At 71.1% G+C, this 46,820-nt stretch carries 60 protein-coding genes; 18 read left to right on the top strand and 42 right to left on the bottom strand.

Annotated features, from left to right (window positions below):
- Positions 1–51: 51 nt before the first annotated feature.
- A complete protein-coding gene (locus ABKW28_RS12555; RefSeq protein ID WP_348610000.1) occupies positions 52–1,026 on the top strand; it encodes a phosphatase PAP2 family protein in 975 nt (324 codons plus the stop codon).
- The gene (locus ABKW28_RS12550) at positions 1,023–1,691 is read left to right on the top strand and encodes a hypothetical protein (protein ID WP_348609997.1); all 669 of its coding nucleotides are present in this window, start codon (positions 1,023–1,025) and stop codon (positions 1,689–1,691) included. Before ABKW28_RS12555 ends, ABKW28_RS12550 begins: the two co-directional genes overlap by 4 nt.
- Positions 1,692–1,782: 91 nt before the next feature.
- On the opposite strand, the gene ABKW28_RS12545 is transcribed toward ABKW28_RS12550, so the two are convergent.
- A complete protein-coding gene (locus ABKW28_RS12545) occupies positions 1,783–2,373 on the bottom strand; it encodes a TetR family transcriptional regulator (RefSeq protein WP_348609994.1) in 591 nt (196 codons plus the stop codon).
- 59 nt (positions 2,374–2,432) lie between these two features.
- Between ABKW28_RS12545 and ABKW28_RS12540 the strand changes: the two genes are divergently transcribed.
- Genes ABKW28_RS12540 through ABKW28_RS12505 form a run of 8 tightly spaced genes read left to right on the top strand, consistent with a single transcriptional unit; the run spans position 2,433 to position 10,820 of the window.
- Positions 2,433–3,185: an SDR family oxidoreductase gene (locus tag ABKW28_RS12540; RefSeq protein ID WP_348609991.1), complete on the top strand. Its 753-nt coding sequence runs from the start codon at positions 2,433–2,435 to the stop codon at positions 3,183–3,185.
- Positions 3,185–4,006 carry an SDR family oxidoreductase gene (locus ABKW28_RS12535; protein ID WP_348609988.1) on the top strand — a complete coding sequence of 274 codons (822 nt, stop codon included), beginning with the start codon at positions 3,185–3,187 and terminating at the stop codon, positions 4,004–4,006. Before ABKW28_RS12540 ends, ABKW28_RS12535 begins: the two co-directional genes overlap by 1 nt.
- Entirely contained in the window at positions 4,003–5,067 is a 1,065-nt protein-coding gene (locus ABKW28_RS12530) for a phosphotransferase family protein (protein WP_348609985.1), read from the top strand. The genes ABKW28_RS12535 and ABKW28_RS12530 overlap by 4 nt, the downstream gene beginning before the upstream one ends.
- A gap of 29 nt (positions 5,068–5,096) precedes the next feature.
- On the top strand, positions 5,097–6,335 hold the full coding sequence (locus tag ABKW28_RS12525; protein ID WP_193668464.1) for an acyl-CoA dehydrogenase family protein: 1,239 nt from the start codon (positions 5,097–5,099) through the stop codon (positions 6,333–6,335).
- Positions 6,332–7,525, top strand: coding sequence for an acyl-CoA dehydrogenase family protein (locus ABKW28_RS12520; RefSeq protein WP_348609982.1), 1,194 nt, complete (start codon positions 6,332–6,334; stop codon positions 7,523–7,525). Before ABKW28_RS12525 ends, ABKW28_RS12520 begins: the two co-directional genes overlap by 4 nt.
- On the top strand, positions 7,522–8,667 hold the full coding sequence (locus tag ABKW28_RS12515; protein ID WP_348609979.1) for an acyl-CoA dehydrogenase family protein: 1,146 nt from the start codon (positions 7,522–7,524) through the stop codon (positions 8,665–8,667). The genes ABKW28_RS12520 and ABKW28_RS12515 overlap by 4 nt, the downstream gene beginning before the upstream one ends.
- 4 nt (positions 8,668–8,671) lie before the next feature.
- A complete protein-coding gene (locus tag ABKW28_RS12510) occupies positions 8,672–9,823 on the top strand; it encodes an acyl-CoA dehydrogenase family protein (protein WP_348609976.1) in 1,152 nt (383 codons plus the stop codon).
- A gap of 55 nt (positions 9,824–9,878) precedes the next feature.
- Positions 9,879–10,820 (top strand): alpha/beta hydrolase, encoded by a 942-nt coding sequence (locus tag ABKW28_RS12505; RefSeq protein WP_348609973.1) that lies wholly within the window; start codon positions 9,879–9,881, stop codon positions 10,818–10,820.
- Between the two features lie 588 nt (positions 10,821–11,408).
- Here ABKW28_RS12505 and ABKW28_RS12500 read toward each other — a convergent pair.
- Positions 11,409–12,650 (bottom strand): helix-turn-helix domain-containing protein, encoded by a 1,242-nt coding sequence (locus tag ABKW28_RS12500; RefSeq protein ID WP_348609970.1) that lies wholly within the window; start codon positions 12,648–12,650, stop codon positions 11,409–11,411.
- A gap of 175 nt (positions 12,651–12,825) precedes the next feature.
- On the opposite strand from ABKW28_RS12500, the gene ABKW28_RS12495 reads away from it, so the two are divergent.
- The 6 genes from ABKW28_RS12495 to ABKW28_RS12470 all read left to right on the top strand — a co-directional run bounded on the left by ABKW28_RS12495 (position 12,826) and on the right by ABKW28_RS12470 (position 18,512).
- On the top strand, positions 12,826–13,623 hold the full coding sequence (locus ABKW28_RS12495) for an ABC transporter ATP-binding protein (RefSeq protein ID WP_193668470.1): 798 nt from the start codon (positions 12,826–12,828) through the stop codon (positions 13,621–13,623).
- On the top strand, positions 13,623–14,327 hold the full coding sequence (locus tag ABKW28_RS12490) for an ABC transporter ATP-binding protein (protein WP_193668471.1): 705 nt from the start codon (positions 13,623–13,625) through the stop codon (positions 14,325–14,327). The genes ABKW28_RS12495 and ABKW28_RS12490 overlap by 1 nt, the downstream gene beginning before the upstream one ends.
- 45 nt (positions 14,328–14,372) lie before the next feature.
- A complete protein-coding gene (locus ABKW28_RS12485) occupies positions 14,373–15,239 on the top strand; it encodes a branched-chain amino acid ABC transporter permease (protein WP_307823028.1) in 867 nt (288 codons plus the stop codon).
- Entirely contained in the window at positions 15,239–16,417 is a 1,179-nt protein-coding gene (locus ABKW28_RS12480) for a branched-chain amino acid ABC transporter permease (RefSeq protein ID WP_193668473.1), read from the top strand. The genes ABKW28_RS12485 and ABKW28_RS12480 overlap by 1 nt, the downstream gene beginning before the upstream one ends.
- Entirely contained in the window at positions 16,414–17,745 is a 1,332-nt protein-coding gene (locus ABKW28_RS12475; protein ID WP_193668474.1) for an ABC transporter substrate-binding protein, read from the top strand. The genes ABKW28_RS12480 and ABKW28_RS12475 overlap by 4 nt, the downstream gene beginning before the upstream one ends.
- Before the next feature lie 86 nt (positions 17,746–17,831).
- On the top strand, positions 17,832–18,512 hold the full coding sequence (locus tag ABKW28_RS12470; protein WP_193668475.1) for a maleylpyruvate isomerase family mycothiol-dependent enzyme: 681 nt from the start codon (positions 17,832–17,834) through the stop codon (positions 18,510–18,512).
- A gap of 27 nt (positions 18,513–18,539) precedes the next feature.
- Here ABKW28_RS12470 and ABKW28_RS12465 read toward each other — a convergent pair whose 3' ends face one another.
- From ABKW28_RS12465 to ABKW28_RS12450, 4 genes are read right to left on the bottom strand one after another with little or no spacing between them, the layout of a single operon-like run.
- A complete protein-coding gene (locus ABKW28_RS12465; RefSeq protein ID WP_348609967.1) occupies positions 18,540–19,103 on the bottom strand; it encodes a TIGR03086 family metal-binding protein in 564 nt (187 codons plus the stop codon).
- 44 nt (positions 19,104–19,147) lie between these two features.
- Positions 19,148–19,753: a methyltransferase gene (locus ABKW28_RS12460; RefSeq protein WP_348609964.1), complete on the bottom strand. Its 606-nt coding sequence runs from the start codon at positions 19,751–19,753 to the stop codon at positions 19,148–19,150.
- Positions 19,750–20,640 (bottom strand): tRNA pseudouridine(38-40) synthase TruA, encoded by an 891-nt coding sequence (gene truA / locus ABKW28_RS12455; protein WP_348609961.1) that lies wholly within the window; start codon positions 20,638–20,640, stop codon positions 19,750–19,752. The genes ABKW28_RS12460 and truA overlap by 4 nt, the downstream gene beginning before the upstream one ends.
- A gap of 15 nt (positions 20,641–20,655) precedes the next feature.
- Positions 20,656–21,555 (bottom strand): PfkB family carbohydrate kinase, encoded by a 900-nt coding sequence (locus ABKW28_RS12450; protein ID WP_193668478.1) that lies wholly within the window; start codon positions 21,553–21,555, stop codon positions 20,656–20,658.
- 73 nt (positions 21,556–21,628) lie between these two features.
- On the opposite strand from ABKW28_RS12450, the gene ABKW28_RS12445 reads away from it, so the two are divergent.
- Together ABKW28_RS12445 and ABKW28_RS12440 are read left to right on the top strand one after the other, a co-directional pair.
- Entirely contained in the window at positions 21,629–21,988 is a 360-nt protein-coding gene (locus ABKW28_RS12445; protein WP_193668479.1) for a GntR family transcriptional regulator, read from the top strand.
- Positions 21,985–22,962 carry a 2-dehydropantoate 2-reductase gene (locus ABKW28_RS12440; RefSeq protein WP_348609958.1) on the top strand — a complete coding sequence of 326 codons (978 nt, stop codon included), beginning with the start codon at positions 21,985–21,987 and terminating at the stop codon, positions 22,960–22,962. The genes ABKW28_RS12445 and ABKW28_RS12440 overlap by 4 nt, the downstream gene beginning before the upstream one ends.
- 88 nt (positions 22,963–23,050) lie before the next feature.
- Here ABKW28_RS12440 and rplQ read toward each other — a convergent pair whose 3' ends face one another.
- From rplQ to fusA, 36 genes are all read right to left on the bottom strand, one after another.
- The gene (gene rplQ / locus ABKW28_RS12435; protein WP_348609955.1) at positions 23,051–23,605 is read right to left on the bottom strand and encodes a 50S ribosomal protein L17; all 555 of its coding nucleotides are present in this window, start codon (positions 23,603–23,605) and stop codon (positions 23,051–23,053) included.
- Positions 23,606–23,729: 124 nt separating this feature from the next.
- Positions 23,730–24,746, bottom strand: coding sequence for a DNA-directed RNA polymerase subunit alpha (locus ABKW28_RS12430; RefSeq protein ID WP_193668482.1), 1,017 nt, complete (start codon positions 24,744–24,746; stop codon positions 23,730–23,732).
- 214 nt (positions 24,747–24,960) lie between these two features.
- Positions 24,961–25,569: a 30S ribosomal protein S4 gene (gene rpsD, locus ABKW28_RS12425; RefSeq protein ID WP_193668483.1), complete on the bottom strand. Its 609-nt coding sequence runs from the start codon at positions 25,567–25,569 to the stop codon at positions 24,961–24,963.
- A gap of 29 nt (positions 25,570–25,598) precedes the next feature.
- Positions 25,599–26,006: a 30S ribosomal protein S11 gene (gene rpsK, locus ABKW28_RS12420; RefSeq protein ID WP_090849777.1), complete on the bottom strand. Its 408-nt coding sequence runs from the start codon at positions 26,004–26,006 to the stop codon at positions 25,599–25,601.
- A gap of 71 nt (positions 26,007–26,077) precedes the next feature.
- On the bottom strand, positions 26,078–26,452 hold the full coding sequence (gene rpsM / locus ABKW28_RS12415; protein ID WP_193668484.1) for a 30S ribosomal protein S13: 375 nt from the start codon (positions 26,450–26,452) through the stop codon (positions 26,078–26,080).
- A gap of 168 nt (positions 26,453–26,620) precedes the next feature.
- Positions 26,621–26,734 (bottom strand): 50S ribosomal protein L36, encoded by a 114-nt coding sequence (rpmJ, locus tag ABKW28_RS12410; protein ID WP_179614223.1) that lies wholly within the window; start codon positions 26,732–26,734, stop codon positions 26,621–26,623.
- A 44-nt stretch (positions 26,735–26,778) separates the two neighbouring features.
- The gene (infA, locus tag ABKW28_RS12405) at positions 26,779–27,000 is read right to left on the bottom strand and encodes a translation initiation factor IF-1 (RefSeq protein WP_068114187.1); all 222 of its coding nucleotides are present in this window, start codon (positions 26,998–27,000) and stop codon (positions 26,779–26,781) included.
- A gap of 259 nt (positions 27,001–27,259) precedes the next feature.
- A complete protein-coding gene (locus tag ABKW28_RS12400; RefSeq protein ID WP_348609952.1) occupies positions 27,260–28,300 on the bottom strand; it encodes an LLM class flavin-dependent oxidoreductase in 1,041 nt (346 codons plus the stop codon).
- Between the two features lie 42 nt (positions 28,301–28,342).
- The gene (locus ABKW28_RS12395) at positions 28,343–29,338 is read right to left on the bottom strand and encodes a TerC family protein (protein WP_193668486.1); all 996 of its coding nucleotides are present in this window, start codon (positions 29,336–29,338) and stop codon (positions 28,343–28,345) included.
- Positions 29,339–29,550: 212 nt separating this feature from the next.
- Positions 29,551–30,369: a type I methionyl aminopeptidase gene (gene map / locus ABKW28_RS12390; RefSeq protein ID WP_348609945.1), complete on the bottom strand. Its 819-nt coding sequence runs from the start codon at positions 30,367–30,369 to the stop codon at positions 29,551–29,553.
- A gap of 12 nt (positions 30,370–30,381) precedes the next feature.
- Positions 30,382–30,957, bottom strand: coding sequence for an adenylate kinase (locus tag ABKW28_RS12385; protein ID WP_193668488.1), 576 nt, complete (start codon positions 30,955–30,957; stop codon positions 30,382–30,384).
- On the bottom strand, positions 30,954–32,255 hold the full coding sequence (secY, locus tag ABKW28_RS12380; RefSeq protein ID WP_193668489.1) for a preprotein translocase subunit SecY: 1,302 nt from the start codon (positions 32,253–32,255) through the stop codon (positions 30,954–30,956). The genes ABKW28_RS12385 and secY overlap by 4 nt, the downstream gene beginning before the upstream one ends.
- A 200-nt stretch (positions 32,256–32,455) precedes the next feature.
- On the bottom strand, positions 32,456–32,899 hold the full coding sequence (gene rplO, locus ABKW28_RS12375) for a 50S ribosomal protein L15 (protein ID WP_193668490.1): 444 nt from the start codon (positions 32,897–32,899) through the stop codon (positions 32,456–32,458).
- 1 nt (position 32,900) lies between these two features.
- Positions 32,901–33,083, bottom strand: a complete 183-nt coding sequence (gene rpmD, locus ABKW28_RS12370; protein ID WP_193668491.1) for a 50S ribosomal protein L30 — start codon at positions 33,081–33,083, stop codon at positions 32,901–32,903.
- Positions 33,083–33,700: a 30S ribosomal protein S5 gene (gene rpsE, locus ABKW28_RS12365; protein WP_179614231.1), complete on the bottom strand. Its 618-nt coding sequence runs from the start codon at positions 33,698–33,700 to the stop codon at positions 33,083–33,085. Before rpsE ends, rpmD begins: the two co-directional genes overlap by 1 nt.
- 37 nt (positions 33,701–33,737) lie before the next feature.
- Positions 33,738–34,121 carry a 50S ribosomal protein L18 gene (gene rplR / locus ABKW28_RS12360; RefSeq protein ID WP_193668673.1) on the bottom strand — a complete coding sequence of 128 codons (384 nt, stop codon included), beginning with the start codon at positions 34,119–34,121 and terminating at the stop codon, positions 33,738–33,740.
- Positions 34,122–34,123: 2 nt separating this feature from the next.
- Complete coding sequence (gene rplF / locus ABKW28_RS12355) at positions 34,124–34,663, bottom strand: 50S ribosomal protein L6 (RefSeq protein WP_193668492.1); 540 nt, start codon at positions 34,661–34,663, stop codon at positions 34,124–34,126.
- Between the two features lie 29 nt (positions 34,664–34,692).
- Positions 34,693–35,100: a 30S ribosomal protein S8 gene (rpsH, locus tag ABKW28_RS12350; protein WP_179614234.1), complete on the bottom strand. Its 408-nt coding sequence runs from the start codon at positions 35,098–35,100 to the stop codon at positions 34,693–34,695.
- A gap of 91 nt (positions 35,101–35,191) precedes the next feature.
- Entirely contained in the window at positions 35,192–35,377 is a 186-nt protein-coding gene (locus tag ABKW28_RS12345; RefSeq protein ID WP_011757321.1) for a type Z 30S ribosomal protein S14, read from the bottom strand.
- Between the two features lies 1 nt (position 35,378).
- A complete protein-coding gene (gene rplE / locus ABKW28_RS12340) occupies positions 35,379–35,969 on the bottom strand; it encodes a 50S ribosomal protein L5 (RefSeq protein WP_204797247.1) in 591 nt (196 codons plus the stop codon).
- A gap of 1 nt (position 35,970) precedes the next feature.
- Positions 35,971–36,333, bottom strand: coding sequence for a 50S ribosomal protein L24 (rplX, locus tag ABKW28_RS12335; RefSeq protein WP_227491581.1), 363 nt, complete (start codon positions 36,331–36,333; stop codon positions 35,971–35,973).
- Positions 36,334–36,336: 3 nt separating this feature from the next.
- Positions 36,337–36,705: a 50S ribosomal protein L14 gene (rplN, locus tag ABKW28_RS12330; protein ID WP_068105909.1), complete on the bottom strand. Its 369-nt coding sequence runs from the start codon at positions 36,703–36,705 to the stop codon at positions 36,337–36,339.
- Positions 36,706–36,799: 94 nt separating this feature from the next.
- Positions 36,800–37,081, bottom strand: a complete 282-nt coding sequence (gene rpsQ, locus ABKW28_RS12325) for a 30S ribosomal protein S17 (protein WP_179614235.1) — start codon at positions 37,079–37,081, stop codon at positions 36,800–36,802.
- The gene (gene rpmC / locus ABKW28_RS12320; RefSeq protein ID WP_193668493.1) at positions 37,078–37,326 is read right to left on the bottom strand and encodes a 50S ribosomal protein L29; all 249 of its coding nucleotides are present in this window, start codon (positions 37,324–37,326) and stop codon (positions 37,078–37,080) included. Before rpmC ends, rpsQ begins: the two co-directional genes overlap by 4 nt.
- Positions 37,326–37,745: a 50S ribosomal protein L16 gene (rplP, locus tag ABKW28_RS12315; RefSeq protein WP_193668494.1), complete on the bottom strand. Its 420-nt coding sequence runs from the start codon at positions 37,743–37,745 to the stop codon at positions 37,326–37,328. Before rplP ends, rpmC begins: the two co-directional genes overlap by 1 nt.
- Positions 37,746–37,748: 3 nt before the next feature.
- Positions 37,749–38,585, bottom strand: a complete 837-nt coding sequence (gene rpsC, locus ABKW28_RS12310; protein WP_193668495.1) for a 30S ribosomal protein S3 — start codon at positions 38,583–38,585, stop codon at positions 37,749–37,751.
- Positions 38,585–39,031 carry a 50S ribosomal protein L22 gene (rplV, locus tag ABKW28_RS12305; RefSeq protein ID WP_193668496.1) on the bottom strand — a complete coding sequence of 149 codons (447 nt, stop codon included), beginning with the start codon at positions 39,029–39,031 and terminating at the stop codon, positions 38,585–38,587. The genes rpsC and rplV overlap by 1 nt, the downstream gene beginning before the upstream one ends.
- Positions 39,028–39,309 (bottom strand): 30S ribosomal protein S19, encoded by a 282-nt coding sequence (gene rpsS, locus ABKW28_RS12300; RefSeq protein WP_179614239.1) that lies wholly within the window; start codon positions 39,307–39,309, stop codon positions 39,028–39,030. Before rpsS ends, rplV begins: the two co-directional genes overlap by 4 nt.
- Before the next feature lie 5 nt (positions 39,310–39,314).
- A complete protein-coding gene (rplB, locus tag ABKW28_RS12295; RefSeq protein ID WP_193668497.1) occupies positions 39,315–40,151 on the bottom strand; it encodes a 50S ribosomal protein L2 in 837 nt (278 codons plus the stop codon).
- A gap of 31 nt (positions 40,152–40,182) precedes the next feature.
- On the bottom strand, positions 40,183–40,488 hold the full coding sequence (rplW, locus tag ABKW28_RS12290) for a 50S ribosomal protein L23 (protein ID WP_179614241.1): 306 nt from the start codon (positions 40,486–40,488) through the stop codon (positions 40,183–40,185).
- A complete protein-coding gene (gene rplD, locus ABKW28_RS12285; RefSeq protein ID WP_193668498.1) occupies positions 40,485–41,108 on the bottom strand; it encodes a 50S ribosomal protein L4 in 624 nt (207 codons plus the stop codon). Before rplD ends, rplW begins: the two co-directional genes overlap by 4 nt.
- Before the next feature lie 2 nt (positions 41,109–41,110).
- On the bottom strand, positions 41,111–41,770 hold the full coding sequence (gene rplC / locus ABKW28_RS12280) for a 50S ribosomal protein L3 (protein WP_348609942.1): 660 nt from the start codon (positions 41,768–41,770) through the stop codon (positions 41,111–41,113).
- 11 nt (positions 41,771–41,781) lie between these two features.
- Positions 41,782–42,090, bottom strand: a complete 309-nt coding sequence (gene rpsJ / locus ABKW28_RS12275; RefSeq protein WP_008360994.1) for a 30S ribosomal protein S10 — start codon at positions 42,088–42,090, stop codon at positions 41,782–41,784.
- 386 nt (positions 42,091–42,476) lie between these two features.
- Complete coding sequence (trmB, locus tag ABKW28_RS12270; protein WP_348609939.1) at positions 42,477–43,208, bottom strand: tRNA (guanosine(46)-N7)-methyltransferase TrmB; 732 nt, start codon at positions 43,206–43,208, stop codon at positions 42,477–42,479.
- A gap of 147 nt (positions 43,209–43,355) precedes the next feature.
- Complete coding sequence (gene tuf / locus ABKW28_RS12265) at positions 43,356–44,549, bottom strand: elongation factor Tu (RefSeq protein WP_193668501.1); 1,194 nt, start codon at positions 44,547–44,549, stop codon at positions 43,356–43,358.
- A 72-nt stretch (positions 44,550–44,621) separates the two neighbouring features.
- Positions 44,622–46,733 carry an elongation factor G gene (gene fusA / locus ABKW28_RS12260; protein ID WP_193668502.1) on the bottom strand — a complete coding sequence of 704 codons (2,112 nt, stop codon included), beginning with the start codon at positions 46,731–46,733 and terminating at the stop codon, positions 44,622–44,624.
- Between the last annotated feature and the right edge of the window lie 87 nt (positions 46,734–46,820).

Below are 46,820 nucleotides of genomic sequence, written 5' to 3'. Positions count from 1 at the left end.
CCCCCCCCCCCCCCCCCCCCCCCGGGCCGTTGTCGTGCCTAGGCTCCTGCCATGGCCTCGAGCCTCACCGGGACCGCGCCGGAGACGGTCGCGGCCCCGACCACCGGTCGCACCCGCCGGCTGCCCCGCGCCCTGGCGGTGGCGGCGTGGGCGACGGCGCTCGTGGCCTGGTCGAGCACCCTGGGCATCCCCAACGACACCGTCCAGGTCTTCGTGTGGCTGTGGCTGGGCACCATCGCCTGGGACGTCGAGGCCCCGGCCCGCCACCACCTGCGCTTCCTGCGCGACTGGTCGCTGCCGATGCTCGGCCTGGTCGTCTACTTCTACAGCCGCGGCCTGACCGACGAGCTCGGCCTGCCGGTGCACTGGACGATGCCGATCCGGGTCGACGAGTGGCTCGGCGGCGGCACCACCCCGACCGAGCACCTGCAGGCCGCGTGGTGCGGGCGCCCGTGCCTGCGCGCCGCGTCGCCCTCCTGGTACGACGTCGTGCTGACCACCGTCTACGCCAGCCACTTCCTGGTGGGGCTGAGCCTGGCCGCGGTGCTGTGGGTACGCGACCGGGCGGCCTGGGCGCGGTGGATGCGGCGCTACCTGATGATCTGCTTCGGGGCCCTGGTCGTCTACGTCCTCTACCCGATGGCCCCGCCGTGGATGGCCTCGCGCGAGGGCCTGATGGGCGAGGTCACCCGGCTCACCGGCCGGGGCTGGGACGACCTGGGCATCGGCCGCCTCGACCTGGTGCTGCAGGGCGTGGGCAACCCCGTGGCCGCGATGCCCTCCCTGCACGCCGGGATCGCCTTCCTGGTCGCCGTGCACGCGGTGCAGCGGCTGGGCTCGCCCTGGCGGTGGCTGCTGCTGGGCTACCCGGCCCTGATGAGCCTGGCGCTGGTCTACTTCGCCGAGCACTACGTCGTCGACATCGTGGCCGGAGCCGTCCTCGCGCTGGCCGTGGTGGCCGTCGCCGCCATGTGGGAGCGGCAGCCAGGTGTGGGGCCCGAGCAGGTGGGTACCGTCCGGGAGTGAAGCCACGTCCGCGCACCGCGCCCGCCTCCCTCGCCCTGCTCGCCGTCCTCGCTGCCGGCGGCCTGGCCGCCTGCGGGGGCGACGACGCCGGCACCGGCTCCGCCGCCGAGTCGACGTCGACCCCCTCCCAGGACAGCCCCGAGGACACCTCGGCCGACGACGGCAGCCAGGAGGTCAGCACCGACCAGGTGCGGCTGCGCCTGCCGGAGGGCTGGGAGAGCCTCGAGGCCCAGGAGGCGCTGGCCGACGGCGAGGACGGCGCGCTCGCCGCGATCGCCGAGCGGCTCGGCGTGCCGCCCGCGCAGCTCGAGGCGACGCTGCAGGACGTCGACCTGGTCGCGGTCGCCGACGGCGGGGCCCAGGGCGGCGTGCTCACCAACGTCAACGTGCTGCACCAGCCCGGCGAGCTGCCCGCGGAGCAGCAGCTCGCCCAGCAGCTCGAGCAGTTCGCCGACACCACCGGCGACGTGGCCACCGTCGACTCCCCCGTCGGCGACGTGCTGCGCGCCGACTACCAGCTCGACATCAACGGCACCCCGGGCCAGTTCGAGGTGCTGCTGGCCCAGGTCGGTGCCGACGTCGTCACCATCACCGTCACCTCCGCCGACGCGGCCGACGCCGCGGAGGTGGCCGACATGGTCGTCTCCTCCCTCGAGGAGGCCTGAGCCACCCGCCTCCGTTGGTCGAGCAGTGAGGAGCGCCAGCGACGAACGACGCCGAGACCCGGTGACCGGCCCACCCGCCGTCCGCCGAGCCTCAGGCGCCGGCCATCCGCAGCGCCAGGTCGCGGTAGTGCGCGGCGACCTGCTCGGGGGTCCAGCCGGCGTCGTCGCGGTACCACCGCGCCACGTCGATACCCAGCGACAGCAGCGCGGTCGCGGTCATCGCGGGATCGGCCGTGGCCAGCACCCCGGCCGCGACGCCGCGGTCGATGACGTCGCGGACGACGGCGTCGATGCGCCGGCGCAGGTCCATGATCTCGGCGAGGTGCTCGGGGCTGAGCGCGGCCATCTCGTAGTTGATGACGCGGGCCGTGGTGTGGGTCAGCGCGTGGTGGCGCACGAAGTCCTCGACCAGCCGCGTCAGCTGCCCGACCGGTCCCTCGCCCTGGCCGACGGCGGCCTCCACCAGCGCGAGCGTGCGCAGGTGCCCCTCCCGCGCGATCAGGTGCAGCAGCTCCTCCTTGGAGCGGTGGTGCACGTAGAGCGCGGCCGGGCTCATCCCCGCGCCGGCAGCGATGTCACGGGTGGTGGTGCCGTGGAAGCCGCGGGCCGCGAACGAGGCCACCGCCGCCTCGAGCAGGCGCTCGCGCGCGTCGGTGGTGGAGGGTTGACGGGCGGCGGCCATGGCGTCAGAGTAAGCAAGCGCTTAGTCAGAGCGCAACGACCCACTCGAGAGGGAGCACCATGCAGGGACTCAAGGGCCGCACCGCCGTCGTCACCGGCGCCAGCCGCGGGATCGGCCTGGGCATCGCCCAGCGACTCGTCGACGAGGGCGCGCGCGTCGTGCTGACCGCCCGCAAGCCCGAGGCCCTCGAGGAGGCCGTGCGCACCCTGGGCGGTCCCGACGTGGCCCTGGCCGTCGCCGGGAAGGCCGACGACCCCGCGCACCGCGAGGAGGTCGTGACGCGTGCCGTCGAGACCTTCGGCAGCCTCGACCTGCTGGTCAACAACGCGGGCATCAACCCCGCCTACGGTCCCCTCGTCGACCTCGACCTCGACGCCGCCCGCAAGATCGTCGAGGTCAACGCGATCGGCGCGCTGGCCTGGGTGCAGGCCGCGCACCGCGCCTGGATGGGCGAGCACGGCGGCTCGGTCGTCAACATCTCCTCGGTCAGCGGCGTCAAGCCCGCCCCGGGCATCTCGATGTACGGCGCCAGCAAGGCGATGATGATCTCGCTGACCGAGTCGCTGGCCGTCGAGCTCGGCCCGACCATCCGCGTCAACGCCGTCGCCCCCGCCGTGGTCAAGACCCAGTTCGCCTCGGCGCTCTACGAGGGCCGCGAGGAGGAGGTGTCCTCGCAGTACCCGCTCAAGCGCCTCGGCGTGCCCGAGGACGTCGCCGGCGCGGTCGCCTTCCTGCTCTCCCAGGACGCCGACTGGGTCACCGGCCAGACCCTGCTCATCGACGGCGGCGTCACCCTCACCGGCGGCGTGTGATGGCCGGCCACGAGGCGCTGGCCGGCCGCGGCGCGGTCGTCACCGGCGCCGCCGGCGGCATCGGCCGCGCGCTGGCCACCCGCCTGGTCGCCGAGGGCGCCCGGGTCGTGGTCAACGACCTCGACGCCGACGCCGTACGCCGCACGGCCGAGGAGATCGGCGCGGTCGCCGTGCCCGGCGACTGCTCCTCCGACGCGGGCGTGCGCGCCCTGGTCGAGGAGGCCACCGCCGAGCTCGGCCGCATCGACGTCTACCTGGCCAACGCCGGCATCGACGGTGCCGGCGGCCCCGACAGCCTGCAGACCCCCGACGACGTGTGGGAGCGGGTCGTCGACGTCAACGTGATGGCCCACGTGCGCGCCGCCCGGCTGCTGGTGCCCGAGTGGGTCGCCTCCGCCGAGGCCGGCGGCGAGGGCGGGCGGTTCGTGGTGACCGCCTCGGCCGCGGGCCTGCTGACGATGATCGGCAGCGCGCCGTACTCGGTGACCAAGCACGCCGCGGTCGGCTTCGCCGAGTGGCTCTCGGTGACCTACGGCCACCGCGGCGTCACCGTGCAGGCAATCTGCCCGCAGGGCGTGCGCACCCGGATGCTCGAGGAGGCCGGCCCGCTGCAGGACCTGCTCTCCCACGACGAGGCGCTCACCCCCGAGACCGTCGCCGGCTCCTGGGTCGACGCCCTGGCCGACGACCGCTTCCTGGTGCTGCCGCACCCCGAGGTCGCCGCCTACTACGCCGCCCGGGCCACCGACACCGACCGCTGGCTGGGCGGGATGCGCCGGCTGCAGTCCAAGCTCGACGACCACCTGGCGGGCCCCGCGTGAGCGGCGCCCTGCCCGGCCTCGACCTGGTCGCGGTCCAGCGCTGGTACGACGCGCAGCGCCCCGGCGAGATGCCGGCCGCCGACGCCCTCGAGGCGCGGCTGCTGACCGGCGGACGCTCCAACCTCACCTATGCCCTGCACGTGCGCGAGGAGCCCGCGCGGCGCTGGGTGCTGCGCCGGCCCCCGCTGGGACACGTGCAGGCCACCGCCCACGACATGGGCCGCGAGTACCGGGTGATGGACGCCCTGGCCGACAGCGCGGTGCCGGTCCCGGCGATGCACGCGCACTGCGCCGACGACGCCGTGCTCGGCGCGCCGTTCTACCTGATGGAGGTCGTCGACGGGGTGGCGCTGCGCCGTGCCAGCGACGTCGAGCCGCTGGGCCCCGACCGCACCCGCGCCCTCGCAGGACGCATGATCGAGGTGCTCGCCGACCTGCACGCCGTCGACCCCGACGCGGTCGGCCTGGGCGACCTCGGTCGCCCGGCCGGCTTCCTGGAGCGCCAGGTGCGCCGCTGGGGCCGCCAGCTCGAGGGCTCGCGCAGCCGCGACCTGCCCGACGCCGACCTGCTGCTCGAGCGCCTGGCCGCCCACGTGCCGCCCGACGCCGCGCCCGCCGTGGTGCACGGCGACTACCGCCTCGACAACCTGCTCGTCGACCCCGACCACCCGCAGCCGGTGCGCGCGGTCGTCGACTGGGAGATGGCCACGCTCGGCGACCCGCTGACCGACCTGGCGCTGCTGGTCGTCTACGACCGGCTGGCGGGCCTGGTCGCCGGGTCCGGCGCCTCGGTGGCCGACGCCGGGCTGGCCGACGTCTCCACCGCCCCCGGCTACCCCTCGGCCGACGACCAGCTCGCGGCGTACGCCGCCGCCTCGGGGCGCGACCTGGGCCCGATGGACTTCCACCTGGGCCTGGCCCACCTCAAGCTCGCCGTCATTCTCGAGGGCATCCACTACCGCCACGCCCACGGCCAGACCGTGGGCGAGGGCTTCGATGCCATCGGCGAGGCGGTGCCGCCGCTGCTGGCGGCCGGGCTCGCCGCCACCTCGCACCTCTGACCCGACCCGACCCCCTGGAGGGACCCACCATGGACTTCGCCTTCGACGCCCGTACGCAGGAGCTGCGCGAGAGCCTGCTCGACTTCATGGACACCCACGTCCACCCCAACGAGAAGGTCTTCGCCGACCAGCTCGCCGGCCTCGACGACCGCTGGGCCTGGTCGACCGCGCCGGTGCTGCAGGAGCTGCGCGCCGAGGCCCGCAGCCGCGGGCTGTGGAACCTCTTCCTGCCGGTGGGCCACTACGGCGACCTGGGCGCCGGGCTGACCAACCTGCAGTACGCCCCGCTCGCCGAGATCACCGGCCGCGCCGGCCACCTGGCCCCGGCCGCCCTCAACTGCGCGGCGCCCGACACCGGCAACATGGAGGTGCTGGCGATGTTCGGCACCCCCGAGCAGCAGGAGCGCTGGCTGCGCCCGCTCATGGAGGGGCGGATCCGCTCGGCCTTCGCGATGACCGAGCCCGACGTGGCCTCCTCCGACGCCACCAACATCGAGACCTCGATCGTGCGCGACGGCGACGAGTACGTCATCAACGGGCGCAAGTGGTGGATCACCGGCGCGATGAACCCGCAGTGCGAGGTCTTCATCGTGATGGGCAAGACCGACCCGAGCGCCTCGCGGCACCGTCAGCAGAGCCAGATCCTGGTGCCGCGTGACACCCCGGGCCTGACCGTGGTGCGCCCGATGCACGTGATGGGCTACGACGACCACGAGCACGGCGGCCACGCCGAGCTGCGCTTCGAGGACGTGCGGGTGCCGGTCTCGAACCTGATCGGCGAGGAGGGCGGCGGCTTCGGCGTCGCCCAGGCCCGCCTGGGCCCCGGCCGCATCCACCACTGCATGCGCGCCATCGGCGTCGCCGAGAAGGCCATCGAGCTGATGTGCACCCGCGCCGACTCGCGGGTCGCCTTCGGCCGCGCCATCTCCGAGCAGGGCGTGGTGCGCGACTGGATCGCGGAGTCGCGGGTGCGCCTCGAGCAGCTGCGCCTGCTGGTGCTCAAGACCGCCTGGCTGATGGACGACGTGGGTGCCCGCGGCGCCCACACCGAGATCCAGGCGATCAAGATCGCCACGCCGAAGACGGTGCAGTGGATCCTCGACAAGGCCATCCAGGTGCACGGTGCCGGCGGCCTCTCCCAGGACTTCCCGCTGGCCAACGCCTACGCCTCGATCCGCACGCTGCGCTTCGCCGACGGCCCCGACGAGGTGCACAAGAACGCCCTGGCCAAGGCCGAGATCCGCAAGCAGACGCACGCGACCTCGTGAGCGAGCAGCACCGCAGCGACCTCGAGCAGCGCGTCACCGCCATGCTCGAGGCCCACGACCCCGCCACCACCGACCGTGCCGAGTTCCTGCGCGCCCGGTGGGAGGCCGGCCTGGCCTGGGTGCACTTCCCCGCGGGCCTCGGCGGCCTCGGGCTCCCGCGCGACCTGCAGGCCCACGTCGACGACCTGCTCGCCGCGGCCGGGGCGCCCGACAACGCCCCCGAGCGCAACGGCATCGGGCTGGGCATGGCCGCGCCGACGATCCTGGCGCACGGCACCCCCGAGCAGCACGAGCGCTTCCTGCGCCCGCTGTGGCTGGGCGAGGAGATCTGGTGCCAGCTCTTCTCCGAGCCCGGTGCCGGCTCCGACCTGGCGGCCGTGGCGACCCGGGCGGTGCCCGACGAGTCCAGCGGCGAGTGGGTGGTCAACGGGCAGAAGGTGTGGACCTCCTCGGCCCACCTGGCCGACTTCGCGATCCTGGTCGCGCGCACCGACCCCGACGTGCCCAAGCACGGCGGGCTGAGCTACTTCCTGCTCGGCATGCGCGAGCCGGGCGTCGAGGTGCGCCCGCTGCGGCAGCTGACCGGCGAGGCCGAGTTCAACGAGGTCTTCCTCACCGACGTGCGCGTGCCCGCGGCCCAGCTGCTGGGCGCGGTCGGCGAGGGCTGGCGCATCGCCAACACCACGCTCAACAGCGAGCGGGTCTCGATCGGCGGCCAGGCCGTCCCGCGCGAGGCCGGGATGGTCGGCAAGGTGGCGCAGACCTGGCGTGCGCACCCCGAGCGTCGTACGCACGGGGCGCACCGGCGCCTGCTCGACCTGTGGGTGCAGGCCGAGGCCGCCCGGATCACCGGCAGCCGGGTGCGCCAGCAGCTGGCCGTCGGCGCCCCCGGACCGGAGGGCTCGGCGACCAAGCTGGTCTTCGCCCGGCTCGCCCAGGAGCTCTCGGCCCTGGAGGTCGAGCTGCTCGGCGAGGACGGCCTGCGCTACGACGACTGGACCCTGAGCAGGCCCGAGAAGGTCGACTTCACCGGGCGCGACGCGGGCTACCGCTACCTGCGCGCCAAGGGGAACTCCATCGAGGGCGGCACCTCCGAGATCCTGCGCAACATCATCGCCGAGCGCGTGCTCGGCCTGCCCGGCGAGCCGCGCGTCGACAAGGACGTGGCGTGGAAGGACCTGCCCCGATGACCGCCCAGCCGATCCCCGCCGCCCCCGACCTCGACCTGCTGCCCAGCGACGTCGAGACCGACCTGCGCCGCTCGGTGCGCGCCGTGCTCGTCAAGACCTGCCCCACCGAGGCGCTGGTCGCCCTGGCCGACGGCAGCGACGACGTCTCGGGGCCTGCCTGGTCGGGGCTGGCCCACGACCTCGGCCTGGCCGCGCTGCTGGTGCCCGAGGAGCACGGCGGTGCCGGGGCCGGGCCCCGGGAGGCCGCGGTGGTCGCCGAGGAGTGCGGTCGCGCCTGCGCGCCCGTGCCGTTCCTGACCAGCGCCGTGCTGGCCACCAGCCTGCTCGTCCGCCTCGGCGCCGCCGAGCCGCTCGCCCGCCTGGCCGAGGGCGGCACCGCGGCTCTCGTCGTGCCGGCGGGCACCGCCTCGGCCGGCTCCTGGGCCCGGCGGACCGGCATCGAGGCCTCCGGCGGCCGTCTCGCCGGCGAGGTGCGCGGTGTCGTCGGCCTCCCGGCCGACCTGCTGCTGGTGCCCGTCCACGGACCCGGCGGCCCGGCTCTGCACCTGGTGCCCGTCGACGCCGACGGGGTCGCGGTCTCCACACGCACCTCCCTCGACGCGACCCGCCCGGTCAGCGACGTCCGCCTCGACGTCGAGGCCGGCACGCCCCTGGCCACCGGCGACGAGGTCACCGCCGCCCTCGACCACGCCCTGGCCACCGCGGCCGGGGTGCTGGCGGCCGAGCAGGCCGGGCTGGCCGCCTGGTGCCTCGAGCAGACCGTCGCGCACCTCTCGGAGCGCCGCCAGTTCGGCCGCGTCGTCGGCGGCTTCCAGGCGCTCAAGCACCGCCTCGCCGACCTCTACGCCGAGGTCGGCCAGGCCTCCGCCGTCGCGGCGCACGCGGCCGCGGCGCTGGCCGGCGAGAGCGACGTACCGGTGTCGGTGGCCGTGGCGCAGGCCTTCTGCTCCGAGGTCGCCGTGCACGCCGCCGAGGAGGCCGTGCAGCTGCACGGCGGGCTCGGCATGACCTGGGAGAGCCCGGTGCACCTGCGGCTCAAGCGGGCCAAGGCCGACCACGTGCTCCTCGGCAGCCCCGACGCCCACCGCGACGCGCTGGCGCGCCTGGTCGACCTGGCCGCCCCCACCCCCGAGGCAGGATGACCCCATGGACCTCTCCCTGAGCGACGAGCAGCAGGCCTTCCGCGCGCTGGCACGCGACTTCCTCGACCGCGAGGCGGTCCCGCACCGCGTCGAGTGGGACCGCGCCGAGTCCGTCGACCTCGCGATCGTGCCCAAGATGGCCGAGATCGGGTTCTTCGGCCTGACCATCCCCGAGGAGTACGGCGGCCTCGGCGGCGACTACGTCACCTACTCGCTGGCCATGGAGGAGCTGGGTCGCGCCGACTCGGCGCTGCGCGGCATCGTCTCGGTCTCCAGCGGCCTGGTCGGCAAGTCGATCCTCTTCCACGGCAGCGAGGAGCAGAAGCAGGAGTGGCTGCCCCAGCTGGCCGAGGCCACCAAGCTGGGCTGCTTCGGGCTCACCGAGCCCGACGTGGGCTCCGACGCGGGCAACCTGACGACCCGGGCGCGCCGCGACGGCGACGACTACGTGATCGACGGCCAGAAGCTCTACATCACCAACGGCACCTGGGCCGACGTCGCGCTGGTCTTCGCCCGCACCGGCGGCGCCGGGCCGCGCGGCATCTCGGCGTTCCTGGTGCCGACCGACGCGCCCGGCTTCGAGGCCCGCGAGATCAAGGGCAAGCTCGGGCTGCGCGGCCAGGCCACCGCCGAGCTGTTCCTCGACGGGGTCCGGGTGCCTGCCTCGGCCATGCTCGGCGAGGAGGGCACCGGCTTCAAGATCGCGATGAGCACCCTCGACAAGGGCCGCCTCGCGGTGGCCTCCGGCTGCGTGGGCATCGTGCAGGGCTGCCTCGAGACGGCGGTCGAGTACGCCACCTCCCGCACCCAGTTCGGCCGTCCGCTGGCCGGCTTCCAGCTGGTGCAGGACATGATCGCCGACATCTCGCTCGACGCCGACGCCGCGCGGCTGCTGGCCTGGCGCTGCGCCGACCTGATCGACCGCGGCGAGCCCTACGGGGTGGCGGCGTCGAAGGCCAAGCTCTTCGCCTCCGAGGCGGCGGTGCGCGCGGCCAACAACGCGCTGCAGGTGCACGGCGGGGCCGGGTACGTCGACGAGTACCCGCCGGCCAAGTACCTGCGCGACGCCCGCGTGATGACGCTCTACGAAGGCACCAGCCAGATCCAGAAGCTGCTCATCGGCCGCGACGAGACCGGCATCAGCGCCTTCGTCTGAGCCGAGCCCAGCGACGTACCCCACCCCGACCGCACCACCACCAGGAGGACCACCCGTGCCGATCGACCCGCAGCTCGCCACCCTGCTCACCTTCCTCGAGCAGGCCGGCACCCCGCCGATGCACGAGGGCACGGCCGACGAGGCCCGCGCCGGGTTCCGCACCCTGGCCGTCGACCTGCGCGACCCCTCGGTGCTGCCCGAGATGGCCTCGGTCGAGGACGTCCACCTCCCCGGCGGCGCCGCGGCCCGCCCGGGCCGGGTCTACCGGCCCTCGAGCGACCTCGAGTCGCTGCCGACGGTCGTCTTCTTCCACGGTGGCGGCTTCGTGATCGGCGACCTCGACACCCACGACCTGACCTGCCGGTTGATCGCGTCGCGCTGCGAGGCCGTCGTGGTCTCGGTCGACTACCGCCTCGCCCCCGAGCACCCCTTCCCCGCCGGGCTGGAGGACGTGCTGGCCGCCACGCACTGGGTCAGCGACAACCTCGCCGACCTCGGCGGCTCCGAGGCGATGGGCGTGGCCGGCGACTCCGCCGGCGGCAACCTGGCCGCGGTCACCGCCCAGGTGCTGCGCGACGAGGGCCGCCCGCTGGCCGCCCAGCTGCTGATCTACCCCGTCACCGACTCGGCCGGCTCCTACCCCTCGCACTCCGAGAACGCCGAGGGCTACTTCCTCGACACCGCCACGATGGCCTGGTTCGGCGCCCAGTACGCCGGCGACGCGCCCGACCTCGACCCCGCCGACCCGCGGCTCTCGCCGCTGCACGGCCGCCTCGACGGCCTGGCCCCGGCCGTGGTCGTCACCGCCGAGCTGGACCCCCTGCGCGACGACGGCAACGCCTACGCCCGCGCCCTCGAGGAGGCCGGGGTCCCGGTGCAGCACCGGGTCTTCCCCGGCATGGTCCACGGCTTCGTCGACATGGGCCGCCACTCCGAGGCGGCCGACCGCGCCGTCGACGAGACCCTCGCCCTCTTCCGCCCCCTCCTGCACCCCTGAGCGACCCCGTCGCTGGTTGAGCAGCGAGGGCCCGCCGTTGGTTGAGCAGCGAGGGCCCGCCGTTGGTTGAGCAGCGAGGGCCGAAGGCTCGAGCGTCGCCGAAACCGGGCGACCCCATGGCGTACGGCGAGCACGGTTCTCACGCGGTCTCGACGACGCTCGTCGCTGGCGCTCCTCCCTGCTCGACCAACGACCCCGCTGGTTGAGCAGCGAGGGCCGAAGGCTCGAGCATCGCCGAAACCCAGCGACCCCGTGGCGTACGGCGAGTGGTTGCGGCCCGCGTGTCCCTCACCGGGTCTCGACGACGCTCGTCGCTGGCGCTCCTCCCTGCTCGACCAACGACCCCGTTGGTTGAGCAGCGAGGGCCGAAGGCTCGAGCGTCGCCGAAACCCGGTGACCCCACGGCGTACGGCGAGCAGGCTCGGACGGCGCAGTGGTCACGAACGACACCTCCAGGGCGGCCTGGGTTGTCGGGAGTGACCACTCCGCGGTCGCCCGGCTCCACGACGTACGGCCGGCGCGGTTCTCACGGGGTCTCGGCGACGCTCGTCGCTGGCGCTCCTCCCTGCTCGACCAACGGCGAGCGGGTCAGCGGTCGCGGGCCATCAGGGCCAGCTCGAGCAGCAGCTTGTCGCGGGGGCTGGCCAGGGACCGGCCGGTGAGCTCCTCGATCTGCTTGAGCCGGTAGATCACGGTGTTGCGGTGGCAGTAGAGCTCCTCGGCGGCGTGCGTGGGCGAGCCGTCGTGGCGCAGCAGCGCGGCGAGCGTGTCGAGCAGGGTGCGCGACTGGGCCTCGGGCTGGGCCAGCAGCGGGCCGAGGGTCTCGCGCAGCAGCAGCGGCGCCACCTGCGGCGAACCGGCCAGCAGCACCTCGGGCAGGCGCTGCGAGACCGCCACGGCGCCCGTGGTGCCCCGGCCCATGGTCTCGGCCGCCCGGGTCGCCAGCTGGTACGCCGCCGCGAAGCCGGCCACCCCGTCGGGCGCCACGCAGACCCCGACCCGCGCCCGCACCTGCGGCCCGACCACGTCGACGAGGAGGTCCTCGGCGAGCGGCGACACCGCGGCACCGGTCGCGCCGCGCGACGAAGCGGCCACGAGCCCGAAGTAGGTGCCGCCGCGCACGTGCCAGCGCACGGTCAGCCCGAGCCGCTCGAGCCGGTCCTCGCTGGGCTCGAGGCCCGCGTCGACCTCGCCGTCGAGCAGCGCCACCAGGCAGCCGACCGGGGCGTCGGGGTCGATGCCGAGCGCGTCGCGCACCTCGGCGGCGTACTCGGGGTCGGCGCCGCGGCCCTCCACGAGGGCGTCGAGCACCGACTGCTGGCGCTGCAGGTCGACGCGGGTCAGGCGGGCGCTCTCGCGGCGGTAGGCGGAGATGAGCACCGCGGTCTGCACGTCGAGGTTCGACCACACGATCCGGGCCGCCAGCAGCAGCACCGGCTCGTCACCGCGGCCGTCCTTGCGCTGCGAGTGGGCCACCAGCGCCTCCCACAGCATCCGGGCGCCGACGGTGTAGGCGTTGAGCACCAGCTCGAGCGGGACGCCCTGCTGCGCGCGGCGGCGACCGGTCTCGCGCCACACCTGGGCCGCCGACGAGCCGCCGGCCGGGCGCCGGCCGGTGAGGACCTCGAGGCCGCGCCTGATGTGCACCCTGGTGCTCTCGCGGACGTCGGCGCGCAGGTCGGGCCCGACCTGGTCGTAGACGGCTGCGTCGCGCTCGAGCAGCGTCAGCGTGATGCTGTCGGCGATCTGGTCGGACTGCTCCACCAGCGGCAGCCAGGCGCGCTGGACGTCCTCCAGGGTGGCCCTCCCGGGACCGACGTCAACACGCATGAGCAGCACGTTCGCACCCAACGCACAAGGAACGCCAGCGTAAAGGAGGTGAAATAGCGCAGCAGCCAAGGAATTTTGTGCTCTCCGCCTAGTGCGCGATCTGTGCGCTGCGACCAAGGTGGTGCAGGTCACAACCGGACGAACGCGTCCGGCTGCCCGCTCCAGGAAGGACCACATGTCGTCCACACCGTCCGCAGAAGGCGGCCCCGCCCCGGCCCTGGAGCTCTCCGACGTCACCGTGCGCTTCGGCGGGATCACCGCCCTGAGCGAGGTGGGCCTGACGGTGCGCCCCGGCTCGGTGCACGGGGTCATCGGCCCCAACGGCGCCGGCAAGACCACGCTCTTCAACGTCGCCTGCGGCTTCGTCACCCCCGACACCGGCCGGATCGTGCGCGAGGGCACCGTGCTCGACAAGCTGGCCCCCCACCAGCTGGCCGGGCTCTCGATGGCCCGCACGCTGCAGGGCCTGGGCCTCTTCGACCGGATCACGGTGCTCGACAACGTCGTGGTCGGCGCCGACCGGCACGCCCGCTCGGGCTTCCTGGGCTCGCTGCTGGCGCTGCCCCGCGCCGGGCGCGAGGAGAAGGCGCTGCGCGAGCGCGCCCGGGCAGTGCTGGCCGAGCTGCACATCGAGCAGTACGCCGACCGCTACCCCACGAGCCTGCCCTACCCGGTGCGCAAGCGGGTCGCGCTGGCCCGCGCGCTGGCGGCCGAGCCGACCCTCCTGCTCCTCGACGAGCCGGCCAGCGGCCTGTCGTCGGCCGAGATGGACGAGCTCGGCGACCTCGTGACGTCGCTGGGCTCACGGATGTCGGTGATGCTCGTCGAGCACCACATGGACCTCGTGATGCGGGTCTGCGACGAGATCACCGTCCTCGACTTCGGCAGGGTGATCGCGCACGGCACGCCCGACGAGGTGCGCAACGACCCCGCCGTGCTGGCGGCCTACCTGGGCGACGAGGTGACCCACTGATGCTGACCCTCGACCGACTCACCGCCGGCTACGGCCCCATCACCGCGCTGCAGGACGTCTCGTTCTCCGCCGGCAAGGGCCAGATCACCGCCGTCCTCGGCGCCAACGGCGCCGGCAAGACCACGCTGCTGCGCACCGTCTCGGGGCTGCACCGCCCCGAGTCCGGCACCATCGCCCTCGACGGCCAGCCGCTGCGCAAGGTCAACGCCGAGCAGATGCCGGCGCTGGGCATGGTCCACGTGCCCGAGGGCCGCGGCGTGATCACCGAGCTGACCATCGAGGAGAACCTGCGCCTGGGCGGGTTGGCCAAGGGCGGCAAGCTGCGCTCCGAGGACCTCGAGCGCGTCTACGAGCTCTTCCCCGTCCTCGCCGACCGGCGTGCCGGCCTGGCGCACACGCTCTCGGGTGGCGAGCGCCAGATGCTGGTCATCGGCCGGGCCCTGATGTCGGAGCCCCGCCTGCTGCTGCTCGACGAGCCGTCGCTGGGCCTGGCGCCGCGCATCGTGGCGCAGATCTTCGACCTGCTGCGCGGCCTCGTCGACGACCAGGGCCTCAGCGTCCTGCTCGTCGAGCAGAACGCCCGCAGCGCCCTGTCGGTGGCCGACCACGGCGTCGTGCTCAACCTCGGCCGCGTCGTCGCCGACGAGAAGGCATCGGTCCTGGCCGCCGACGACCAGCTGCGCCATGCCTACCTCGGCTTCTGAGCCACACCGCCCACCCCAAGAACGGAGATCGACGTGCAACAACTCGTGAACACCGCCCTCGGCGGGCTCACGCTCGGCGCCGTGTACGCCGCGTTCGCGCTGGCGCTGGTGCTGATCTTCCGCTCCACGCGGATCGTCAACTTCGCCCAGGCGCCGATGGCGATGGTGACCACCTTCATCGCGCTGACCCTGATCGACGCCGGCTACTCCTACTGGATCGGCTTCGCGGCCGCCCTGCTCTCGGGCCTGGTGCTCGGTGCGGTGATCGAGCGGGTCGTCATCCGCCCGGTGGAGGACAAGCCCGAGATCAACGCGGTCATCCTGACGCTGGGTCTCTTCATCACCCTGCACGCCCTGGCCGCGGTCATCTTCGGCAACCGCTTCCGCTCCTTCCCGGCGCCCTTCGGCCTGCGTGGCCTCGAGGTGGGCGGCACCACGATCCGGCTCACCACCTCGGGCATCTTCACGATCGTCGCGGTGGCCACCGTGATGGTGCTGCTCCTGCTGCTCTTCCGCTACACCGACGTGGGCCTGCGGATGCGGGCCTCGGCCTACAACCCCGAGGTGGCCCGGCTGCTGGGCGTGCGGGTCGGCCGGATGCTCACCCTCGGCTGGGCGCTGGCCGCGGTCGTCGGCTCGCTCTCGGGCCTGCTCATCGCCAGCGGCGGTCTCGTGCACCCCGGCTACATGGACTCGATCGTCGTCTACGGCTTCGTGGCCGCCGTGCTCGGCGGGCTCGAGAGCCCGGTCGGCGCGGTCGTGGGCGGCCTGACGCTCGGGCTGTCCCTCAGCTTCGTCAGCGGCTACCTCGGCTCCGAGCTGGTCGCGCTGGCAGCCCTGCTGATCCTGATGCTCGTGCTCACCCTGAAGCCCGGCGGCCTGTTCGCCGTGGCCTCGGCCAGGAGGGTCTGATGAACCGCTTCCTCGACGTGTGGCGCCACTCGGTGCTGGGCCGGCACCTGCTGACCGCGCTGGTCGGCCTGGCCGTGGTGGTCGTGGTCCTCGAGAGCGTCGGCGACTTCCGGGCCCTGCAGCTGGCCGCGATGGCCTACCTCGGCATCGCCGCCGGCGGCCTGACCGTGCTCACCGGCATCAACGGCCAGATCTCGCTGGGCCACGGCGCCCTGATGGCCTTCGGCGCCTACACGACCGCGCTGCTGCTCGACGACCCGACGTCCTCGATGCCGATCTCGCTGGTGGTGCTCGCCTCGACCGCCGTCGCGCTCGTGGTCGGCACCGCGGTGGGTGTCGCCGCGGCCCGCCTGCACGGCCCCTACCTGGCCGGCGCGACGCTCGCGCTGGCCATCGCCGTGCCCGGCATCGCGCTGTACTTCGGCAGCTTCCTGGGTGGTGAGCAGGGCCTGCGGGTCTCGCTGCCCGACGTGCCCGTGTGGGCGCTGGACCTGGAGTACCTGCTGACCGGCACCGAGATGTCACGCAGCCAGTACGTCGCCTACCTCGGCTGGATCACCCTCATCGTCACCTTCGTGCTGCTGGCCAACCTGGCCCGTGGCCGGGTCGGGCGCCGCTGGCGCGCGGTGCGCGACGACGAGGTCTCCGCCGAGCTGGCCGGCATCCGTCTGGGCCGGGCCCGGATCTCCGCCTTCATGGTCAGCGCCGCCGCGGCCGGTGCCGCCGGCTCGGTGCTGGCCATCACCGCACGACTGGCGGCACCCAGCGGCTTCACCATCGTGCTGAGCCTGACCCTGCTCACCGCGGTGGTCCTCGGGGGCCTGGGCTACCTGTCGGGCGCCCTGATCGGCGCCGGCCTGCTGACCTTCCTGCCCCCCTTCGTCACCCGCATCGGCGGCGACGCCGGTCTCTCCGACATCCGGTCCGCCGAGCTGGCGCCCCTGGTCTACGGCCTGGTCATGGTGCTGGTCATCCTCCTGGCCCCGGCCGGCCTCGTCGGGACCACGCGGATGTCGCTGGCCGGGCGACGCGCCCGGCGCCAGATGGCCGCCGCCGGCGCTGCCAGCAAGACCGGCTCACCCGCCACCACGACTCACCAGCACGACAGCTCCGACGAGCACGACCCCGGCACGCCCCAGGCGTCCGGACCCACCACCCCGAAGGGAAGTACACGATGAAGGCACGACTGCTGGCCCCTGTGGCCGGCCTGCTCACGGCCACCATGGTCCTGGCGGGCTGCGGCGCCGGAGGCGACCGCGAGAGTGACACCGGCGGCGAGGGAGGTGGCGCCTCCGACGTCGGCGTCACCGAGGACACCGTCACCGTGGGTGCCCACTTCCCCCTCACCGGCGTGGCCGCACCCGGCTACAGCGAGATCCCGACCGGCGCCCAGGCCTACTTCGACTTCGTCAACGAGGCCGGCGGCGTCAACGGTCGCCAGATCGAGTACATCGTCAAGGACGACGGCTACAACCCGACCAACACCAGCCAGGTCACCAACGAGCTGGTGCTGCAGGACGAGATCTTCGCGATGGTGGGCGGTCTGGGCACCCCCACGCACAGCGCGGTCGTCGACTTCTTGAACTCCGAGGGCGTGCCCGACCTCTTCGTCTCCTCCGGCTCGCTGCAGTGGGGCGACGACGTCGAGTCCAAGCCCTACACCTTCGGCTGGCAGCCCGACTACGAGATCGAGGGCAAGATCATCGGCCAGTACATCGCCGAGAACATGCCCAAGGCCAAGGTCGGGCTCTTCCTGCAGGACGACGACTTCGGCGAGGACGGCGAGAAGGGCGTGCGCCAGTACCTCGACAAGCAGATCGTCGGCGTCGAGCGCTACACCTCCGGCAACACCGACGTCGGTCCCCAGGTGGCGGGTCTCCAGGCCGCCGGCGCCGACCTCGTCATCTCCTTCAACACCCCCTCCTACACCGCGCTGACCCAGCTCACGTCGCTGGCCCTGGGCTACGAGCCGACCTGGTTCTACTCCAACGTCGGCTCTGACCCCCAGCTGGTCGGCTCGCTGCTCAACCGGTTCTCCGAGGGGGCCGTCGAGGGTGACAACAGCTCGCTCAACGGCGTGCTCACCACCGAGTACATCCCCGGTGTCGACGCGACCGACGACCCGTGGGTGCAGCTGTGGCAGGAGGTCTGGGACCAGGAGGGCGAGGGCGGCGACCTGACCAACTACCGCATCTACGGCATGTCGCAGGCCTACGCCTTCGTGCAGGCCCTGCAGGCGGCCGGCGAGGACCTGACCCGCGACGGGCTCGTGGAGGCCGTCGAGTCCTTCGAGGACATCGAGGGCCCGCAGCTCGCGCCGTTCCGCTTCAGCGCCGACAGCCACATGGGCATCTCCGGCATGCGCGTCGTGGAGCTCCAGGGCGGCAAGGCCGAGGAGCTCACCCCGGTGCTCGTCAGCGACATCGGTGACGCTCCGATCGAGGAGGACTCCTCCGACCAGGCGGGCGACGCCCCGCCCGAGGGCGGCGTGCCCGACGCCGGCTGATCCACGCCCAGCGTCTGCGCAGCACCACTGACGGCGGCGCCCGGTCCCTCGCGGACCGGGCGCCGTCGTCGTGCTTGGATGGCCCGGTGCCCCACGACTGGAACAGGTTCCTGCAGACCGCCACCGAGCGGATGGCCGCACTGGTCGACGAGGCCGACCCGGCCGCCCCGGTGCCGGGCTGCCCCGACTGGTGCGTCGCCGACCTGGTCGAGCACGTCGGCGGGGTCTACCAGTGGGCCGCCCACGTGGTGCGCACCGGCGATCCCGAGGCCCGTCCCGCCCCGGCGCCCACGGACCTCGGCGAGCTGCCCGGCTGGTTCCGCACGCACGCCGACGACCTGGTGCGGGTGCTGGTGGGCACCGACCCCGACCAGGAGACCTGGACCTTCGGGCGTGGCCGCGGCACCGCCGGGTGGTGGACGCGGCGCCAGACCCACGAGACCCACCTGCACACCTTCGACCTGCTCGACTCGCAGGGCCGCAGCGACGAGTGGGACGTCCCGGCGGCGCTGGCCTGGGACGCCGTCCGCGAGGTCGTCACGCTCTTCTACCCCCGTCAGCTGCGGATGGGTCGCATCGACCCGCTGCCGGGCACCCTGCTGCTCACCCCGACCGACCTCGACGCCGAGCCCGTGGCCGTCGGGGAGGGCCGCCCGGTGGTCGAGGTGAACGCCCCGGCGAGCGAGCTGGTGCTGCTGGCCTACCGCCGGCGCACCAGCGCCGACCCCGCCGCCGCCGAGCTGTTCGCCCACGGCCTCACCCCCTGACCCGGCCGTGCGCGGGCGCAGGCACACTCAGGGCTGTGCCCGGCCGAACGCATCGAGCAGTCGGCTCTGCTCATCCGCCTCGGGAGCGAGCCTGCCGCTGGTCCCGGCCCCGTAGACCCCCATCGCCTGCATCTCCTGCAGGTGCGGCTCGACCAACCTCCACAGCGCCGCCACCAGCGCCGGCTCCAGGGTGGCGTCGAGATCTGCGGCGACGGCGAGGTCCCAGGTGTGGATGGTCAGGTCGCCCAGCCGGAACCTGACGAACGTCTCGACGTCGATGTCGCCCGAGGGGTGCCGCAACCGCCGGGCACGATCGGCGCCCGCGAAGGCTGCTGCCTGGGCACGGCAGGAGCGCTCCAGCTGGCCCAGCGGGTCGGGCCCGAGCCGCAGCTCGTCGACCCCTGACCGGGCGTCCTCTGCGCCCGACAGGAGTCGTACGGCGAACTCGTTGCCTGCGACCAGGTGCTCGACGAGCTCCCGCACCGACACTCCGCAGTTCGTGGGGCGGGCCCAGTCCGCCTCCTCGAGCGAAGCGACGAGGTCCTGCAGCTGCACCGAGGCCGTCTCGAACAGCCACTGCACGTGGGTCATGGCCGCCAGTGTGCCCGCGCCCGCGCGCTCACGTCGTCCGCTCGTCAGTCCTCGGCGCGCCGGGCCTCCAGCACCCGGAACCCCTTGGCGCTGGCCAGGCGCGTCGTGGGCCAGCCCTGCTCGCCGAGCCAGCGCTGCAGCGAGTCGGCCCCGAGGTTCTTGCCGACCACCAGCACCGCCCGGCCACCGGGTGCCAGCCGCGGCAGCCAGGTCAGCAGCAGCTCGTGGAGCGCCTGCTTGCCGATCCGGATCGGCGGGTTCGACCAGATCTCGTCGTACGTCGCCTCCGCCGGCACCTGGTCGGGCAGCAGCGCGCGGTAGCGCTCGGCCACTCCCAGGGCGCGGGCGTTGTCACGAGCCAGCAGCAGCGCGCGCTCGTTGACGTCGACGGCGCACACCTGCGCCTCGGGCGCCGCCACCGCGGCCGCCAGCCCGATCACGCCGTAGCCGCAGCCCAGGTCGAGCAGCCGGCCGCCGCTCGGCGGCGGCGTCTCGCGGAACAGCACGGCGGTGCCGATGTCGAGGCGGCCCTGGGCGAAGACGCCCGAGCCGGTGACCAGGTCGAGGTCGTGGCCCCACACCGACACCGTGACCGGCACCCGCTTGAAGGGCACCGAGGGGTCGGCGGTGAAGTAGTGCTCGTCGCTCACGCGGTCTCCTCGGAGGTGTCGGACGGGGGCAGCTCGGCGCGGCGGGCCCGGGTCTGGTCGGCGCGCAGCGCGAGCGCGTGGTCGTCGGGGTAGGCGACCTCCTCGAGGGTCAGCCCGTGGGCGGGGGCGACCGCCGCCTGGGACGGGCGCTCTCGCGCTTGGAGCAGCTGTGCGGGCCACTCGGGCGGGCGGCGCCCCTCCCCCACCACGAGCAGGCAGCCCACCAGGGCGCGCACCATCGAGTGGCAGAACGCGTCGGCGCGCACCGTCGCCTCGACACCCCCGGCCGGGGCGCGCCGCCAGTCGAGGTCGAGCAGCGTGCGCACGGTGGTCGCGCCCTCCCGGCGCTTGCAGAAGGAGGCGAAGTCGTGGTGGCCCACCAGGTGCGTGGAGGCGCTGCGCAGCAGGTCGACGTCGAGGGGTCGAGCCCAGGCCAGCACCTCGCGCCTGGTCAGCGGGTCGAGCGTCTCGGGCCGGTCGGCGATCCGGTAGACGTAGCGGCGCCAGGTCGCGGAGAAGCGGGCGTCGAAGCCGTCGGGAGCCCGGACGACACGGCGTACGACGACGTCGGGCGGCAGGATGCCGTTGAGGCGCCGCACCAGCGCCTCGAGCGGCGGTGCGGGCGAGCGGCCCGCGGAGGCCAGCACCCGCTCCTCGTCGACGTCGGCGTGGACCACCTGGCCACGGGCGTGCACCCCGGCGTCGGTGCGACCGGCGCAGACCACCGGCACCCGCGCGCTGCCCGGCGGGTCGTCGTGACGCACACCGATGCGCAGCGCGACCGCCAGGGCGCTCTCCACGTGGTGCTGGACCGTGCGCAGGCCGGGCTGGGTGGCCCAGCCGCGGAAGTCGGTGCCGTCGTAGGCGAGGTCGATCCGCAGGCGCACCCGCCCATCCTCTCCTCAGCCGAGCTCGGAGCGGTACGGCGGGTCGGCACCGGGCCGCGAGACCGTGACGGAGGCCGCGTGGGCGGCGTGGGCGAGCAGCCTCTCGACCACCTCGACCGGCATCGCCGCCAGGCGGCCGCCGAGCAGGCCCTCCTCGGCCAGCCCGTCGACGAGCGCCGCGGCGAAGGTGTCGCCGGCACCGATGGTGTCGGCGACCTCGACCCGTCGGGGTGCGACGGCGACCTCGCGGTCGTGGTCGATCCAGGTGGCGCCCTCCGCGCCACGCGTCAGCACCACCGCGGCCGGACCCATCGAGAGCAGCCGGGCCGCGGCCCGCTCCACGGGCAGGGTGGGCCACAGCTCGGCGAGGTCCTCGTCGCTCACCTTGACCAGGTCGGCCAGCGCGACCACCCGCTCGACCCGCTCGACCACCTCGGAGCCGGTGCCGGTCACGGCGGCGCGCACGTTGACGTCGTAGGTGACGGTGGCCCGCTCGCGCAGCTGCTCGACCAGCTCGAGCACCGCGCTCGCGCCGGGCTCGACCACCGCTCCGAGGGAGCACACGTGCACGGCGGCCGGGGCCGGCGACAGGGGCACCTCGCCGAGGCGCCAGTCGAGGTCGAACTCGTAGCTGGCCGCGCCGTCGGCGCCGATGGTGGCTGCCGCGGTCGAGGTGCGCTCGACCACGTGGGGGTCGAGGGCCAGCTCGACGCCCGCGGCGCTCAGGTGCTCACCGATCAGCCGGCCGTGGGCGTCGTCGGCGTACGACGTCGCGAAGCGCACGCCGCGCCCGAGGCGGGCCAGCGCCACCGCGACGTTGGCCGCGCTTCCGCCGGGGTGCTCCCCCGTCTCGCCGTCGGCGGTGTGCACCACGTCGACCAGGGCCTCGCCCACCACCATCACGTCCGCGTCCATGCCCCGGGTCTACCACGTGACCAGCCGCGCGAGCACCCCGGTCCGTGCCCGCACCGGGTCGTAGGGTGCGGCCATGACAGTGCTGCCGCTCGACCCGGGCTCGCAGGAGCCGCCCTTCGAGCAGCTGCGTCGCCAGGTCGCGACCCGCGCCGCCTCGGGCGACCTGCCCTCGGGCACCCGGCTGCCGACCGTGCGTGGGCTGGCCGAGCAGCTGGGGGTCGCCACCGGCACGGTGGCGCGCGCCTACCGCGAGCTCGAGGCCGACGGCGTGGTGGTGACCGAGGGCCGGCGCGGCACCTTCGTGGCCTCCGCCGCCCCGGCCGGCGCCCCCGAGGCCGAGCGGGCCGCCGCCGCCTACGTGACCGCCGTACGCCGCCTCGGCCTCGGCGTGGCCGACGCGGTGCGCCTCGTCGAGCGCGAGTGGCCGCGGTGAGCAGGCACCGCTACGTCGTCGTCGGCGTCGGCGCCGTGGGTGGTGGCGTCGCGGCACTGCTCCACGAGGCCGGGGTCGACGTGACCGCGGTCGCCCGGGGCGAGCACCTCGCCCGCCTGCAGGCCGAGGGGCTGCGGCTCGGTGTCGGGCACGACGAGCGCCTGGTGCGGCTGCGCACGGTCGCCAGCCCGGCCGAGGTCGACTGGCACGACGACACGGTGGTGCTGCTGGCGGTCAAGTCCCAGCAGACCGCTGCCGCGCTCGCCGACCTCGCGGCCCACGCGCCGCCCGGCACCCCGGTGGTGTGCCTGCAGAACGGGGTCAGCAACGAGCGCGCCGCGCTGCGCCACTTCGCCCACGTGCATGCGGTGACCGTGATGATGCCGGCCAGCCACCTGGCTCCCGGCCGGGTCGTCGTGCACTCCCTGGGAGCACCCGGGCTGCTCGACGTCGGCACCTACCCCAGTGGCGTCGACGCGGTCGACGAGGCGCTGAGCGCCGACCTGCGCCTCGCGGGGTTCGAGAGCGTCCCGCGCGTCGACGCGATGGCCTGGAAGCACCGCAAGCTGCTGATGAACCTCGGCAACGGTGTCGACGCCGCCTGCCAGGAGGGCCCGGCCGCCGACCGGCTCGTCGCCCTGGTGCGCGAGGAGGGTGAGCGGGTGCTGCGGGCGGCCGGGATCGCGGTCGTCTCCCGCCAGGAGGACCTGGCCCGGCGCGGCGACCTGCTGCGGCCGCTCGTGCGCCGTGACGAGGCGGGCTCGTCGACCTGGCAGAGCCTGGCGCGCCGCACCGGGGACGTCGAGGTCGACCACCTCAACGGCGAGGTGGTGCTGCTGGGCCGTCTGCACGGGGTGCCCACCCCGGCCAACGAGCTGGTCCAGGTCACGCTCAACCGGCTGGCCCGCGAGACCGGGGGCGTGCGGGGGCTGGACGCCGCCGACCTGCTCGCGGTCCTCGGCGAGCAGGTCTAGGCGCCGGGCCGGGAGCGGGTACGACGAAGGGGAGGCCCCCCGGCGAACCGGTGGACCTCCCCTCGTGGAGCGGTGCTGCTGGGGCCTCTCAGGCCTTGGCGTCGCCCTCGTCGGTGACCTCGGCCTCGGCGACGACGGACTCCTCGGGGGAGGCCTCCTCGCCCAGCTCGGTCGGGGCCTCGTCGGTGGCGGTCTCCTCCGTGGCGGTCTCCTCAGCAGGAGCCTCCTCGGCGGGGGTCTCCTCGGCAGCCGGGGCGGGGGTGGCCGCCTTCGGCGTGGGGCTGTAGGCCTCGGTGACGAGCTCGATCACGGCCATCGGCGCGTTGTCGCCCTTGCGGGGACCGATCTTGGTGATGCGGGTGTAGCCGCCGGGGCGCTCCGAGAAGGTCGGGGCGATCTCGGTGAAGAGCACGTGCACGACGCCCTTGTCGCGGATGGTCTTGAGGACCTCGCGACGGTTGTGCAGGTCGCCCTTCTTGGCCTTGGTGATCAGCTTCTCGGCCCACGGACGCAGGGCGCGGGCCCGCGACTCGGTGGTGGTGATCCGGCCGTGCTCGAAGAGCTGGGTGGCCAGGTTCGCCAGGATGAGGCGCTGGTGGGAGGGGCTGCCGCCGAGGCGGGGACCCTTGGTGGGCTTGGGCATCGTTCTCTCTCTTCTCTCCGGCCGTGTGAGGTACCGGGGTAGACGCACCCGAGCTTGCTCGGGTGCGGTTTTCTCTTGTCCTGGTCCTCACGGACCGGGGGTCTGGGGGCGGAGCCCCTGAGCGTCAGTACTGCTCGTCCTCGACGAACGCGTCGTCGTCGTCGTCGCCGTACGCAGCCAGGGCAGCAGCAGCGTCGAAGCCGGGCGCGCTGTCCTTGAGGGACAGACCCATCTCGACCAGCTTGGCCTTGACCTCGTCGATCGACTTCGCACCGAAGTTGCGGATGTCGAGCAGGTCCTGCTCCGAGCGGCCGATGAGCTCACCCACGGTGTGGATGCCCTCGCGCTTGAGGCAGTTGTAGGAGCGCACTGTCAGCTGCAGGTCCTCGACCGGGAGGGCGAGGTCGGCGGCCAGCTGCTCGTCGACGGGCGAGGGACCGATGTCGATGCCCTCGGCCTCGACGTTGAGCTCACGGGCCAGGCCGAAGAGCTCGACCAGCGTCTTGCCGGCCGAGGCGATCGCGTCGCGGGGACGGATCGAGGGCTTGGTCTCGACGTCGATGACGAGCTTGTCGAAGTCGGTGCGCTGCTCGACACGGGTGGCCTCGACCTTGTAGGTCACCTTCAGCACGGGGCTGTAGATCGAGTCGACGGGCATCCGGCCGATCTCGTTGTCGGCACCCTTGTTGAGCACGGCCGAGACGTAGCCGCGGCCACGCTCGACGACCAGCTCCATCTCCAGCTTGCCCTTGTCGGACAGCGTGGCGATCTTGAGGTCGGGGTTGTGCACCTCGACACCGGCCGGGGGCGCGATGTCGGCGGCGGTGACGTCGCCGGCGCCGGACTTGCGCAGGTACATGGTGACCGGCTCGTCGTGCTCGGAGGAGACGACGAGGCCCTTGAGGTTCAAGATCAGCTCGGTGACGTCCTCGCGGACGCCCTCGACGGTCGAGAACTCGTGCAGGACGTTGTCGATCTTGATGCTGGTGACCGAGGCGCCGGGGATCGAGCTGAGCAGCGTGCGGCGCAGCGAGTTGCCGAGCGTGTAGCCGAAGCCGGGCTCGAGGGGCTCGATGACGAAGCGCGAGCGGAACTCGTCGACGGTCTCTTCCGAGAGGGTGGGGCGCTGTGCGATGAGCACTGGTTCTTTCCTTTCCGGGTCCGACCGCTATTTGACGGGCCCGAACTGCGAGGTGGAAGGAAGATGGAGCGGTCCCCCACCCCCGCGACCTGGGCCGCGGGGGGTCTGGGGCGGAGCCCCAGCGGGGGCACTCGGGGGCGGAGCCCCCGAGCACTTGCCCGGGGTCTGGGGCGGAGCCCCAGCGGGGGTACTCGGGGGCGGAGCCCCCGAGCGTTTACTTCTTCGAGTAGAACTCGACGATGAGCTGCTCCTGGACCGGCAGGTCGATCTGCGCGCGGGTGGGGACCTGGTGGACCAGGACCCGCATCCGCTCGGGCAGCGCCTCGAGCCAGGCCGGGACGACGCGCTCGCCGTGGGTCTCGCGCGCCACGATGAACGGGGTCATCTCCAGCGACTTCTCCCGCACGTCGATGATGTCGTGCGCGGTGACCTGGAACGACGGGATGTCGACCTTCTTGCCGTTGACCAGGAAGTGGCCGTGCGAGACCAGCTGGCGGGCGTGGCGGCGCGTGCGGGCGAACCCGGCGCGGTAGACCACGTTGTCGAGACGGCACTCGAGCATCTGGAGCAGGTTGTCACCCGTCTTGCCAGAGCGGCGCGAGGCCTCCTTGTAGTAGTTCAGGAACTGCTTCTCCATCACGCCGTAGGTGAAGCGGGCCTTCTGCTTCTCCTGCAGCTGCGAGCGGTACTCGCTCTCCTTGATGCGGGCACGACCGTGCGCGCCGGGGGGGTAGGGGCGACGCTCGAACGAAGCGTCACCGCCGACGAGGTCCACGCCGAGACGGCGGGACTTCCGGGTCATGGGGCCGGTGTAACGGGCCATCTCTCAAGTCTCCTGTTCTCGGGCGCGGGTCAGACGCGGCGGCGCTTGGGCGGGCGGCAGCCGTTGTGGGGCGTGGGCGTGACGTCCTGGATGGTGCCGACCTCGAGGCCGATCGCACCCAGGGAACGGATCGCGGTCTCACGTCCCGAGCCGGGGCCCTTGACGAAGACGTCGATCTTCTTCATGCCGTGCTCCATCGCCCGACGACCGGCGGCCTCGGCGGCCATCTGCGCGGCGAACGGGGTGGACTTGCGCGAGCCCTTGAAGCCGACGGTGCCGGCCGAGGCCCACGAGATCACTGCACCGGTGGGGTCGGTGATGGTGACGATGGTGTTGTTGAACGTGCTCTTGATGTGGGCTTCGCCCTGCGCGACGTTCTTCTTCTCCTTGCGGCGCACCTTCTTGGCGCCGGCCGCGGTGCGGCTCTTGGGAGGCATAGATGTACTCCTGGGTTAGCTGGTCGGTGAGTTCGAGATCGAAGTGCAGTGAGACGCCCGGGGGCGTGCGATCACTTGGACTTCTTCTTGCCGGCGACCGTGCGCTTGGGACCCTTGCGGGTACGCGCGTTGGTCTTGGTGCGCTGACCGCGGACCGGGAGGCCCATGCGGTGACGGCGACCCTGGTAGCTGCCGATCTCGATCTTGCGACGGATGTCGGCCTGGACCTCGCGTCGGAGGTCACCCTCGATCTTGAAGTTGGCGTCGATGGCGTCGCGGAGCTTGACCAGCTCGTCGTCGCCGAGCTCGTGCACCCGAGTGTTCGGGTCGACCCCGGTCTCGGAGAGCAGCTGCTGGGCGGAGGTACGGCCGATGCCGTAGATGTAGGTGAGTGCGATCTCGATGCGCTTGTCGCGCGGGAGGTCCACACCAACGAGGCGTGCCATGTGATGGCCTTTCGGTGGTTCGCAGAGGTGTCGGTCGTGACGCGTCCCGTCCCTCGTCGGTCGGGCCCCGGCCTTCTGCTCCGGGGGTGGTTTCACCGCGGTGTGCGGCTATGCGTTCACGTATGGAGGTTGTTCAGTTGTGTGGTGCCGGCCGGGGCCGACGCCTGCTCAGCCCTGGCGCTGCTTGTGGCGCGGGTTGGAGCAGATCACCATGACGCGGCCGTGGCGACGGATCACCTGGCACTTGTCGCAGATGCGCTTGACGCTGGGCTTGACCTTCATGTCGAGGTCCTTTCGTGGCTCCCGCCGGGAACCGTCGGCTTCGCTTACTTGTAGCGGTAGACGATCCGACCTCGGGTGAGGTCGTACGGCGAGAGCTCCACCACCACGCGGTCCTCGGGGAGGATCCGGATGTAGTGCTGTCGCATCTTGCCGCTGATGTGGGCGAGAACCTTGTGCCCGTTGCTCAGCTCGACGCGGAACATGGCATTCGGCAGGGCTTCCACGACGGAGCCCTCGATCTCGATCACGCCTTCTTTCTTCGGCATGTCCTCCACAATCTGTTGTCTATCGTTTGCTGCGCTGCACCGGCGGGTGCCGGGGCAGGTGGCCCGGGAACCTCCGGCGACGAGGCGGACCTCGTGCCGGTGGACCTCGTGCGGTCGTCCCCTGGCCCCTCACCCGGACGTGCCTGACCTTCTCTGTCGAGGTGGTCGAGCACGACATCGGGCAGCCGCGAGGCGCCACGAAACAGACCCACGTTGGGCCGACACGCCAGCATAGACGCGGCCCGCTCGGGATCCCTAATCAGGACGCCAGCAGGCGCAGGGTCTGCTCGCGGGCGGGAGAGGCGGCCGGGTCGGTGCCGGCGTACGCCGACGCCACCGGGTGCACCATCACCTCGTCGACCCCGTGCTCGGCGGCGAGCTCGGCGAGGCGGGCGCGCGCGGTCTCGGGGTCACCGATCACCCAGCGCCGCGACATGGCCTCCACGAGCGGCTGCTGCTGCTCGGGCACGCCCACCTCCTCGGCCTCCTCGACGAGGCGCTGGGCGCTCAGCAGCTGGCCCGTGCGCAGCGCCAGCATCATCTGCAGGTGCGGCAGCGCCAGGCGCTGCGCCTCCTCGGCCGTGGGTGCGACGGCGGCGTTGACGGTCAGGAAGGTCCGCGGCGCGTCGAGCACCTCCGAGGGGCGGAAGCCCTCGCGGTAGAGCGCCAGCGCCTCGGCGGTCCCCTGCCCCGAGAAGTGGTGCGCGAAGACGTAGGGCAGGCCGCGCTCAGCGGCCAGCCGCGCGGAGTAGTCGGAGGAGCCCAGCAGCCACATGGTCGGCACGCTCGCGGCCACCGGGGTGGCGCGCAGCGACTGGGTGCGGCCCTGCACCGAGACGCCCACGCCCTCCGGGGCCATCATCGCGGCGACGTTGTCGACGTACTCGGGGAAGCGCGAGACGGCGTCGTCGCCGACCCCGCCGGCACCGTGGCGCAGCGCGTACGACGTGACCGGGTCGGTGCCGGGCGCCCGGCCGATCCCCAGGTCGATGCGGCCCGGGAACGCGGCCTCGAGCAGGCTGAACTGCTCGGCGACGACCAGCGGCGCGTGGTTGGGCAGCATCACCCCGCCGGAGCCGACCCGGATGCGGCTGGTGGCCGCGGCCAGCAGGCCGATCAGCACGGGCGGGTTGGTGGCCGCGACCGCGGGCATGTTGTGGTGCTCGGCCACCCAGTAGCGCGCGGCCCCGACCTCGTCGGCGACGCGGGCCAGGTCGAGGCTGGCGCGCACCGCGTCCGAGGTGGTCTGGTCGGTGCGCACGGGCACCAGGTCGAGGACGGAGAGAGTCGGCGAGGTCACCCACGAGGAGCGCTCGACGACCCGTCGCTTATTCCGCTGGCGCTACTCCGACGCGCGCGGTGCCGGCGGCACGTCGCTCTTCTCGACCTCGGCCTTCTCGTCCGACTTCGTCTTGGCCAGGCTGGCCAGGGCCGTGATCGTCAGGGCCACCAGGATCACCGCCAAGCTCAGCAGCGTCGGCACCTCCCAGCCGATGACCTCGCTCTCGTAGAGGGCGTGGATCACCAGCTTGGCGCCGATCCAGGCCAGGATGAACGAGAGCCCCAGCGACAGGTAGACCAGGCGCTCGAGCAGGCCGCCGATCAGGAAGTAGAGCTGGCGCAGGCCCATCAGCGCGAAGACGTTGGCGGTGAAGACCAGGTAGGGCTCCTGGGTGATGCCGAAGATCGCGGGGATCGAGTCGAGCGCGAACAGCACGTCGGTGAAGCCCAGCGCGATGATGACGATGAGCATCGGGGAGGCGAAGCGCACGCCGTTCTCGCGGTAGAAGAGCTTCAGGCCGTGCCAGGAGTCCCCGACGTTGAGGTGGTTCTGCGCGAACTTCACGATGCGCGAGTCCTCGGGGTGCTCCTCCTCGTGCTTGCGGTAGGAGCGCACCAGGTTGATCGCGGTGTAGATGAGGAAGGCACCGAAGATGTAGAAGACCCAGCTGAAGTTCTGGATCAGCGCGTAGCCGACCGCGATGAAGATGCCGCGGAAGACCAGGGCCAGGATGATGCCCACCATCAGGGCCTCCTGCTGGTACTTGCGGGGCACCTTCAGGGCCGCCATCAGCACGATGAAGACGAAGAGGTTGTCGACCGAGAGGCTCTTCTCCACCACGAAGCCGGTGAAGTAGTCGACGCCGTACTCCTGGCCGTGGAAGACCCAGGTCCAGAGGCCGAACAGCGCCGCGGCGGTCATGTACAGGATGAACGCGATCGTGCTCTCGCGCATGGTGGGCTCGTGCGGCTTGCGCGAGATGAGGATGACGTCGAAGAGCAGCACGGCACACGTGACGGTGATCGTGATGCCCCATTCGAGGGCGGAGACGTCCACAGGGTTCCTCCTGGGTCATGGGGTTGGCGAGGGCGCCGAGGTCTCTCCCGCCGCTGCTGCGACCCACGGCCCCGGACCGGTCGAGGACCGGTCGTGCTGACGAGGCGGTGACGAAGGAATACTCCCCCCTGCGGCGCCCATCATGGCACGGGCGTGGGCACAGCCCCGCCTCGACGAGGGCGTACGCCGCCCGGGCCCGCGCGGTCAGCCGGTCAGCGGCCGCCGAACGCGACGCCGAGCTCGCGCAGGGCGTCCTCACCGCCGTCGAGCGCGGTCAGCACCCAGGTGCCGGTCTCGGTGAGCGTGAAGGTGTGCTCGTAGTGGGCCGACCAGCTGCCGTCGGTGGTCACCACGGTCCAGTCGTCCTCGAGCACGGCGGTGTCCTTGCCGCCCAGGGTGATCATCGGCTCCACGGCGAGCGCCAGGCCCTCGACCAGCCGCGGCCCGCGGCCCGGCTTGCCGTAGTTCGGCACGTTGGGGGGCAGGTGCATCTCGGTGCCGATGCCGTGCCCGACGTAGTCCTCGAGGATGCCGTAGGAGCCCTGGGCCCGCACGTGGGTCTCGACCGCGTGGGAGATGTCGGTGACCCGGCCACCCGGACGCGCGGCGGCGATGCCACGCCACAGCGCCTCCTGGGTGGTGCGCATCAGCTCTCGCACCTCGGGGGCCACCTCCCCCACCGCGACGGTGATGGCGGCGTCGCCGTGCCAGCCGTCCACGATCGCGCCGCAGTCGATGGAGACCACGTCGCCGTCGGCGAGCACCCGCGCGTCGGGGATGCCGTGGACGACCACGTCGTTGACCGAGGTGCAGATCGAGCCCGGGAAGCCGTAGTAGCCCTTGAACGACGGGGTCGCGCCGCGCGAGCGGATGCTGTCCTCGGCGATGGCGTCGAGCTCGGCCGTGGAGACGCCGGCGCGCGCCGACGACCGCATCAGCTCGAGGGTCTCCCCCACGACCAGCCCGGCCTTGCGCATCAGGTCGACCTGCTCGGCGCTCTTGATCTCCAGCCCTCGGTCACGCAGTCCCACGGAGCAGCGACCTCAGCCGCGCGGCGAGGAGTCGAGCGCCTCGAGCACCCGGCGGGTCACCTCGGCGACCTCGCCCATGCCGTCGACCTCGACGAGCAGGCCGCGCTCGCGGTAGACCTCGATGAGCGGCTCGGTCTGCTCGGCGTAGACCTCCTGGCGGCGCCGGATGACCTCTTCGGTGTCGTCGGCACGACCCTCGGTCTGGGCGCGCTGGAGCAGCCGCTGCACGATCTCGTCCATCTCGACCGTCAGCACCACGACGGCGTCGATGCGCTCCTCGCGGGCGCCCACCATCGCGTCGAGCTCCTCGACCTGGGCCAGGGTGCGCGGGTAGCCGTCGAGCAGGAAGCCGTTGCTGGCGTCGTCCTCGGCGATGCGGTTGGACACCATGGAGTTGGTGACCTCGTCGGGGACGTAGTCACCGGCGTCCATGTAGCGCTGGGCCTCGAGGCCCAGGGGGGTCCCCTGGGACACGTTGGCCCGGAAGATGTCACCGGTGGAGATCGCGGGCACCGAGTAGTGCTCGGCCACGAACTTGGCCTGGGTGCCCTTGCCGGCCCCCGGGGGGCCCATCAGGATCAGCCTCAACGCAGGAATCCTTCGTAGTTGCGCTGCTGGAGCTGGCTCTCGATCTGCTTCACCGTGTCGAGCGCGACGCCCACCATGATCAGGATGGAGGTGCCGCCGAACGGGAAGTTCTGGTTGGCCTCGATGAGCACCAGTGCGATCAGCGGGATGAGTGCGATCAGACCCAGGTAGAGAGCGCCCGGCAGCGTGATGCGGGACAGGACGTAGGACAGGTAGTCCTCGGTCGGCTTGCCCGCCCGGATCCCGGGGATGAAGCCGCCGTACTTCTTCATGTTGTCGGCCACCTCGTGGGGGTTGAAGGTGATCGACACGTAGAAGTAGGTGAAGAACACGATCAGCGCGAAGTAGGTGATCATGTAGAACGGGTGGTCGCCGTTGACGAAGTAGCGGCTCACGAAGGTGATCCAGCCCGAGGAGCTGTTCTGGTTGAACTGCACCGCCATCGCCGGCAGGTAGAGCAGCGACGAGGCGAAGATGACCGGGATGATGCCGGCCTGGTTCACCTTGAGCGGGATGTAGGTGGAGGAGCCGCCGAACATCTTGCGCCCGACCATGCGCCGCGCGTACTGGACCGGGATCCGGCGCTGGGCCTGCTCGATGAAGATCACCGCGGCCACGATCACCAGGCCGATGGCCAGCACGACGCCGAAGAGCCACCAGCCCTGCGACTTCTGGACCTCCCACAGTGCTGCGGGGAAGGTCGCGACGACCTGGCAGAAGATCAGGATCGACATGCCGTTGCCGACGCCCCGCTCGGTGATCAGCTCACCGAGCCACATGATGACGGCCGTGCCGGCGGTCATCGTGATCACCATGGTCAGGAACGTCGAGGTGGACTCGTCATGCAGCAGCGGCAGCTCGCACTGCAGCAGGTTGCCCGAGCGCGCCAGCGCCACGATGCCGGTGGCCTGCAGGACCGAGAGCCCCAGCGTCAGGTAGCGCGTGTACTGGGTGATCTTGGTCTGGCCCGCCTGGCCCTCCTTCTTCAGCGCCTCGAGCCGTGGGATCACCACGACGAGCAGCTGCAGGATGATGCTGGCGGTGATGTAGGGCATGATCCCGAGCGCGAAGATCGTCAGCTGCAGCAGCGCCCCGCCCGAGAACAGGTTCACCAGGCTGTACAGGCTCGCGTTCTCGCCCTGGGAGGCCAGGTCGATGCACTGCTGCACGTTGGCGACGTCCACCCCCGGCGCCGGGATCTGGGACCCGGCCCGGAAGATCACGATGATCATCAGGACGAAGAGCAGCTTGCGCCGCAGGTCCGGCGTCCTGAAAGCGTTGGCGAAAGCGCCTAGCACGAGATCCTCTTTCTCCACACAGAATGACGGCTCCCCGGGCACACCCAGGAAGCCTCGGGAAGCCTAACAGGCTGAGCTCGCCACGATGTCACGCTCCCCGGCGGACCGGGCAACGACCCGGGGGCACCGACGACGAAGGGCGCGGGAGGCCGCCTCACGGCGGCGCTCTCCCGCGCCCTCATCGTGGTGTCGCCCTGGGCTCAGACCGTGGTGGTCGAGCCGCCGGCGGCCTCGATCTTCGAGACGGCCGAGGCCGAGAACGCCTGGGCGCTCACGTCGACCTTGACCGAGATGTCGCCCTGGCCCAGCACCTTCACCGGGTGACCGTCGCGAACGGCCCCCTTGGCGACGAGGTCCTCGACGGTGACGGTGCCACCCTCGGGGAACAGTGCGCTGAGACGGTCCAGGTTGACGACCTGGAACTCCACCTTGAACGGGTTCTTGAAGCCCTTGAGCTTCGGGAGCCGCATGTGGATGGGCATCTGGCCACCCTCGAAGGCGACCGGGACCTGGTAGCGGGCCTTGGTGCCCTTGGTACCGCGACCCGAGGTCTTGCCCTTCGAGGCCTCACCGCGACCCACGCGGGTCTTGGCGGTCTTGGCGCCCTTGGCCGGGCGCAGGTGGTGCAGCTTGAGCGTCGTCATGTCACTCGACCTCCTCGACGGTCACCAGGTGACGAACCGTGTTGACCATGCCCCGGATCTCCGGGCGGTCCTCCTTGACGACCACGTCGCCGATCCGCTTGAGACCGAGCGTGCGCAGCGTCTCGCGCTGGTTGGCCTTGAGACCGACCAGGCCCTTGTTCTGCTGGACCTTGAGCTGTGCCATCAGGAGGACACCTCCTGCGACACGCCCGCCGGGACCTCGGTGCGCGCCTTGAGCAGCGCCGCCGGAGCGACGTCCTCGACCGGCAGCCCACGACGGGCGGCCACGGCCTCGGGCTGCTCGAGCATGCGCAGCGCCTCGACGGTCGCGTGCACGATGTTGATCTGGTTCGACGATCCCAGGGACTTGCTCAGGATGTCGTGGATGCCGGCGCACTCGAGCACCGCACGCACCGGGCCACCGGCGATCACACCGGTACCGGGCGCGGCCGGGCGGAGCATGACGACGCCAGCCGCCTTCTCCCCCTGGACCGGGTGCGGGATGGTGCCCTGGATGCGAGGGACGCGGAAGAAGTTCTTCTTCGCCTCCTCGACGCCCTTGGCGATCGCCGCGGGCACCTCCTTGGCCTTGCCGTAGCCGACGCCGACCAGACCCTCACCGTCACCGACGACCACGAGGGCGGTGAAGCTGAAGCGACGACCACCCTTCACGACCTTGGCGACACGGTTGATCGCAACGACGCGCTCGATGTAGGCGGTCTTGTCCGCGCCCTGGTTACCGCGACGGTCGTCGCGACCACGGCGCTCGCCACCACGCTGTCCGCGCTGGGCTCCGCTCATGAGACTTTCCTCTTCTCTGTTGTTGCTGTACGTGCGATCAGAAGGTCAGGCCGCCCGAGCGGGCGCCGTCCGCCAGGGCCGCGACGCGACCGTGGTACTTGTTGCCGGCGCGGTCGAAGACGACCCCGTCGACTCCGGCAGCCTTGGCGCGCTCGGCGACGAGCTCGCCGACCTTCTTCGCCTTGGCGGTCTTGTCGCCCTCGTAGCCCCGCAGGTCGCCCTCCATGGTGGAGGCGCTGGCCAGCGTCTTGCCGACGAGGTCGTCCACGACCTGGACGGAGATGTGCTTGGAGCTGCGGGTCACGACGAGACGCGGACGCTCGGCGGTGCCGTGCACCTTCTTGCGACCGCGCATCTGACGGCGCAGACGCGAACGGGTGCGCGTCGCAGTGTGCTTGTTGTTCGACAGCGAGATACCCATGGTCACTTACCAGCCTTTCCGACCTTGCGGCGGACCTGCTCGCCGGCGTAACGCACGCCCTTGCCCTTGTAGGGCTCCGGCTTGCGCAGCTTGCGGATGTTGGCCGCGACCTCACCGACGAGCTGCTTGTCGATGCCCTGGACACCGAGCTTGGTGGGGCCCTCGACCGTGAACGAGATGCCCTCGGGGGCGTCGACGATGATCGGGTGGGAGTACCCGAGCTGGAACTCCAGCTGGGTCGGGCCCTTCGAGAGGACGCGGTAGCCCACGCCGACGATCTCGAGCTTCTTCTCGTAGCCGTCGGTGACACCGACGACCATGTTGTTGACCAACGTGCGGGTCAGCCCGTGCAACGAGCGCGACTCGCGCTCGTCGTCAGGACGCTTGACGTCGAGGACGCCGTCACCCTGCTCGACGGTGATCGGGCTCGCCACGGAGTGCGAGAGGGTGCCCTTGGGCCCCTTCACAGTCACCAGCGGGCCGTCGATCGCCACGTCGACACCGGACGGGACCGCGACGGGGAGCTTGCCAATGCGCGACATGCTTCGTTTCTCCTATCTCGGTCTCGTCGTCACCAGACGTAGGCGAGGACTTCCCCACCCACGCCCTTCTGGTTTGCCTGGCGGTCGGTCAGCAGGCCCTGGCTCGTCGAGATGATCGCGACGCCCAGTCCGCCCAGCACCTTCGGGAGACCCGTGTGCTTGGCGTAGACCCGCAGGCCCGGCTTGCTGATGCGGCGAACGCCCGCGATGGAGCGCTCCCGGTTGCGGCCGTACTTGAGGGTGATGGTCAGCGTCTTGCCGACCTCGCCCTCAGCAGGCTCGGCAACGTCGAAGGAGGTGATGTACCCCTCCTGCTTGAGGATCTCCGCGACGCCCTGCTTGAGCTTGCTGTACGGCATGGTCACAGCGTCGTGGTACGCCTGGTTGGCGTTGCGCAGACGGGTCAGCATGTCTGCGATCGGGTCAGTCATCGTCATGGCCGTGAGGCCCTTTCTCCACCGTGGTTTCGCCCCTGCATCTCAAGGGCGACCTGCAGCGATCGTGTGTAGATGGAACGGGAGGTCTGGTTCACCAGCTGGACTTGGTCACGCCGGGCAGCTCGCCGCGGTGCGCCATCTCGCGCAGGCAGATCCGGCACAGGCCGAACTTGCGGTACACGGCCTTGGGGCGGCCGCAGCGCTGGCAACGGGTGTAGCCACGCACCGCGAACTTCGGCTTGCGAGCAGCCTTGACCTTCAGGGCGGTCTTCGCCATGTCAGTTCTCCTTGAACGGGAAGCCGAGCTGCTTGAGCAGCGCGCGGCCCTGGTCGTCAGTGGTGGCCGTGGTGACCACGGTGATGTCCATGCCGCGCGAGCGGTCGATCTTGTCCTGGTCGATCTCGTGGAACATGACCTGCTCGGTCAGACCGAAGGTGTAGTTGCCGCGACCGTCGAACTGGCCGGGGTTGAGACCCCGGAAGTCACGGATGCGGGGCAGCGCCAGGGTCAGCAGGCGGTCCAGGAACTCCCACATGCGGTCGCCGCGCAGCGTGACGTGCGCACCGATCGGCATGCCCTCGCGCAGCTTGAACTGCGCGATGGACTTGCGGGCCTTGGTCACGGTCGGCTTCTGGCCGGTGATCGCGGTGAGGTCCTTGACCGCACCCTCGATCAGCTTCGAGTCGCGCGCAGCCTCGCCGACGCCCATGTTGACCACGATCTTGGTCAGGCCGGGCACCTGCATGACGTTGGCGATCTCGAACTCCGCCTTGAGCGCGGGGAGGATCTCCTCGCGGTAGCGGGTCTTGAACCGCGGCGGCACCTTCGCCGAGATCTCCGGCGCGTCGGTGGTCTGGGTCTCAGTCATCTCAGATCTCCTTGCCGGTCTTGCGCGAGATGCGGACGCTGCGCTCGGCCTCGTAGGTCGAGCCGTCCGGGCGACGCTTGGTGACCTGGTCACGGCGGAAGCCGATCCGGGTCGTGGCGCCGTCCTCGAGCAGCATCACGTTGGAGACGTGGATGGAGGCCTCAGCGGTGATGATGCCGCCGGTGCTGCCGTCACGCCCGCCCTGGTTGACGACCTTGGTGTGGCGCTTGATGCGGTTCACACCCTCGACGATCACCCGCTGCTCCTCGCGGAGCACCTGGATGACCTTGCCCTCGGCACCCTTGTCCTTGCCGGCGATCACCTTGACGGTGTCGCCCTTCTTGATGTTCACACTCTTGCCCATGGCTCAGAGCACCTCCGGGGCGAGCGAGATGATCTTCATGAACTTCTTCTCCCGAAGCTCACGACCGACGGGGCCGAAGATGCGCGTACCGCGCGGCTCGCCATCGGTCTTGAGGATCACTGCCGCGTTCTCGTCGAAGCGGATGTAGGACCCGTCGGCCCGGCGGCGCTCCTTGACGGTGCGCACGATGACGGCCTTGACGACGTCACCCTTCTTCACGTTGCCGCCGGGGATCGCGTCCTTGACGGTGGCGACGATGGTGTCGCCGATACCGGCGTAGCGCCGACCCGAGCCGCCGAGAACACGGATGCAGAGGATCTCCTTCGCACCGGTGTTGTCGGCGACCTTGAGTCGCGACTCCTGCTGAATCATCGATTTCTCCTGGTTGTCGTGCCGGTTCTCGGCGTCTCAGGGACGGCGAGCCTGGCCGAACTGGTGGGGTTGTTCGCTCGCGCGGGGCGAGGGGTCACTTGGCGCGCTCGAGGATCTCGACCACGCGCCAGCGCTTGGTCGCCGACAGCGGGCGGGTCTCCATGATCAGGACCCGGTCGCCGGTGCCGCACTCGTTCTGCTCATCGTGCGCCTTGAGCTTGCTGGTCTTGCGCAGCACCTTGCCGTAGAGCGCGTGCTTGACGCGGTCCTCGACGGAGACGACCACGGTCTTGTCCATCTTGTCGCTGACGACGAGACCCTCGCGGACCTTGCGGTCGTTGCGCGGGGTGCCGTTGTCGACTGCCTGCTCGCTCATGCGGCACCGTCCTCGTTCTCGTCGCTGCCCGGGGTGGTCCGGATGCCGAGCTCGCGCTCACGCACCACGGTGTAGATCCGGGCGATGTCCTTCTTGACCGTCCGCAGACGACCGTGGCTCTCCAGCTGGCCGGTGGCCGCCTGGAACCGGAGGTTGAACAGCTCCTCCTTGGCCTCGCGCAGACGTGCCTCGAGGTCGACGTCGTTCATCTCGTCGAGCTCGTGGGCCTTGACACCGTTGGCCATCAGAATTCACCCGCCTCTCGCGAGATGAACCGGCACTTCATCGGGAGCTTGTGCATCGCGCGGCGCATGGCCTCGCGGGCAACGTCCTCGGTGACGCCGGAAAGTTCGAACATGACGCGGCCGGGCTTGACGTTCGCCACCCACCACTCGGGGGAGCCCTTGCCCGAACCCATGCGGGTCTCGGCGGGCTTCTTGGTCAGCGGGCGGTCGGGGTAGATGTTGATCCACACCTTGCCGCCTCGCTTGATGTGACGGGTCATCGCGATACGAGCCGACTCGATCTGCCGGTTCGTGACGTAGTGACCCTCCACCGCCTGGATGCCGAAGTCACCGAAGGCGAGCTGCGTGCCGCCCTTGGCCATACCGGTCCGCTTGGGGTGGTGCTGCTTGCGGTGCTTGACGCGACGGGGCATCAACATTTCTCAGGCCTCCGATCCGGCCGTGGACTCAGCGGGGGCAGCGGCCTGCGCCGGCGCGTCGGCAGCGGGGGCCGAGCCCTCGCGGTCCGAGCGGGCCGGACGATCACCGCGGGAGCCGCGGCTGGGACGCTCGCCACCACGCGCGGGGCGGTTGCTGCCGCCGCGACCGGGGACACCGGCGCGCGAGGCGGCCTGGGCCTGGCGCTCGGCACGGGAGCCGGACACCTCGCCCTTGTAGATCCAGACCTTCACGCCGATGCGGCCGAAGGTGGTCTTGGCCTCGTAGAAGCCGTAGTCGATGTCGGCACGCAGGGTGTGCAGGGGCACGCGGCCCTCGCGGTAGAACTCCGTGCGCGACATCTCGGCGCCGTTGAGGCGACCCGAGCACTGGATCCGGATGCCCTTGGCACCCGAGCGCATCGTGGTCTGCATCGCCTTGCGCATCGCGCGGCGGAACTGCACGCGACCGGCGAGCTGCTCGGCGACGCCCTGGGCGACGAGCTGGGCGTCCATCTCGGGGCTCTTGACCTCGAGGATGTTCAGCTGCACCTGCTTGCCGGTGAGCTTCTCGAGCTCGCCACGGATGCGGTCGGCCTCGGCGCCACGGCGACCGATGACGATGCCGGGACGCGCGGTGTGGATGTCCACACGCACGCGGTCACGGGTGCGCTCGATCTCGACCTTGGCGATGCCGGCCCGCTCCATGCCCTTGCTGAGCAGCTTGCGGATGGCGACGTCCTCGCCGACGTAGGACTTGTACAGCTTGTCCGCGTACCAGCGCGACTTGTGGTCGGTGCTGATACCCAGGCGGAAGCCGTTGGGGTTGATCTTCTGTCCCATCAGGCACTCTTTCCGTTCTTCGGGCCGCGCTTGGTGGCCTTCGCGGCCACCACGTCGGCGGGCTGGACGGCCAGGGTGATGTGGCTCGTGCGCTTGTTGATGCGCGTGGCCCGGCCCTGGGCCCGCGGGCGCCAGCGCTTCATCGTGGGACCCTCGTCGACCATCGCGACGGAGACGACGAGGTCGGCAGCGGCCAGGCCCTCGGTGGTCTCGGCGTTGGCGATGGCGCTCTCGAGGACCTTGTAGACGGTCTGCGCCGCGGCCTGGGGCGCGAACTGCAGCAGCGCCAGGGCCTCGTCGACGGCCATGCCGCGGACCATGTCCACGACCCGGCGCGCCTTCATCGGCGTGATCCGCGTGAAGCGGGCGGTCGCGAAGGCCCCCGGCTGATCGCCGAGAAGCGTCTCGCGGCGGGCACTCGTGCGCATGCGCTCGGTGGTGCTCATCGGCGACGTCCCTTCCGGTCTTCCTTGACGTGTCCGCGGTACGTGCGGGTCGGGGCGAACTCGCCCAGCTTGTGACCGACCATCGAGTCGGTGACGAAGACCGGGACGTGCTTGCGACCGTCGTGCACGGCGATCGTGTGACCGATCATGTCCGGCACGATCATCGACCGGCGCGACCAGGTCTTGATGACGTTGTGGGTGCCCTTCTCGTTCTCCGCGTCCACCTTCTTCTGCAGGTGGCCATCGATGAAGGGGCCCTTCTTCAGGCTGCGAGGCATGTCGTTTACTTCCTACCCTTGCCGGACTTGCGGCGACGGATGATCTGGGAGTCGGAGGCCTTGCGCTTGCGCGTGCGGCCCTCGGGCTTGCCCCAGGGGGACACCGGGTGACGTCCACCGGACGTCTTGCCCTCGCCACCACCGTGCGGGTGGTCGACCGGGTTCATGACCACACCGCGCACGGTCGGGCGCTTGCCCTTCCAGCGCATGCGGCCGGCCTTGCCCCAGTTGATGTTCGACTGCTCGGCGTTGCCGACCTCGCCGAGCGTGGCGCGGCAGCGCACGTCGACGAAGCGCATCTCGCCGGAGGGCAGGCGCAGCGTGGCGCGCGAGCCCTCGCGGGCCACGAGCTGGGCGGAGTTGCCGGCCGAGCGGGCGATCTTGGCGCCGCCGCCGGGACGCATCTCCACGCAGTGGATCGTGGAACCCACCGGGATGTTGCGCAGCGGGAGGTTGTTGCCGGTCTTGATGTCAGCACCGGTGCCCGACTCGACCACGGTGCCCTGCGCCAGGCCGCGAGGAGCGATGATGTAGCGCTTCTCGCCGTCGGCGTAGTGCAGCAGCGCGATGCGCGCCGTGCGGTTCGGGTCGTACTCGATGTGGGCGACCTTCGCGGGGACGCCGTCCTTGTCGTAGCGACGGAAGTCGATGATCCGGTAGGCACGCTTGTGACCGCCACCCTGGTGCCGGGTGGTGATCCGGCCCTGGTTGTTGCGGCCGCCCTTCTTGGGCAGCGGCACCGTCAGCGACTTCTCCGGCGTCGTGCGAGTGATCTCGACGAAGTCGGCGACCGACGAGCCGCGTCGGCCCGGCGTTGTCGGCTTGTACTTGCGGATAGCCATGTGTGTTCAGTCCTCGTGTCGTCAGGCCCGGTCAGGAGACCGGACCTCCGAAGATGTCGATGCGGTGACCCTCGGCGAGGCTGACGATGGCGCGCTTGGTGTCCTTGCGCTTGCCCAGCCCGTTGCGCGTGCGACGGGTCTTGCCGGGGCGGTTCAGCGTGTTCACCGAGGTGACCTTGACGTTGAAGATCTTCTCGACGGCGATCTTGATCTCGGTCTTGTTGGCGTCGGGGCGCACCACGAACGTGTACTTGTTCGTGTCGAGGAGGCTGTAGCTCTTCTCGGAGACGACCGGCGCGAGCAGCACGTCGCGGTGGTCCTTGTGCAGGGTGCTCACTTGGAAACCTCCTTGGTCGACGTGGCGGTGCCGGCGACGAGCGCGTCGTAGGCGCCCTTGCTGAACACGATGTCGTCGGCCGCGAGCACGTCGTAGGTGTTGAGCTGGTCGACGGCGACGACGTGGACCTCGGGCGCGTTGCGCAGCGAGAGCCAGGTCGTGGAGTCGGCGCGCTCGAGCACGACGAGGAACTTGGTGCGGTCGGTCAGCTCGGCCAGCGAGGCCAGTGCGGCCTTGGTGGCGGGCTTCTCGCCCTGGACGAGCGACTCGACGACGTGGATGCGGTCGTGGCGGGCCCGGTCGGAGAGGGCACCGCGCAGGGCGGCGACCTTCATCTTCTTGGGCGTGCGCTGGTCGTAGCTGCGCGGCTGCGGGCCGTGCACGGTGCCACCACCGGCGAACTGGGGCGCGCGGGTCGAGCCCTGGCGGGCGCGACCGGTGCCCTTCTGCTTGTAGGGCTTGCGGCCACCGCCGCGGACCTCGCCGCGGGTCTTGGTGGCGTGCGTGCCCTGGCGGGCCGCGGCCTGCTGCGCGACGACGACCTGGTGGATCAACGGGACGTTGACCTTGGCGTCGAAGATGTCGGCGGGCAGGTCGACCTTGACGGTCTTGACAGCCATGCTCAGGCCTCCTGGGTCTTCTTGGCGGCCGAACGCAGCACCACGAGACCACCCTTGGGGCCGGGGACGGCACCCTTCAGCAGGATCAGGCCCTTGTCGGTGTCGACGGCGTGCACGGTGATGTTCTGGGTGGTGACGGTGTCGTTACCCATGCGACCGGCCATCCGCTGACCACGGAACACACGACCCGGCGTGGCGCAGGCGCCGATCGAGCCGGGCTTGCGGTGGTTGCGGTGGGCACCGTGCGAGGCGGAGACACCGGCGAAGCCGTGACGCTTCATGACGCCGGCGAAGCCCTTGCCCTTGCTGGTGCCGGTCACGTCGATCTCCTCGCCGGCGGCGAAGGTGTCGACCGCGAGCTCCTGGCCCACGGTGTACTCACCGGCCGCGGAGGTGCGGAGCTCGACGAGGTGGCGGCGCGGGGTGAGACCCGCCTTGGCGAAGTGACCGGCGCTCGGCTTGTTCACCTTGCGGCCCTCGATCTCGCCGTACCCGATCTGCACGGCGTTGTAGCCGTCGACCTCGGGAGTGCGGACCTGGGTGACCACGTTGGTGCTCGCAGCGATCACGGTCACGGGGACGACGCGGTTGTTCTCGTCCCACAGCTGGGTCATGCCGAGCTTGGTGCCCAGCAGCCCCTTCATGTTGTGTTCGATCGTCATGTCCTCGGACCTCAGAGCTTGATCTCGATGTCGACACCGGCCGGAAGGTCGAGACGCATCAGCGAGTCGACGGTCTTCGGGGTGGGGTCGATGATGTCGATGAGGCGCTTGTGGGTGCGCATCTCGAAGTGCTCGCGGGAATCCTTGTACTTGTGGGGCGAGCGGATGACGCAGTACACGTTCTTCTCGGTCGGCAGCGGCACCGGGCCGGCGACCTTGGCACCCGTGCGGGTGACCGTGTCCACGATCTTGCGCGCCGAGGTGTCGATCACCTCGTGGTCATAGGCCTTGAGCCTGATGCGGATCTTCTGTCCCGCCATAGGTCTCTCTCGTCCTTACTTCTCATCTGCCGCGTGCGTGTCCGGGACGTCCTCGGGCTTGAGTCGGTCCCCCCTGCTGTCCTTCACCCCAGCCGACCCCCGCGGTCGGGCGTGTCGCGGGCCGGAACCGAATTCCGGGCGCAACACAGGACCGGGTCCTGCCTGCTGTGCTGTCTGGGTGACGCCCGACGGTTCGTCGGGCTGATCGGGTCTCCCCCCTGCTGTGCAGCAGGAGCGGTGCGGCTGCACGCCGAGCACCGAGCCACGATCCATCAGGTGATGGGGAGACGCGATTCAGTAGTCAAGGTGTGCCGCACCCCGGCGACCCGCCGGAGCAACCTGAACATCTTGGCAGACCAGCCGGACCTCGTCCAAATCGAGGCGGCTCAGTGCTTGGCGTAGGCCAGGTCGGTGATCTCGCGACCGGCCTCGCGGCCCTTGCGCTCGAACTTCGTGACCGGCCGGTCCTGCCACCGCGGCACCCGCCCGCCCGAGAGAGCCGGCTCGGCGTCGAGCACCTCGAGCATCTGGTCGGCGTAGTCGGCCCAGTCGGTGGCCAGGCGCCACAGGCCGCCGACCTGCAGCCGTGAGGCCACCACGGCGGCGAAGCCCGGCGAGACCAGGCGCCGCTTGTGGTGGCGCGTCTTGGGCCAGGGATCGGGGAAGAACGTCCACAGCTCCGCGAGGCCGCCCTCGGGCACCAGGTGCTCCAGGCACCAGGCGGCGTCGACGGAGCAGAAGCGCACGTTGTCGGCGCCCGCCGCCGCGACCTCGGCCAGCGAGGCCGCCACGCCGGGGCGCCACACCTCCAGCGCCAGGACGTTGACGTCGGGGCGGGCCGCGGCCAGCACGCCGGTGGCCTCCCCCACCCCGCAACCGATCTCCACGACCAGCGGGGCCTCGCGCCCGAACCACGAGGCGACGTCGACGTCCGCGCGGTCGACCTCCTCGTCGGGCACCACCCACGCCTGCGCGTGGGCGTCCCAGGCCTCCTGCTGGCTCGGGGTGAACCTGCTGCCGCGTCGCGAGTAGCTGAGCACCTCGCGCATCCGGCGGCCGTCGTCGGTCAGCTTCTGGTGCGGACGCGCGGGGGCGGTGCGCAGGTGGTGCTCGGACATGGCTCCATCATCGCGGGTCGTCCGTCGGGACGCGGAATCCGCGTCACGTCCGAGCCGGCGGAGGTCCGGACACGCAGAACGGCCCCGGACCTGGAGGTCCGGGGCCGTGCTGGTGGTGCTGGGGTGCCGGTCAGCGACCGGCGGGGATCACTTGGTGATCTTGGTGACCCGGCCGGCGCCGACGGTGCGGCCACCCTCCCGGATCGCGAAGCGCAGGCCCTCGTCCATGGCGATCGGCTGGATCAGCTCGACCGACATCTCCGTGTTGTCACCCGGCATGACCATCTCGGTGCCCTCGGGGAGGGTCACGACGCCGGTCACGTCCGTGGTGCGGAAGTAGAACTGCGGGCGGTAGTTGTTGAAGAACGGCGTGTGGCGGCCGCCCTCCTCCTTCGACAGGATGTAGACCGACGCGTCGAAGTTGGTGTGCGGGGTCGTGGTGCCCGGCTTGATGACGACCATGCCGCGCTCGACGTCCTCGCGCTTGGTACCGCGCAGGAGCAGACCGACGTTCTCACCGGCCTGGCCCTCGTCGAGCAGCTTGCGGAACATCTCGACGCCGGTGACCGTGGACTTCTGCGAGGTCTCGCGGATGCCGACGATCTCGACCTCCTCGTTCACCTTGACGATGCCGCGCTCGATGCGACCGGTGATGACGGTGCCACGACCGGTGATCGTGAAGACGTCCTCGACGGGCATCAGGAACGGCTTGTCGGTGTCGCGCTCGGGCTGCGGGATGTAGGAGTCCACCGCGTCCATGAGCTCGGCGATGGAGTCGACCCACTTCTGCTCGCCCTGCAGCGCCGGGAAGGCCGCCACCTGGACGACCGGCAGGTCGTCACCCGGGAAGTCGTACTCCGAGAGGAGCTCGCGCACCTCCATCTCGACGAGCTCGATGAGCTCCTCGTCGTCGACCATGTCGCACTTGTTGAGCGCCACGACCAGGGCCGGCACGCCGACCTGGCGGGCGAGCAGCACGTGCTCACGCGTCTGCGGCATCGGGCCGTCGGTGGCGGCGACCACGAGGATCGCGCCGTCCATCTGCGCCGCGCCCGTGATCATGTTCTTCACGTAGTCGGCGTGACCGGGGCAGTCGACGTGCGCGTAGTGGCGCGCCTCGGTCTGGTACTCGATGTGCGCGATCGAGATGGTGATGCCGCGCTGACGCTCCTCGGGTGCCTTGTCGATGGAGTCGAACGGCGACTCCTCGTTGAGGTCCGGGTGCTTGTCGTGAAGCACCTTCGAGATGGCCGCGGTCAGCGTCGTCTTGCCGTGGTCGATGTGACCGATGGTGCCGATGTTGACGTGCGGCTTGGTCCGCTCGAACTTCGCCTTAGCCACTGGGGGCTCCTCCTGGTGTGGGTTGGTACTTGACTCGTACTTGCTGGGATGGTGCCGAGGAACTCGGAGAGACTACTCGCCGCGAACCTTCTTGATGATCTCGTCGGCGATGTTCGAAGGAACCTCGGCGTACGAGTCGAACTCCATCGAGTACGACGCCTGGCCGGAGGTCTTGGACCTCAGGTCTCCGACGTACCCGAACATCTCGGACAGCGGGACGAGCGCGTCGATGACCATGTCACCGTGACGCTCCTCCTGGGCCTGGATCTGGCCGCGACGGCTGTTGATGTCGCCGATGACCGTACCGAGGAAGCTCTCGGGGGTGGTCACCTCGACGGCGAACATCGGCTCGAGGAGAACCGGCTTCGCCATGCGGACGGCCTCCTTGAAGGCCTGGTTGCCGGCGATCTTGAAGGCCAGCTCCGAGGAGTCGACGTCGTGGTAGGCGCCGTCCTCGAGAGACATCTTGACGTCGACCATCGGGAAGCCGGCGAGGACGCCGAACTCCATGCCCTCCTGGGCACCCTGGTCCACCGAGGGGATGTACTCCTTGGGGACGCGGCCGCCGGTGACGTTGTTGACGAACTGGTAGCCCGCTCCGGCGCCGGTCTCCTCGTCGATGCTGGGACCGACGGAGATGACGACCTTCGCGAACTGGCCCGAACCACCGGTCTGCTTCTTGTGGGTGTAGCTGTGGTTCTTGACCTCCTTGCGGATGGTCTCGCGGTAGGCCACCTGCGGCTTGCCGACGGTGGCCTCGACGCGGAACTCGCGCTTCATCCGGTCGACCAGGATCTCCAGGTGCAGCTCGCCCATGCCGGCGATGATCGTCTGGCCGGTCTCCTCGTCGGACTTGACCGTGAAGGTCGGGTCCTCGTCGGAGAGGCGCTGGATCGCGGTGGAGAGCTTCTCCTGGTCGGACTTGGTCTTGGGCTCGATCGCGACCTCGATCACCGGGGCCGGGAAGGTCATCGACTCCAGGACCACCTGGTTCTGCGGGTCGCAGAGGGTGTGCCCGGTCTTGGTGTCCTTCAGGCCCATGACGGCCACGATCTGGCCGGCGCCGACCGACGCGATCTCCTCACGCTTGTTGGCGTGCATCTGGTAGACCTTGCCGATCCGCTCCTTGCGGCCGTTGACCGAGTTGGTCACGGTCGCGCCGGCCTCGAGCTTGCCGGAGTAGACGCGCACGTAGGTCAGCTTGCCCAGGTGCGGGTCGGCGGCGATCTTGTAGGCCAGGCCGGAGAACGGCTCGTCGTCGCTGGGCTTGCGCACGACCGGCTTGTCCTCGTCGTTGACCGCATGGCCAGTGATGCCCTCGACGTCGATCGGGGAGGGCAGGTACTTCACGACGGCGTCGAGCAGGGGCTGGACGCCCTTGTTCTTGAACGCGGTGCCGCACAGGACCGGGTTGACCTTGTCGGCCAGGGTCGCGCGGCGGATCGCGTCCTCGAGCTCCTCGACGGTGAAGTCCTCGCCCTCGAGGTACTTCATCATGATCTCGTCGTCGGCCTCGGAGAGGGTCTCGAGGAACTTCTCGCGGTACTCGGCGGCCTGCTCGGCCATCTCCGCGGGGATCTCCTCGATCTCGTAGTCCTCACCCATGGTCGTCTCGCCGCGCCAGGTCAGGGCACGCATGCCGACCAGGTCGACGACGCCGAGGAAGTCGGACTCCGCGCCGATCGGCAGCTGGAGCACGAGCGGGGTGGAGTTGAGGCGCTCGACCATCATCTCGACGCAGCGGAAGAAGTCCGCACCGGTGCGGTCGAGCTTGTTGACGAAGCACATCCGGGGCACGGAGTACTTGTTGGCCTGGCGCCACACCGTCATGGTCTGGGGCTCGACACCGGCCACGCCGTCGAAGACGGCCACGGCACCGTCGAGCACCCGCAGGGAGCGCTCGACCTCGGCCGTGAAGTCCACGTGGCCGGGGGTGTCGATGATGTTGATCTGGTGGTCCTTCCACCAGCAGGTGGTCGCAGCAGAGGTGATCGTGATGCCACGCTCCTGCTCCTGCTCCATCCAGTCCATCGTGGCGCCGCCGTCGTGGACCTCACCGATCTTGTAGGTGATGCCGGTGTAGAAGAGGATGCGCTCGGTGGTGGTCGTCTTGCCGGCATCGATGTGCGCCATGATGCCGATGTTGCGGACGACTCGGAGGTCAGTGGTGATGTTGACAGCCACGTGTGGTCGCGTTCCTTAGGTCGAAGTGTGCGGTGGGGGCGGGGCGGCCGGGTCGCGGCCTGTCTCTTATTCACATCTCCGAGCCCA

Origin of the sequence: Nocardioides sp. 31GB23 (assembly GCF_040012395.1) — a bacterium.
In the GTDB taxonomy this organism is placed as follows: Bacteria; Actinomycetota; Actinomycetes; order Propionibacteriales; family Nocardioidaceae; genus Nocardioides; species Nocardioides salarius.
Note: the sequence above shows the minus strand (reverse complement) of the source record. Positions and strands in the feature narration are given on the sequence as shown.

Excerpts from the sequence above, each read along its gene's own strand:
- rpsC (WP_193668495.1), bottom strand. The coding sequence starts at position 38,585 with ATGGGACAGAAGATCAACCCCAACGGCTTCCGCCTGGGTATCAGCACC.
- ABKW28_RS12475 (WP_193668474.1), top strand. The coding sequence starts at position 16,414 with ATGAAGGCACGACTGCTGGCCCCTGTGGCCGGCCTGCTCACGGCCACC.
- infA (WP_068114187.1), bottom strand. The coding sequence starts at position 27,000 with ATGCCGAAGAAAGAAGGCGTGATCGAGATCGAGGGCTCCGTCGTGGAA.
- ABKW28_RS12500 (WP_348609970.1), bottom strand. The coding sequence starts at position 12,650 with ATGCGTGTTGACGTCGGTCCCGGGAGGGCCACCCTGGAGGACGTCCAG.
- rplC (WP_348609942.1), bottom strand. The coding sequence starts at position 41,770 with ATGACGATCGAACACAACATGAAGGGGCTGCTGGGCACCAAGCTCGGC.
- rpmC (WP_193668493.1), bottom strand. The coding sequence starts at position 37,326 with ATGGCCAACGGTGTCAAGGCCCACGAGCTCGACGAGATGAACGACGTC.
- rplP (WP_193668494.1), bottom strand. The coding sequence starts at position 37,745 with ATGTTGATGCCCCGTCGCGTCAAGCACCGCAAGCAGCACCACCCCAAG.
- ABKW28_RS12450 (WP_193668478.1), bottom strand. The coding sequence starts at position 21,555 with ATGGACGCGGACGTGATGGTGGTGGGCGAGGCCCTGGTCGACGTGGTG.
- rpsK (WP_090849777.1), bottom strand. The coding sequence starts at position 26,006 with ATGCCTCCCAAGAGCCGCACCGCGGCCGGCGCCAAGAAGGTGCGCCGC.
- ABKW28_RS12480 (WP_193668473.1), top strand. The coding sequence starts at position 15,239 with ATGAACCGCTTCCTCGACGTGTGGCGCCACTCGGTGCTGGGCCGGCAC.
- rpmD (WP_193668491.1), bottom strand. The coding sequence starts at position 33,083 with ATGGCACAGCTCAAGGTCCAGCAGAACAAGGGCCTGGTCGGTCTCAAG.
- rpmJ (WP_179614223.1), bottom strand. The coding sequence starts at position 26,734 with ATGAAGGTCAAGCCCAGCGTCAAGCGCATCTGCGACAAGTGCCAGGTG.
- rplF (WP_193668492.1), bottom strand. The coding sequence starts at position 34,663 with ATGTCGCGCATTGGCAAGCTCCCCGTCGCGGTCCCGTCCGGTGTCGAC.
- rpsH (WP_179614234.1), bottom strand. The coding sequence starts at position 35,100 with ATGACGATGACTGACCCGATCGCAGACATGCTGACCCGTCTGCGCAAC.
- ABKW28_RS12540 (WP_348609991.1), top strand. The coding sequence starts at position 2,433 with ATGCAGGGACTCAAGGGCCGCACCGCCGTCGTCACCGGCGCCAGCCGC.
- rplD (WP_193668498.1), bottom strand. The coding sequence starts at position 41,108 with ATGGCTGTCAAGACCGTCAAGGTCGACCTGCCCGCCGACATCTTCGAC.
- rpsD (WP_193668483.1), bottom strand. The coding sequence starts at position 25,569 with ATGGCCCGTTACACCGGCCCCATGACCCGGAAGTCCCGCCGTCTCGGC.
- rplX (WP_227491581.1), bottom strand. The coding sequence starts at position 36,333 with ATGGGCAAGAGTGTGAACATCAAGAAGGGCGACACCGTCAAGGTGATC.
- rplV (WP_193668496.1), bottom strand. The coding sequence starts at position 39,031 with ATGAGCACCACCGAGCGCATGCGCACGAGTGCCCGCCGCGAGACGCTT.
- ABKW28_RS12345 (WP_011757321.1), bottom strand. The coding sequence starts at position 35,377 with ATGGCGAAGACCGCCCTGAAGGTCAAGGCTGCTCGCAAGCCGAAGTTC.
- rpsQ (WP_179614235.1), bottom strand. The coding sequence starts at position 37,081 with ATGAGCGAGCAGGCAGTCGACAACGGCACCCCGCGCAACGACCGCAAG.
- ABKW28_RS12555 (WP_348610000.1), top strand. The coding sequence starts at position 52 with ATGGCCTCGAGCCTCACCGGGACCGCGCCGGAGACGGTCGCGGCCCCG.
- ABKW28_RS12510 (WP_348609976.1), top strand. The coding sequence starts at position 8,672 with ATGGACCTCTCCCTGAGCGACGAGCAGCAGGCCTTCCGCGCGCTGGCA.
- rpsJ (WP_008360994.1), bottom strand. The coding sequence starts at position 42,090 with ATGGCGGGACAGAAGATCCGCATCAGGCTCAAGGCCTATGACCACGAG.
- ABKW28_RS12465 (WP_348609967.1), bottom strand. The coding sequence starts at position 19,103 with ATGACCCACGTGCAGTGGCTGTTCGAGACGGCCTCGGTGCAGCTGCAG.
- ABKW28_RS12515 (WP_348609979.1), top strand. The coding sequence starts at position 7,522 with ATGACCGCCCAGCCGATCCCCGCCGCCCCCGACCTCGACCTGCTGCCC.
- rpsE (WP_179614231.1), bottom strand. The coding sequence starts at position 33,700 with ATGAGCGGAGCCCAGCGCGGACAGCGTGGTGGCGAGCGCCGTGGTCGC.
- rpsS (WP_179614239.1), bottom strand. The coding sequence starts at position 39,309 with ATGCCTCGCAGCCTGAAGAAGGGCCCCTTCATCGATGGCCACCTGCAG.
- rplQ (WP_348609955.1), bottom strand. The coding sequence starts at position 23,605 with ATGCCCAAGCCCACCAAGGGTCCCCGCCTCGGCGGCAGCCCCTCCCAC.
- rplB (WP_193668497.1), bottom strand. The coding sequence starts at position 40,151 with ATGGCTATCCGCAAGTACAAGCCGACAACGCCGGGCCGACGCGGCTCG.
- ABKW28_RS12545 (WP_348609994.1), bottom strand. The coding sequence starts at position 2,373 with ATGGCCGCCGCCCGTCAACCCTCCACCACCGACGCGCGCGAGCGCCTG.
- rplE (WP_204797247.1), bottom strand. The coding sequence starts at position 35,969 with ATGACTGAGACCCAGACCACCGACGCGCCGGAGATCTCGGCGAAGGTG.
- trmB (WP_348609939.1), bottom strand. The coding sequence starts at position 43,208 with ATGTCCGAGCACCACCTGCGCACCGCCCCCGCGCGTCCGCACCAGAAG.
- ABKW28_RS12495 (WP_193668470.1), top strand. The coding sequence starts at position 12,826 with ATGTCGTCCACACCGTCCGCAGAAGGCGGCCCCGCCCCGGCCCTGGAG.
- rplR (WP_193668673.1), bottom strand. The coding sequence starts at position 34,121 with ATGGGTATCTCGCTGTCGAACAACAAGCACACTGCGACGCGCACCCGT.
- ABKW28_RS12525 (WP_193668464.1), top strand. The coding sequence starts at position 5,097 with ATGGACTTCGCCTTCGACGCCCGTACGCAGGAGCTGCGCGAGAGCCTG.
- rplO (WP_193668490.1), bottom strand. The coding sequence starts at position 32,899 with ATGACGACGCTCAAGCTGCACCACCTGCGCCCGGCCAAGGGCGCCAAG.
- ABKW28_RS12445 (WP_193668479.1), top strand. The coding sequence starts at position 21,629 with ATGACAGTGCTGCCGCTCGACCCGGGCTCGCAGGAGCCGCCCTTCGAG.
- rplN (WP_068105909.1), bottom strand. The coding sequence starts at position 36,705 with ATGATTCAGCAGGAGTCGCGACTCAAGGTCGCCGACAACACCGGTGCG.
- ABKW28_RS12490 (WP_193668471.1), top strand. The coding sequence starts at position 13,623 with ATGCTGACCCTCGACCGACTCACCGCCGGCTACGGCCCCATCACCGCG.
- ABKW28_RS12535 (WP_348609988.1), top strand. The coding sequence starts at position 3,185 with ATGGCCGGCCACGAGGCGCTGGCCGGCCGCGGCGCGGTCGTCACCGGC.
- rpsM (WP_193668484.1), bottom strand. The coding sequence starts at position 26,452 with ATGGCACGCCTCGTTGGTGTGGACCTCCCGCGCGACAAGCGCATCGAG.